This window comes from Butyrivibrio sp. AE3006 (assembly GCF_000424165.1).
Classification (GTDB): Bacteria; Bacillota; Clostridia; order Lachnospirales; family Lachnospiraceae; genus Butyrivibrio.
Genome location: NZ_AUJJ01000003.1, coordinates 1 through 57,671 on the forward strand (window position 1 = coordinate 1; position 57,671 = coordinate 57,671).

The window sequence follows — 57,671 nt, forward strand, 5'->3', positions numbered from 1 at the left end:
AGCATTGTGGCGGAAAAGTGATTGATCATCATAGACAGAAACCGTTACTTTGTTGATATACAGGAATAATACTTACAAAAACCTCGCATATGGGAGGTTTATTTCTGATACCCTAAAATATAAAAAACAAAAGACATAAGGTATGCTATTATCTAATTAGGCAGTAAAACTGGTAAGCTCCAGGAATTGAAACCCCATATGTATAGGCTCCACGGACGCTTACTTTGTTCAATTAGGTTAAATCGCAATAAGATCAAACGAAAGGGCAGTTATTGTTATAATTCAAGCTGCTTTTTCGTTTGACCTTACAGCGATTCTAACCTAAAGAATTTGTGCGATTAACTTCCGGTATATCTTACTATCATATATTTCTACAATTACGAACTCAGGCAAGACTTTTTATCCAATCCCCTATGGGCCCCAAAATGCAGAAGATGATCTGATCATTCGTTGCTACAAAATTTCTTCGCATTTATCCTGCATATCCTGCGTGATCTTGTCAAAAGCTGCGGCTCTGGGTGCAAGGTACCCTCCGAGAGATATACATATGATCGTCACATCCTTCAATTTGAAATAGTCAATGCAAATATCACTGACCAGGATACTATAATGATACCTAAAACCAACTTGATGCCCACTTCCGGCCTGAGGTCATAGAATTCCATTTTGCCAAATCCAATCAGAGACATCAGGACTCCAATTATGATCATGATCAATGGTAGCAGCGTCGCAAACAAAAGAAGGAAAATAGCTGCTGCGAAAAAAGCCTCTACTCGTAAGCAATCACTGATCATTGAGCTATTCAAAAATCCCACTAGCAAAAAAATGCCTACGAATAGAAAAATAATACCGGCAATGCGAAACAAAAATCCCTCTTCCCAGCTTAAGCGTTTGTGATTCCATATTCCCGGGAGATATGCAAAACCGTGATCTCTCAGATAATGTTCAATGATGGAAAGGAGTTTGTCCTCATCAAATCCAATATTCGCCCAATCCTTATGATCGATTCTTTTTCTCCAAGGCAAATTCTTCGGTGTAGAGAGTGAAAAAACAGCTCTGGTCTCCGTGGACAATGGCGGCTTATAAGTATCTTTGACAAGCAAGGTTTCACCGCCGCAAAACGTTTTGTCTCTGCTAAGTATATATGTCACATAAAAGGAACCGGTGTCCCTGTTGTCAGTTTCTTCCGAGATTTGCTGCGTTTTCCACCTGGCAACAATTTTATTTTTTTGAACAGTTACAACAAAGGGATATTCATCCGAGTTTAGATCCCTTTGTATTAAAGCTTTAAAATCATTAAATTCTTTTCTATTAATCCTTTTCTTCATGTTTTACTTCTCTATCCTTCTTAATCCAGAAAACTTTGGTATTGGACGTTTTGGAATAAGACCTATTTTTGACAATAGTCCAAGATAATCATCGCGATTGCTGCCTTGCACCTGGGGAACCACCCTTATATCTGACTGAGTCTTCTTGAGCACAATTTTCCTCTTAAGTTGAAGAATGTCAGATAGCTGATCCTCGTCCAGATCATTTTTATAATCATTTAAAATTGTGTACAACGATGCAAGGAACAAGCTCAAAGTAGTAAGTCTTTGTTGCCCATCCACAACCTCAAATTTAGGAGCATTTATTGCATCTGTAGCTGAATTTATGCAAATAATTGATCCTAAAAAATAACCATAATCATTTTCTGTAATGTCATCAAACAGTGCTTCCCACTCTCTAGTCCCCATGTATATTCACGCTGGTATTTAGGTATTTCAAATATCACTTTTGAATCAGGATCAAACATTTGTGATACAGGATACTTATTAACATTGATGCTATTTATATTCACTACCGGATTCCCTCCTTAGTTATTATCAGTTTTTATTATAACATTAGCATTTCCTATCGTTAAACTGTATTCACTTTTGTTTTCGTGGAGTACCACCGTCTCAACCTACTCATAGTTCAGTTTCCCTACACTTTTAAAATGGCATAAAAATAACGGTGCCACTCTGCCTGCTAACATCTTTTAACGTTAGCCACAAAGCGCACCGTTAAGCCACTTGTGTTTTTCTATTTAAGTGTGTTCAGCCTTTGTCAGCAATACTACCGTCTCCACATGCGGTACTACTGCATACAATTTAAACATACTGCATAGATACTAGGCTTTGGTATGTTCACCCCTTTTTACATAGTTTGCGGTAAAGGGGTTAAGAAATAGCGGACAAATAAGTCCTATTTACCCCATGATTTTTCTTAACTCTTCAGGTAAAACAGCGATAATAGCATCTTTGTTTTTGCCTTCAATATAATAAGGCTTTAACTGGCTCTTATCATATTTCTTAATGCTATCATCAGCAGTTGCTGTCATAAGCAGATCAGTGAAATATCTCTCCCAGCTAAGGAACTCCCTGCTTTCAATATATTTCTCAGGCTCAGCAAGTATATCATCCAAGTCCTTAATTCCAATTACTCCTGATTTGAGAATTAGCCATTCGAATGACTCTGGGAAATATAGCATTACATCTTTTCTACTTTTTGCTATAGTAGTGACCTTGGCAACATAGGCACCAAAGGCTGCTCCATCAGCAATTACAACCACTTTCTTATTTTCTTCGGCGTTCTCGATTTTTCCAACAAACTGTGAGTTTCCTTCTACACTCACACACTCGCCTTGTTTGCATGCCTTAGAAAAGAACTGATATCCCGACTTTGAGTCTTCTACCAACACTAGAACTTCTTTATCCAGTGTTTCATTTGAATCATCATAAATTCTGTAAAACTCATGATAAACTTGCTCTGGATAGTGGTATTTACCTGTTGTTCTGATGCCGTAGATTTCCTGAACACTATACGGCAGATTATATAGAGGCTGTCTTGTAATCAAAACAAAATAATTTGAAGAAGCCTGTACCAACTCTGCAAAATCTTTGGAATATATAAATGGATAATCTTCATCTATAAACACTATGCTATCTTGATAAGCTTCCAAAATAGTCTTCCAAAGACTAGCATCTCCACCAAATACCACGCAAGGAACATCTGACTGTACACTAATGCCACTCTCTTTTCCATATCTAGAATGCGTCCCCAATAGATCCAAAAGAGTAGTCTTTCCAGAAGCGCTATCGCCTTGAATAACAGTAATATTCCTCTTTATATCAAATTCATATTTTAGTCGTTTTGATTCAACAACTACATGATGTTTATTCTTCATATATAAAATACTTCCTAGTCATCAAACATATTTTAATGCTTCATGCATATAATCCTTGGCATTTGTTACTTTGATATTATCATTAAGAATTTCAATCTCTATATCGTTGCAATCATCAAAGGGCATATAATACCTAAGATTAATGGTGATATCCTCTCTTCTGCCAATCTCTGCAAGCCATTTTGCACAGTTTTCGCCACAGCTTGTGGCATTAAAAACAAGATCAGGTCTTTTATAAATGCAAATCAGAGTTTGCAATCCACCGGATAGTTTCTCTGGTGGAATTGGTCCTAAAACATCACTTTCTATCAGCTGTCCTCCCTTATAATGTGACTTATCTATATCAGTCATCATCTCTTCCACAAAAGGATCTGCCAGCCATTCTTCATCATAATTGAATCTGAACCATGATGGTCCATGCATTACATCTTCTTTTTCACCAAAAAATATTCTTAGCATTTTTGTTCACCTAATAAATGAAGTCTCATTATTTCCGTATATCTTATGATATTATAGCATCATTTCGCCTATCATCGGAACTATATCATTTTTACAAATGTACAAAATGGTTGTTGCAAAAAATGCAACAACCACTAATCTCAGCATGCATATTTAACTTGTAAACCATTTTAGTTTACGCTTTAGTAAAACAAAACCTGTAGACAATGCCTACAGGTTTTAGCTCATTATCCGTCCGCCAATATCTACCATTTCCGTCCTAACCTCTCGGCGGACTTCATTCCTACATATTGGCGTACATATTCAAATTCTATCTTATCAGCGTACAACAGAAGCGTCCGCAGATATGTATTTTTCCATATCCCCTTAGCTTCATTGTCCGCCATAAGTACATAATTTTTGCTTCGATTTTTGTTGATTTGTTCCCTTGTAAAACTGCCTCAAATCCGCATGGTTATGCGGTTGTCTTTGTCAGCAATACTACCGTCTCCACATGATTTGTCCAGGGGAACTGGTCCACAGCCACAGCGCGCTGTACATAATATCCACCCTCTGCGAGCTGCTCTAGGTCTCTGGCAAGAGATGTAGGTTTGCAGCTGACATAGATCATGTGGTCTACACCGTAAGCGATTATCTTGGCGAGAGCCTTGGCGTTGATGCCGTCTCTTGGAGGATCAAGGATGATGAGATCAGGTCTTGTTTCGATCTCGTCAAGAACCTTGAGGACATCGCCTGCTATGAATTCGCAATCCTGAAGGTTGTTCCTTGCAGCGTTTTCTTTGGCTGCGTTAACAGCTTCTTCAACTATTTCAACACCGATTACCTTGTTGGCAATTGGTGCAACTATCTGTGCTATGGTTCCGGTTCCGCAATAGAGGTCATAGATTACCTTATCGCCCGGATCTTCATTTGTGTTGTGATACAGTCCGTCGATGTATTCTCTGACCGTGCCGTAGAGTACTTCGGCACTAAGAGAATTAGTCTGGAAAAATGAGAAAGGAGTAATTCTAAAACGAAGACCAAGCAGCTCTTCGTAGAAATAATCCTGCCCATACAGAATAGACGTGCCTTCGTCAATGACAGCGTCAGCTTTTGCATCATTTACAGTATGCAATATTCCAACTATTCTGCCCTTTAAGTCTAGGGTAAGAAGCATATCACTGTACGCAGAAAGATCATGATCTTCCTGAGTAGTTGTAATGATATCAACAAGAATCTCACCGGTTCTTACGGCTTTTCTTACAAGGAGGTGTCTTAAATAACCCACCTGCTTCATTCTGTGATAGTAAGTAATCTTGCCATCTTTGTACATGTCTCCGAAAAATGAGAGCGTAGCACTTAAGATGTGATTATAGTCATCATCCACAATTCTGCAGCCGGTGACACTTACTATGTCATACATGCTGTTTCTTTTGTGCATGCCAAGAGCGAGGGGTCCGTTCAGCTCCTCGTCTCCAAAAGTAAATTCCATTTTGTTGCGATATGCAAATTTAACGGGACTGGTCTTAATTCCTTCCCAGGTGTAGCTCTTTTTCTGCTTTTCCAAAATAGGATTGAGAATTCGTCTTACCTGCTGCTCCTTAAGTCCCAGCTCCTTTACATAGGGCATAGTAAGATAACTGCAGCCGCCACATTTTCCAAAATGGATGCATGGACTTTCTATGGCGTCCCCAGCTTCTTCCAACACTTCCAAAAGCCTGGCTTCAAATCTGCCGTTTCTGGCTTTTGTTATCACGCATGAAACGCGCTGACCGGGAAGTGCGTTTTTTACAACGATCTTCCCGTCAGGTGTTTCAAGAATTCCCTTGTTGGGAAATTCCACTCGCGATATTTTTCCGGTTATGATGTCTTTACGTTTCATTTCTCAAGATCCAAATCCACGAAGTCGTCATCAAAATCATCAAAGTCGTCATCGTCATAATCATAGTCATCGTCGTATTCCGGTATCATATAGTCAAATACCAGGTATGCTATGGTCGCAACAGCTGCGATTGCTCCAAAAACTGCCAGGCACCAGAGAATGATGTTTGAAGGCTTCTTAGCGTTAGCTGCCTCTTTCTTCTCCATCAGCTCGTTGATTCTGGTAAACTCCAAAAGTTCATCAATTTTGTTTCTTTCCATAACAAACCCCTTTCAATTATTTTTATTTTTGAATGGTTTCCGTTTCCAAAACGCCAAACCACTCCTATTTCATTGTACACGACAAACCGTGCTGTTTCCACGAAAAACCAAAGTATTAATACTTTTTTAATTCTTGCAAAGCTCATGATAAACAAACTGATTTACGTATATAATCGCCCTTCAAAATCACAGCTTCTTAAGCTTGGCAAAAGCAGCAAACATTATCTTCTGACCATAGTCGTCAAAATCTATTGTCACCTTATAGTCCCTTGGCTCTTTCACGATATCCTTAACAACACCCTTGCCAAATTTGATGTGCTCTACTCTGTCGCCAACACCGTAATCAGGCTCTGTTCCCGCAGGCATTCCCTTGCTGAGTGCTGCAAGTCCGCCCTTGCCGCTAAGGGCATTACTGTGTGATGTTGCTGCTCCCGCGATAAATGGCTTATCCTTTGGAACTGCTCTCTTTAGCGCCGGCTTAGCTGCTGCTCTTGCAGTTGGCTTCCCGGTAGCAGCCGTGGTTCCTGAATATGCACTTCTTTGAAGCGGTGATGAGGTATTATATCCTGTCCCGCTTGAGAAGTTCATCTTCTTTTTGAAAAGAGTACCTGTTGTAACATCGATATCATCATCGTCATCAATTGATTCGCCGCCATCATAAAGATACTGATTAACTCCGGAATTACTTATATCATCCAAAAGCTCTCTTGGAATCTCAGTGACAAATCTGCTGATTCGATTGTACTGAACCTGTCCCTTGTTCATTCTGCTCTTTGCGCAGGTAAGAGTAAGATGCTTCTTGGCTCTTGTAATACCAACGTAAGCAAGTCGTCTCTCCTCTTCGACACCGTCGGGATCGGAATCCTCATTCATAAGTGTCATGTAGCTTGGAAATACATTCTCCTCCATGCCGGTGAGATATACATTATCAAACTCCAGACCCTTTGCACTGTGAAGAGTCATGAGGAGAACCTTGTCATCCTCATCAGATACGTTATCGATATCTGCAACCAGTGCCACCTCTTCAAGGAATCCTGTAAGTGTAGGCTCATCCTCTTTATCTTCATATGCAGCCATCTTGGAAATAAGTTCGTCCACGTTTCTCTCGCGGTCGTTTTCCTCTGTGGACTCATCCTCATCTATTGAACGAAGATAGTCAACGTAATTTATCTCCTGGATCACATGCTGCAAAAGCTGATCAAGTCTTGCCTCTTTTGCAAAAGCTCTGAAAACTCTTATCATCTCTGCAAAAGCCTTGCACTTGGCTACAGCTGTCTTATTTAGTCCCGGAATAAGCTCCGCCTCATCGCAGGCACGTAAAAAGCTGATGTTTATCTTATCCGCATAATCCTGAACATGGGCAATACTTGTTGCTCCGATGCCCCTCTTTGGCACATTGATTATTCGCCTTGCAGAGAGATCATCAGCACCTGAATCTATAGTCTTAAGGTATGCAAGCATATCCTTAATCTCTCGTCTTCCGTAGAAATTCACGCCGCCCACAAGGTCGTATGGGATTCCCTCATAGACAAAACGCTCTTCCAAAAGTCTTGACTGCGCATTTGTTCTGTACAATACCGCAATATCTTTATAATCTGCCTTACCTGATTTCTTAAGCTTTAAAACCTCGGAGGCCACAAAATCAGCTTCTTCAGGCGCAGTATTTACCTGCTTTAATCTTACAAGCTCGCCTTTTCCTTCGTCGGTCCAGAGAGCTTTTTCCTTACGTCCATAGTTGTTCCTGATGACATTATTTGCTGCATCCAAAATACTCTGTGTTGATCTGTAGTTCTGCTCCAATTTAATCACGCAGGCATCAGGATAAACCTTCTCGAAATCAAGGATATTCCTGATATTTGCACCCCTGAATCTGTAGATACTCTGATCATCATCACCCACAACGCAAAGGTTCTTATACCTGTCAGCAAGAAGTCTTATGAACTCGAACTGCACGTTGTTGGTATCCTGATACTCATCCACCATGATGTAACGGAATCTTTCCTGATAGTATTCAAGTACCTCAGGCTCATTCTTAAAAAGCTTAACCGTGTTGAGAAGAAGATCATCAAAATCCATGGCATTGTTTTTCTTAAGGGTATTCTCATACTCTATATATGCCTTGGCTATCTTCATTTTTCTAAAATCATCACCGGATGCAAGGGCGTATTCATTTGCATCAATGCAGTTATCCTTTGCATGGGAAATAGCCGTCTGAATAGCCCTCAGCTTAAGCTGCATAGTTTCAAGCTGATATCTCTTACAGATATCCTTCATAACAGACTTGGAGTCATCGGTATCATAGATTGTAAAATTATTCTGATAACCCAGCTTGTCTGCGTGACGTCTAAGTATTCTTACACAGGTTGAATGAAAAGTTGAAACCCATATACTCTCAGAGCCAAAGCCAACAATATTGTCTACTCTGTCTCTCATCTCCCCTGCTGCCTTATTGGTGAAGGTAATGGCGAGAATGTTCCAGGGATTAACTCCGCATTCATCAATTAAATAAGCAATTCTGTGCGTAAGAACCCTGGTTTTACCTGATCCCGCACCTGCCAGGATGAGGACCGGTCCGTCCGTCTGCAGAACTGCTTTTTTCTGTTCACTGTTAAGCGTATCGTATATACTCATCTAAAACGAAATTCCTCTATTTCTTCTTTTTCCTGCTCTCTTTCCCACCTTTGGTATCTGTCTTGTTCATGCATACACTCTCCACATGATCAAGCATAGTCTCGATGAGAAGCTTTTTCATGAAAACATCGTAGGAAAGCATAGAGATGAAATTCAGAAGCTGAAGCTCTGCTCTTTCATCCTCAGGAGCATCCGGAAAAGTATCATCAATTGCAACCTTGTATTTTTTCTCAATATCCTTTTTAAGATTATCGATTATATCATCCTGCTCATCGTAGATCATCTGATAAATATCCTTCAGATTCACTTCCTTATCGGTATCGCCAAAGCGGTCTCTCATAGGCTTAAGCAGCGTATGAATGTCATTTATGGACAAAATGCTCTTGTAATAATAGATAAAAATCAGAATGATTATGTGATCCTTGGAATACTTCTTTTTCACAGGAGGCGGCAAAAGATCATTCTTAGCATAGTTATTGATCATGGTCTTGGTGAGAATCTTATCTGCACCGGGACGCCTCACAGATTTGTGGAGACTGTCATCCATAAAAGTAAGAAGCTGATCCATATACAGATCGATGTTGGGAATATCCTTTACATCGACCTGTCTAGTACGATCAAGACTACTCATTATGCTGTTTAAAAGGTCATCATAGTCAAGTGTCATTTTGTCTCCTTAACGTTACCTGCCTGTTTAATCATATCTCTTGCATTTTCAAGAGCAGTATCTGTAATCTCAGCGCCGCCAAGCATTCTTGCAAGCTCTGATACTCTCTCATCATCTGAGAGCTCGGTTATCTTGGTGACAGTTCTCTCCTGTCCGTTCTCATCTGCCAGTTCTTTTCTGATCTCAAAATGAGAGTCAGCCATAGCTGCAATCTGCGGAAGATGTGTGATACAGATAATCTGATGGTCAAGTGATAACCTGCCAAGCTTCTCTGATACCTTCCATGCAGTGTGTCCGCTGATTCCGGCATCTATCTCATCAAAAATAAGAGTATCTATCTCATTTTTCTCAGATACTACTGTCTTAAGGGCCAACATGATTCTGGAAAGCTCACCGCCACTGGCTACGTTACTAAGCGGTCTGAGGGCTTCACCGGGGTTAGTTGATATCATGAATTCCACATCATCATAACCCTCTGCTGAAATACGCTCATCAGAAGAATCCACAGCTATCTCGAACCTCACATCTATAAAATTAAGGTCCTCCAAAGCCTTCCTTAGGAGCTGTGAAAGCTTAAGCGCATTCTCTTTTCTTACTGCGGAAATATCCGCACATAATCCAAGAACTTCTTCATAGAGCTTCTTTTCATCTGCAAGAAGCTTCTCTCGATATGCACCGAGATCTTCGAGTTTTCTTAACTCTTCTTCCTTTTCATCGCGGTATTTAAGAACGGCCTCAATTGATCCGCCGTATTTATCCTTAAGATGATTTACAGTATTAAGCCTTTCCTCTGTCTCTGCAAAAGCTTCTGCATCAAACTCAAGGTCGCTTATGTAGGATGAAAGGTTGTGTCTAAAATCCGATAAAAGATTATCGATATCAAGAAGCTGCGCCAACAGATCATCAACTGCCTTATCATAGTTGCTAACTGATGAAAGCTCTCTTACTGCTCTTCCTATCTGGTAGCTGGCGCTGTCGTCACTGTCTCCTGCTCCCGTCATCTCCGCAGCAACACCTGCTGCCTCAGCGATTTTCTGAGAATTCACCATCCTGCGATAGTCATTCTCTAAAGTCTCGTCCTCACCGGGCTTTAGATTAGCACTTTCAATCTCATTGAATTCAAAGCTTGCAAGATCCTGCTCTCTTGACCTCTCCCTCTCATCGAGATTGGTCTCATCAAGTTCTTTTTGAACATCCTTCCAGTCTCTGTAAGCTGCAGCACATTTTTCTTTTAATGCGGAGAGCTTTTCACCTGCATACTCATCGAGAATCTGCAAATGCTTCTTTTTACTTAAAAGAACCTGGTTGTCATTCTGTCCGTGGATATTGATAAGGATATCTGAAAGCTCTCTAAGCTGCCTTGCACTTACGGTCTCACCGCCTGCCTTGCAGACACTTCTTCCCTCCATTATCTTTCTTTGAAGGATAAGAGTTCCATCATCCTCCACAGGAATATCCAGCTCTTTAAGTCTCTGAAGCTGTACCTCATCATCTATTCCAAAGGTCAGCTCAATAAGAGCATAATCTGCTCCCGTTCTTATCATGTTGCTGTCCGCTTTTCCACCCAGCGCAAGATTCACGCTGCCGATGATCACGGACTTACCTGCTCCGGTCTCACCACTCATTATGTTGAGACCCTTCCTGAATTCAATCTCCTGCTCATTTATAAGTGCAAGATTTTTTACGTGTAAACTGTATAACATAAGTTAATCCTTTCCCCTGCTTCTCCGGGCTTGGGAAAATGGGCTTAGCAAGTCGTTCAATCTGTTCATCACTATCTGAACATCATCATTTGTACGAATCGCTGCCATAATGGTGTCATCACCAGCTATACATCCAACTACTTCTTCAAATTCCATGGCATCAAGTGCAGCCGCAACTGCCATAGCCATTCCTGAGACAGTTCTTATAACCAGAATGTTCTGGGCACTGTCCATGCTTAAAAATCCGGCCTTCAGTACATCAGTGTACTTGTCATTCATGCCGGCAACGTCCTGAATAATTACATACTTATGCTTTCCGTCAGGTGTTGACCTCTTGGTAAGGCGCAGCTCTCTTATATCCCTTGAAACTGTGGCCTGCGTTACGTCAAACCCCTCAGCACGAAGCATATCAGCCATCTGCTCCTGAGTCTCGATAACGTTGTTCTGAATCATTTCAATAAGCTTTTCGTGTCTTTTCTTTTTCATACCAATTTTTTCCTTAGTGTGTTGAGAAAACTCTCACTGCTGAGCTTTACTATCTTGGTTACTTTATCCGATGTACAGATATCTATCCTGTCACCGCTTTTCATTATTTTCCTGTTGCTGCCATCAAGAGTCGCTTCAACTATCTGATCAGCGCCTCCGCGTCCCTCGCCTATTTCAACCGTAACCTTGTCGTGCTCTGACAAAACTATGGTCCTGGCTCCTATGGAATGGGAACATATTGGTGTCAGCAAAAGAATCTGTGCACTGGGATCCACGATGGGGCCACCGGCAGACATATTATATCCCGTTGAACCTGTCGGGGAGGACAGAATTATGCCATCCGCCTGATACTGGGTTAGCGGCATATCATTTACGAAAATATTGAAATTCAAGACCTGAATAGACGAACATCTGGCTATGACAATATCATTAAGCGCATGGTTCACTTTACCGGCATCTTCACCCTGTTGCAAAACGCCCTTTAGCATCATACGCTTCTCTATCTCAAAATCATCTGCAAGAAGCTTATCCATAGCATTTCTTGCATCGTCTATATCGACTTCTGCAAGATACCCAATCGTTCCAAGATTAACTCCGATCAAAGGTATGCCTTTGTCGATGACATTGGCCGCTGCCTGCAGCATAGTGCCGTCACCGCCAAGAACCACGCAGACCTCTGCATCATCAGGCACATCCGACGTAAACCTTGGTTTTTTCTCGTCATCGGAAGATACCATAACCTGCTCGGCAAGAGTCACCTCCGCGCCGTGCTCTTCAAGATAATCTTTTATCCTGTAAGTCTCCGCTAATTCCGGATCCTTACTCGTATTGGTAATTATGAAAAAATGCTTCATGCTCACAGCTCCCCGTGTGCTTTTTCCACTGTCTCCCTTATTAGCTTTTCCATTTCAGCTTCTTTGGAATAGCCATTACCTGCAGCCTCTGTATCAGAAAGTAAATGAAGTCCTGTGCCCTCATTTATCTCAGCCACTTCATCATTTCTGTCAGCATCCTTCCTGATATAAAGCAGATATTCAATATTTCCCTCCGGTCCCCTAACCGGTGAAAAATCAAGATTCAAAATCTTAAAGCCAATGATATCCGCAAAATCAATTACTCTCTCAATAACTTCTCTGTGTATCTCGGGTTCTCTTACAACGCCCTTCTTACCAACCTTATCCTTGCCCGCTTCAAACTGTGGTTTAATGAGACAAACCATTTCGCCGCCATCCTTAAGAAGCTTTCTTGCAGGAATCAGAATTTTGGTAAGTGATATAAATGAAACATCCACAGAAGCAAAATCAAGATCATCATCTATATCATCACGAACAAGATATCTGAAATTGGTTTTCTCCATGCAGACAACTCGCTCGTCTGATCTGAGCTTCCATGCCAGCTGACCATGCCCCACATCCACTGAATAAACCTTAGATGCTCCGTTTTGAAGCATACAGTCTGTGAAACCGCCTGTGGATGCGCCTATATCCATACAGACAAATCCGTCCAGCTTAAGATCAAAACTCTTCATGGCTTTCTCAAGCTTAAGGCCACCTCTGCTGACGTAGGCCAATTCCTTACTCTTAACATCTATAGATGTAATTTTTGATTCATCAAATGCAGTTCCGGGTTTATCCTCACGCTGGCCGTTTACAAAAACATCACCTGCCATAATGACAGCTTTTGCCTTCTCACGGGAAGCTGCAAGGCCTCTTGAAACCAGAATCACATCCAGTCTTTCTTTAGGCATTGTTTTTCGTGTACTCCATTATCTTCTCAGCCACGGAATCCGCATCAATTCCAAGCTGTGCAAAAAGCTCATCGCAGGAACCATGAGTTACGAAACGATCCGGAACTGCAATACACATCGTGTATGCAGGAAGCTTTTCCTTTGCTACAAAGGCTCTCACCTGCTCGCCAAAGCCTCCTGTCTCAACGTTTTCTTCCATCGTAACTATAAGCTTATGGTTACCTGAAGCTTCTCTGACGTATTCCTCATCAAAGGGCTTTACAAATCTCGCATTGGTAAGCGAGCAGTTATATCCGTTTTCTTTAAGGATATCTCTGACACCCTCTGCAACCTTAACCATGCTTCCAACAGGAAGAAGTAAAATATCGCTCTCTTCGTAGATAGGCTCTGCTTTGCCCATCTCAATAGGTGCTCTGAAATCCTTAAGTCCATCGTATGCAGTACCTCTTGGATATCTGATGGCTGTCGGTCCGTCAAATCTTATGGCAAACTTCATCATATCCGAAAGCTCCCATTTATTCTTGGGTGCCATTACATGCATATTAGGCATTGTGGACAGATACGAGAGATCAAAAACGCCCTGATGGGTCTCGCCATCACTTCCTACAAGTCCTGCCCTGTCTATCGCAAAGGTAACAGGGAGATTCTGCAGACACACATCCATCATGACCTGATCGTAGGCCCTCTGAAGGAAGGAACTGTATACTGCAAAAATTGGATGATATCCTCCAACAGCAAGTCCGGCAGCAAAGGTTACTGCATGCTCCTCTGCTATACCCGCATCAAAAAATCTGTCGGGATACATATTTCTGAATCTCTTAAGTCCTGTTCCGTCAGCCATAGCCGCAGTTATGGCAACTGCCTTGGGCTCACGTTCACCTATCTTGCACATAACAGTGCTGAAAATATCCTGATAGTTGGCAGTAGTCCTGGGCTTTCTGGGAATACCATTCTGAGGAAGGAAAGGCTCTGTTCCATGGAACCTTGCAGGGTGTTTTTCTGCAGGTCCAAAGCCCTTACCCTTTTTGGTAACCACATGAATAAGAACAGCCTTGCGGACCTTCTTGGCTTCACGAATTGCTGCGCGAAGCTGTGTGATATTATGTCCGTCGATAGGTCCAAGATATGTTATTCCAAGATTCTCAAAAACCATTCCCGGTACAAAGAGCTGCTTAAAGCTGTTCTTTGCACGTCTGATTCCATCTACCATCTTGGGACTAGAATTCTTAAGTGAATTATAAATATCATCACGCAGGTTAAGATAACCTTCATTGGTACGTACCACATTCAGGTATCTGGCCATTCCGCCTACATTCTCTGATATGGACATTTCATTATCATTAAGAATAATAATGTAGTTGGTATCAAGCTTAGCAGCGTTATTAAGCGCTTCATATGCAAGTCCGCCGGTAAGTGAACCGTCACCTATTACAGATACAACAGTGTATTTTTCACCGGAAAGCTGCCTTGCTCTTACCATTCCAAGTCCTGCAGAAATACTTGTAGAACTGTGGCCTGTATCAAAGCAGTCGCAATCTGACTCTGCTCTCTTGGGGAATCCGCTAAGACCACCGAACTTTCTCAGTGTATCAAAGCCTTCCTTACGTCCTGTCAGAACCTTGTGGGTATAAGACTGATGTCCCACATCCCAGATTATTTTATCCTCCGGAAGATTAAGCTCTAAATGAAGTGCCATGGTAAGCTCCACAGCACCCAGATTGGATGCCAGGTGTCCACCTGTATGACTGATCTTATCTATCAAAAATTCTCTGATCTCCAGAGCAAGCTCATCTAAACGATTATCTGGAATATTCTTTATGTCATTTGCTTTTTTTATTTTGTTAAGCAACATGATATCTGCTCCTTACTTGTTACGTGAGATCATCCATAATACAAGCGGTATAAGGAATTCCTCACTTTTTTCGGATTTTGAAAGAATATCTGCAGCATCATCCGACAGACGCTTTACTTCCTTTTTGGAATCTTCAAGACCATGTAATGTCACATAAGTGGTCTTCTCATTCTTCTCATCGGAACCGATGGGTTTTCCAAGCTCAGCTTCATCGCCTGTAACATCAAGCACGTCATCCTGAATCTGGAAAGCAACGCCGATTTTCCTTGCTGCCTGCTCAATCTCAGAAAGCTGTGCATCAGATGCACCTGCAAGAAGAGCACCTATCATCATACTGCTCTCAAGCATAGCTGCTGTCTTGTTCTCATGGATAAAAATAAGCTCTTCCTCTGTAGCTTCAGCCTTACCCTCTGCGCAGATATCAGCGCACTGACCGCCTACCATTCCATAGATTCCGGCCTTCTGTGCAAGAATCTGAAGGGCCTTCACTCTGCGGTCTGCAATATCGCCATCAAAGGTCGGAAGCACAGTGCCGCTCTTAAAAGCTAAAAGTGCAGTCTCAAATGCAAAATTCAGAAGACCGTCACCTGCCAGGGTAGCCATTCCGGGGCCGTAGACAACGTGTGTTGTCTTCCTGCCACGTCTGTATTCATCGTTATCCATAGCAGGCAGATCATCATGTACCAGTGAATATGTGTGAATCATTTCTATGGCTGCCATAAAAGGCTCTACGACTTCCCTGTTCTCTCCGCCAAAAGCCCTGAAAGTCTCCAGCATAAGAACCGGTCTGATTCTCTTGCCGCCTGCAAGAACACTGTAGTTCATAGCTTCTATAACAAGCTTCTGATAGCCCTCTTCCTTAGGTAAAAACTTCTGAATGATCTCCTCTGCTTCAGCAGCCTTCTCATTAAGACGCTCCTCAAAAACAGTCATTACTCAAAGTCCTCCGTCTGTCCATCTCCGATAATTTTTTGAACTTTCTTCTCGACCATATCTATCGATTCGTTACAGTACTTAAGAAGATCCATTCCTTCCTGAAAAAGCTTGAAGGAATCCTCAAGAGAAACGTCGCTGTTCTCCAGCGCCTTAATCTTCTCATTGACCTGTTCAAAAGCATCTTCTATTGATAAATCTTTTTCTTCGATTTTCTTAGCCATTATCTCTCTTCTCCGTAGCATCCGCTGTTGCTCTGATAAGTCCGTCGCTCACATAAATATCAAGCTTATCTCCGGCCTTTACCTGGGAAACTTGTTTGATATTCTGTCCATTCTCATCCGCTATATATGAAAAGCCTGATTTTAATTTATCCAGTGGACTAAGCGCTTTAAGCCTCTCCACATCCACATCCAAAAGATGCTTCTTATCACGGATGCGCTCAAGCATAAGTCTCTCTAACCTGTCGCTGCTCTGAGCTGCCCTCATCCTCTGATCGCGAATTCTCGCTACAGGTGAAAGATGCTGAAGGAGCCTTCTGTCATTAGCTTCCTTCTGCCTTAACAGATTTAATTTGTCCATCATCCTGCGACTTAAGATATTCTGATAGTCGCTGATATCCTGGATTAGAAGACTTACGTCATATACCGCAAGCTCCGCAGCTGCGGAAGGTGTAGGTGCTCTCATATCCGCCACGAAATCAGATATGGTAGTATCGGTCTCATGTCCAACAGCAGAAATGATGGGAATATTGCAATTGAAAATCGCATTAGCCACCACTTCTTCATTGAATGCCCACAGATCCTCAATAGATCCGCCGCCTCGTCCTACGATGATGACATCCACATTCATACGTTCCAGTGCTTCTATACCTGCAGCAACACTCTCAGCTGCTCCGTCACCCTGAACTATTGCCGGATATAAAATAATCTGCACATAGGGATTACGTCTTGTAGACACATTGATAATATCCTTGACTGCTGCCCCTGTCTGCGCAGTTACCACACCTAAAGTCTTTATAAATTTGGGAATCGGACGCTTGTAGCATTTATCGAACATTCCCCGCTCTTCAAGCTCGGCCTTAAGCCTCTCGAATTTCTCGAATAATGCTCCCTCTCCGTCCGGCTCTATTTTTTTCGCATAGACCTGATATTTGCCATCTCTGGGATATACATCAACTGTTCCTGTAACAAGAACCTGCTGGCCGTCCTTCATCTGAAATTTGAGGCCCATAGCTCTGTTTCCGGCAAACATCACACATGAAATCGCTCCGGACGCATCCTTTAGCGTGAAATAGATGTGACCGGAGGAGTGATATTTGCAGTTACTAACCTCTCCTTTGATGGTCAAAAGGTTCAGTAGCGGTTCCTGCTGAAACATATTCTTGATGAATGTATTAACCTGAGTGACTGAATATACGTTACGCAAATTTTGCAAGTACTCCGTTAATGAATGATGAAGCTCCATCCTGACCAAACTTCTTAGCCAGCTCTACAGCTTCATTGATAGCTACTCCTGTAGGGATCTGCTCATCAAACTTGATCTCAAAAACTGCAAGACGCAGAATAGCAAGCTCAACCTTACCTATTCTCTCTGTGTTCCAGCCTGTGGTCTCGTTATTGATGAGTCCGTCGATCTCAGAAAGCTTCTCAACAACCTGCTCAAAACGATTCTTTATAAAAGCAGCATCCTTCTCATTTATATCAACATCGCTGTTCTCAATAAAAAGTGCTACCTGCTCTTCCATCTCCTCCGGTGTGTTGAACTCAACACGGAAAAGAAGTTTAAATACTTGTTCTCTAAGTTCTGATCTGTTCATAATATCCTCATTATTTATTATTCGGGAATAGTGATTCCGGCAATGCGAACGTTAACATCTGTCACATCAAGTCCTGTCATATTCTGGATGGAAGTCTTAACGCGATCCTGAACCTGCTTACTTGTAGCAGGAATGTTGTAGCTGTAACGCATAAGAATTGAAAGATCAACTCTTACCTTGCCCTCGCCCAAAAATACCTTTGAGCTCTTAAGTACGTTCTTGGAGCTGTACTTCTCTATATTCTCGTTGGTAATGCCGCCTGCCATTGCGCTGACGCCGTCAATCTCCAGTGCTGCAAGAGTAGCGATCTTAGCAACTACATCATCTGCAAGCTTAACTGAACCGATTTTTTTCTTACCCTGTGTTGTCTGTAATTCCTTTTCCATAAAAGTAAATTCCTTTCATAAATGGATAGCATAAACCCTTATAATTATACAGGAAAATGCTTATTTAGTATAGCCAAATAATCAAAATGTACTGGTCGTCAAAGGTGGTATAAGACACCGTATTATTGGATCCATCCATAAATCCAAACACCTGCTGCCCATCAAAAAGATTGCTCTTTATATCGCTATATACAGGTGCTGTACTGCATTTTATAGTCACATTATTGCTGCCGTCGGCATATCTTCTGGAAAAAAGCTCTCCAACAGCATTCATGTCGCATTCAGTAAAATACTCTCCCTCGCGGACGTAATAATTATTCTTCATGGATGTACATTCAGGCATGGGAAGTGTCTCTGAAATCACATGAGTCTTCTTGATATCCTGAGTCGTACAACATAGATATGTATAATTTATCAGCGGCATCTTCTGGGAGTTGTCACCGGATTCAATCTTCTGGTAAGAAGAATCTCCCCAGGTAGTATCCACGTATGTATACTCTCCGTCGGCATATATGAGGTTCCAGGCATGCCACACGCCGTTAACCTTTCCTGTAACCAGAGTTGCCGGAACAGAAAGCTTATTCAAAAGATACTGAGTAGCCTTGGCATAGCCCTGACATACAGATCGCCCATTTATGAAAACAGAGCAGATATTCTGATTATCAGGAGCGCTGCTGTCGTACTCTGTATTAGTGATCAGATAGTCATATACATATTTGACCTTGGAATAATCATCACCGCCCACCGGAGCACCGGCAAGACATTTATTTGAATACTCGTCGATTTTGGCCTGCCTTTGCGCAATCTCTTCGGCACTGTAAATATAATTACCAGTAAAAGAAAGCTTCTTAAGAGTTCCACCTATGGTGTACCTTGTAAAGGTATATCCATCCATGTAGAAAATCTCGGGATGATCTGCCAGCACAAAATTGCAGACCACATCAAGAGTCTCTTCATCCAAAGTGGAAATAACCACATCCTGAGCACAGTGCTGCATTATTGCAAGGAGCTCACAGTAAAGGGTCTGTCCTTCATCTGTAAGATGCTCAAAAGCGTAATTACCGGCCTGAGATGCCTTCAGATTATCAATGTCCGAATCCAGAATTCCAAGAGATGCTCTCTGGGCATTCTGATAGGTATCACTGTAATAAGTGGTGGCATCCTGTCCTTTGCCCTCTGCAGGCTCCTCTATCTTCTCGGATCTGTTGGTCCTGCCTGTCTCCTCTTCAAGCCTTGAAATAAGATCATCAATAGACTGATTTACCTTATCTATATCAAGGGTTGATCCTTCTGAAGCAGCTTCTGAATTCTGCGATTCATCACCGGCTTCTTCATTTTCTGAACCGGTCTGCTGTGAATCTGTCTCTAAGTCAGGTGATGTCGTCTGCTGGGAATCCTCAGAAGCCTGAGTGTCAGAAGCTTCTTCCATTGCATCAGAGAAAGACTCAGTCTCAGCCTGAGCCTCCTGTGCCTGCTCATCCTTTTTATCCTTGTACTTATCCGGTTCGACAAGGCTATTATCCTGCAGATACTTGATAATAGCATCTCCGCAGCCTGTAAGCGTTGTCATCATCAGAATAAGTGCCAAAAAAGCGGATGCTTTTCTTATTAAGTTCTTAATAACACATCTGCTCTTGTCCATATTCCCCCTGTATATGACAATCATGTGTGCAAAAACTATTAGCCTACGTTCTCGTTAAACTCTCTGAGTATCAGTCCCTTATTTCTGTCTATAACCATTTGAGGACTCCACTCATTCACAAAGATGAGAAGCGGCTTGCCATTCATATCCTTGATCTTCTTCATGTCAGAGGTTCCGACAAGTGCATTGAGATCGATATCATCATTCTCAACCCATCTGATGTATTCGTAAGGAAGTGTCTCAAGTATTATCTCTACATTATACTCGTTTTGAAGTCTGAATTTAAGTACATCAAACTGAAGTACACCTACTACGCCTACGATAATCTCTTCCATTCCCATGTTGAACTCCTGGAAGATCTGAATAGCACCTTCCTGTGCTATCTGCTCGATACCCTTAACGAACTGCTTTCTCTTCATGGTATCGACCTGTCTGACTCTTGCAAAATGCTCAGGTGCGAATGTGGGAATTCCCTCGTATACTACGGAATCCTTAGGCATGCACACAGTATCTCCTATTGAAAAGATACCGGGATCAAATACGCCCATGATATCTCCCGCATAAGCCTCACTTAAGATCTTACGCTCATCAGCCATAAGCTGCTGAGGCTGTGAAAGTCTGAACACCTTGCCCGACTGAACGTGCTTAACTTCCTTATCAGCATCATAACGACCTGAGCAAATACGCATGAATGCTACTCTGTCTCTGTGAGCCTTGTTCATGTTGGCCTGAATCTTAAATACAAATGCTGTAAAATCATGATCCTTAGGATCAACAACTTCGCCATCTGAAGATGCTCTTCCACTGGGAGGAGTAGCCATCTGAAGGAAGTTATGAAGGAAAAGCTCTACGCCGAAATTCTGAAGAGCAGATCCGAAAAATACAGGTGTAAGATTACCTGCTCTTACTTCATCAAGATCGAACTCAGCTCCTGCTCCGTCCATAAGCTCTATCTCACCTTCAAGATTCTCAAGAGCCTCTTCGCCTATTGTGGAAATAAGCTGATCTCTGTCATCCATAGGAATGATCGTCTCAGTACCTTCCTTGGTTCCCTTCATGGTATCCTGGAAAGTTACAATATGCTTTTCTTTTCTGTCATAGATTCCCTTGAAGTTCTTACCGGAACCTATAGGCAGATTCATAGGACATGTAGCAATACCAAGATGATCCTCGATATCATCGAGAAGCTCATAGGTATCCATTGCATCTCTGTCCAGCTTGTTGATAAATGTAAAAATCGGAATATGTCTCATTGTGCAGACCTTGAAAAGCTTCTTGGTCTGAGGCTCAACACCCTTACTTGCATCGATAACCATGACGGCAGAATCTGCAGCCATAAGCGTTCTGTATGTATCCTCTGAGAAATCCTGGTGTCCGGGAGTATCAAGGATATTGATGCAGCAGTCCTCAAAATTAAACTGAAGAACTGAAGATGTAACAGAGATACCACGCTGTTTCTCAATTTCCATCCAGTCCGAAACCGCATGTCTCGCAGTAGCCTTACCCTTAACAGAACCTGCAAGATTGATGGCTCCACCGTAAAGAAGGAACTTCTCTGTAAGTGTAGTCTTACCTGCATCGGGGTGAGAAATAATAGCAAAGGTTCTTCTCTTATTTATTTCATCTATTATCTGATTGTTGCTCATTGTAAACCTTTCTAAAAATACAACATAATTATATGGATTCATCAGCTAAAAAACTAATTGCCTGATGAAAACAAAGAAAACGCACCTTACCTATTTTAAGGAAAGGTGCGCAATAAGTCAATGTTGCTAAATGCACGGAAATCTTTGCATTTTGAGAATTATTTTGTGGATTCCTCTTGCGGAAGCTCAACCTTGAAGTACTTCACATTACCTGTGAGCTCTTCAGCAATCTTCTGAAGATCAACAGCCTGCTCAACAACATTCTCCATAGCAGTATCAAGCTGCATAAGTGATGCGCTTGTCTCCTGTGTCGAAGCTGCATTCTCCTCGGATATGCTGGACAAGGACTCAACAGAATTAAGGATTTCTTCCTTATCCCTGTTCATGATCTCGACAAGCTCAACTATCTGCTTATTGCCTTCCTCTGTCTCTCTTAGCAGTGACAGCATCTGTTCGAAGGATTCACTCATCTCTTCAAGAGCCACGGTCTCATTGGTAATAGCTTCCTTTATGCTCTCTGTAAGCTGCTTATTATTCTCGGAATAATCAGTAATGGTTGAAAGCATGTTGGTAATCTCACCTGCCAGCTTATTGGTATTGCCTGCAAGGTCTTTAATATTGTCTGCAACAACAGCAAATCCCTTACCTGCTTCACCGGCTCTTGCAGCCTCAATTGAAGCATTAAGTGCAAGAAGGTTAGTCTGGCTTGCTATGGAAATAATGGACTCAGCAGCAGTTGATATCTGTGCAACAACACTTGCAGTCTCATTAACGGAATCTGCGACCTGCGTTGCCATCTCATCATTTTTCTGATCCTGCTCTTTAATCTGCTCAAGCTGACCTTTAACCTTGGAAGACTCTTCATAAACCTGTCTGCCGCGCTTCATATTTGCGTTCGCTGATTCAAGAACATTATCTACAGACGATCCGATATTTATCGTAATGCTGGATGTACTCTGGACATCCTCTGCCATAGCTGTAGCACCTGTTGCAAGATCATTTACAGCAGCGCTTATATCGTTGGTGGTCTTCTGTGAACTACTGATATTGGTTTTTGCATGCTCAGCCTTATCGTTAACTGATCCGGCATGATCTATAACTCTCACAAGAGCATTTCTTAGGTCATGTCTCATTTTCTCAAGAGAGTCCCCAATATTGTTAAAATCAGAAATTACACTATGAGGTTTGATCTTTGTCACAAAATCACCTGTAGCGATTCTGTCCACATCATCAGAAATTGCCTTGATACTTCTGATTATGTACCTGATCAAAATAATCGTAAGCACCAGCAACAGTGCGCTTACAACACCGAATACTACAAAATTGATCACTACTCTTCTTGAAATCTCAGCTGCATTTTGTTCATTTTTTTGGCTTGCCCATACTTCCACGATATCCGACATGTTAGAAATATAATCTCTTGTAGCCTCAAACTCAATTGTAAACTGCTCAATATCGCCTTCTATGCTATTAAAATCATATGTAGACAGCCACTTATTGTATTGCGCAGCAAAGCCATTACTCATATCTGAATAACTATCCCCGTCATCATCTCTCATGGTGGTGAACAGATATTCATCTCTTTTTGCCAGTTCAGCAGCTTTATTAACTCCGTCTAAAGCCTGTTTTGCATTGCTTTCATAATCAGCCTTATATCCGGCAAGCTGCTCAGGAGTAATATACTCTCTGTATGCCAGTAACTGTGTTCCTGCCAACATGGCCTGATACAGATCCCTATCTGCATTTATCAGATCAGTACTAATGGAATAGAGCATTTCATAGTAAACTTCTTCATCAGTTTCTTCGATGCTCTTCATCTGAGTACTGCCGACAATAATGCTTACTATCAAAGCAATAATAAGCGGAACAGTTACTGTCAACAATACTGCAGTCATGTTAACCTGAAATCCTGTGCCTTCGTTTTTGCCCATCTGCTGCACCTCCTAAGTATCGAGTGTGTAAAATTAATGTATATATATATTTTATTACAACAAATGGCAAAAAGTTTGCTTTTTATCAATTTATAATATTCTTTTTAGAATTACATTATCCAAGCATGGATGTGCCATCAAACTCAGGCTTAATCTTGAAATAATCAAGTACAGTAGCCGCAATATCAGCAAATGTACTTCTTGTTCCAAGATTGCGGGGAGTTACATTTTTACCATACATAATGAAAGGAATGTACTCTCTTGTATGATCTGTGGTCTTAAGATAAGCAGGATCGCATCCATGGTCTGCAGTCATCATGATAATGTCATCGTCATGAAGCTTTGCCACCATCTCAGGGAGCTTAGTGTCAAAGTAATTAAGAGCCTTGGCATATCCGTCGATATCTCTTCTGTGTCCATAGAGCATATCGAAATCCACCAGATTTACAAAGCAAAGGCCGTCGAAATCTCTGTCCATATATGCAAGAGTTTTCTCGATACCATCTGCATTACTCTCAGAAAATACATATTCTGTAAGTCCTTTGCCCTCAAAGATATCTCTGATCTTACCAACACCAAGAACCTCTTTTCCTGCAGCCTTGAGCTGATCAAGCATTGTGGTCTTGGGCGGTTCAAGAGAATAATCGTGTCTGTGAGGTGTTCTGGTATAATTTCCGCTTGTTCCTACAAAGGGTCTTGCAATTACACGTCCTACCCCAAGGTCTCCTGTAAGCATCTCTCTTGCAATATGGCAATACTCATAAAGGGTCTCCAAAGGCACAACCTCTTCATGGGCTGCAATCTGGAAAACAGAATCAGCAGATGTATAAACGATAAGATCGCCTGTCTTAACATGCTCATCACCGTAGTCATTTATAACCTGAGTTCCGGAATAGGGCTTGTTACAAATAAGACCTCTGCCAACTCTCTTTGAAAATGCATCCAAAAATTCCTGCGGGAAACCATCAGGGAATTTCGGCATGGGCTTTTCAGAAACTATTCCTGCTATCTCCCAATGTCCTGTTGTTGTATCCTTATCCTTGCTGGCCTCCTGGCACTTACCATAAGCCGCAGTAGGGTTCTCCACACCGGGAACACAATCAACACCATCTATATTAAAAAGACCCATGGCTCCCATGTTGGGCATAGAAAAATACTTACTTGTGGCACATGACCTTAATGTATTTACGTCAAAATCGCCATATTCAGCAGCATCAGGCTCTTCGCCTACGCCAAAGCTGTCTAATACTATCAAAAATATTCTTCCCATAAAAGCTACCTCCTAGGAAATAAAATTATTAAAGTAGAAAATCCAAGGGATTTCTAAAATATTAAAAAGGAGATGCGAACACTCGCATCCCCTTTATTTTATCATATTTCGCCCTCATCCGTCAGCAGAGCTGACACCTTCTCCCTAGGGAGGGAGAAGGCAAGCTAAATATTACTTCTGAGCTACGTCCTTCATTGAGAAGCTGATTCTTCCCATGCGGTCCTTACCAAGGCAAACAACCTTAACTTCATCGCCAAGAGTAAGTACATCTTCTACATGGTCGATTCTCTCGTTTGCGATCTTGCTGATGTGAACCATTCCCTCTTTGCCGGGAGCGAACTCAACAAATGCACCGAACTCCTTGATGCTTACAACCTTACCTGTGAATACCTGACCCTTCTCAAAGTCAGTAGTAATGATGTTGATCATGTCGATAGCCTTCTGCATCATATCCTTATCTTCGCCGCAGATGCTAACCTGTCCGTCATCTGTTATATCAATCTTAACGCCTGTACGAGCGATGATCTCGTTGATGGTCTTTCCTCTCTGACCTACAACATCACCGATTCTATCAGGATCGATCTCGATAGAGATAATCTTAGGAGCATACTGGCTAACTTCCTTACGAGGCTCTGCAATAGCCTTGCTCATGCACTCATCCATGATGAAGAGACGAGCTTCACGACACTGTGAAATAGCCTGCTCAACGATAGCCTTTGTAAGACCGTGGATCTTGATATCCATCTGAATAGCTGTAATACCGTCCTTAGTACCTGTTACCTTGAAGTCCATGTCTCCGAAGAAGTCCTCAAGCCCCTGGATATCTGTAAGTACTACGAAATCATCATCTGTATCGCCTGTTACAAGACCACAGCTGATACCTGCAACCATCTTCTTGATCGGTACACCGGCAGCCATAAGTGACATACATGATGCACATGTGGAAGCCATTGATGTAGAACCGTTACTCTCAAATGTCTCTGATACGCAGCGAATTGCGTAAGGGAACTCTTCCTCTGAAGGAAGTACAGGAAGAAGTGCTCTCTCTGCAAGTGCTCCGTGTCCAATCTCACGACGTCCCGGACCTCTTGAAACCTTAGTCTCACCAACTGAGTATGACGGGAAGTTGTACTGGTGGATATATCTCTTACCTGTTACGTAAGGATCAAGTCCCTCAACCTTCTGCATCTCTGAAAGAGGAGCAAGTGTTGTAACGTCACAGATCTGTGTCTGTCCACGAGTGAACATAGCACTTCCGTGTACTCTGGGAATAAGATCGATCTCTGCTGAAAGAGGACGAATCTGCTTGATGTCTCTTCCATCAGGTCTCTTGTGATCCTTAAGGATCATCTTACGAACAGTCTTCTTCTCATACTGATAAATAGCCTCACCGAGAATTGCGAGCCACTCTTCGTTGTCTGCAAACTTCTCTTCAAGACGCTCTGTGATCTCAGCGATATTAGCTTCGCGCTGCTGCTTCTCATCTGTGAATACAGCCTTCTCCATCTCATCCTGAGGAACTACTTCCTTGATTGCATCAAAGAGCTCCTGAGGAACTGCGCAGCTCTCATACTCGTGCTTAGGCTTACCAACCTCTGCAACGATACCCTTGATGAACTCAATGAGCTTAAGGTTTACATCATGTGCAAGATAGATAGCTTCCTTCATCTTCTCTTCAGGAACCTCGTTACATCCTGCCTCGATCATGATAACCTTCTCACCTACAGAAGCAACTGTAAGGCGCATATCACCTGTATCCCACTGCTCCTGTGAAGGGTTAACTACGAACTCTCCATCAACAAGACCGATCTGTGTCATAGCGCAGGGACCGTCGAAAGGAATATCTGAAATTGATACTGCTACAGAAGAACCGATCATAGCTACAAGCTCAGGACGGCACTCCTTGTCTACTGACATAACCATATCTTCGATTGTTACGTCGTTGCGGTAGTCCTTAGGGAAAAGAGGACGCATGGGTCTGTCGATTACACGGCTTGTGAGAATTGCATTCTCAGAAGGCTTACCCTCACGCTTGTTAAATCCTCCGGGGAACTTACCGATAGAATAAAACTTCTCGCTGTACTCAACGCTGAGCGGGAAGAAATCGATTCCATCTCTGGGCTTAGCTGATGCTGTTGCAGTACAAAGAACAGTTGTATCACCGTACTTCATGAATGCACATCCGTTAGCCTGTTTTCCTACTTTGCCGATCTCCACTGTAAGTGTACGTCCGGCCAGTTCTGTTGAAAATGTTTTCATATTCATCTCCTTCTTGCGCCATCCTCGGGCGCATAAACATATGTAAACTATATTAGTTATCGCATTAAATAGAGCATACGTTTGCTTAAAAAAGAATAAAGGCGGCTAAGCCGATCATTTCTGACCGGCATCCCCGCCCTATTTTTACTCTGGAAATTACTTTCTAAGTCCAAGATCAGCGATAAGCTTACGATACTTCTCAAGGTCCTTCTTCTTGAGGTATGCAAGAAGAGCACGTCTTCTACCAACCATCTTAAGAAGTCCTCTTCTTGAGTGGTGATCCTTGGGATGAGTATTAAGGTGCTCGTTAAGCTCCTTGATACGTGTTGTAAGGATAGCTACCTGAACCTCAGGTGAACCTGTGTCGCCTGCGCTTCTGGCAAACTTATCAATAACCTCTGTCTTCTTTTCCTTTGTAATCATGTTCTATTCTCCTTTTAATTACAATTTGCCGTATACCAGGAAGCGGTTGGAGTGACCATCATCCGAGTATCGGTAATAACGTTACTCATTTCTCATGCGAGAAATCATTTGATTCTACCATACCTAATTAATCTTGTAAAGATATAAAGAAATTTCTTCCTGCTTCAAGATCCAAATCCATCTGAGCCTTAAGTGCATTCACATCAGAAAATCTCTGCTCTTTCCTGTGGAATGTCAAAAGAGCGATCTCTAAATACTTGCCGTATAAATCTTCATCAAGATCATAAATATATGTCTCAACACTGACCTGTCCGCTGTTTGAAACGGTAGGTCTGCAGCCGATGTTGGTCATGCCATGGAAAACGCGGCCATCAATCCTAACCTCTGAAAAATATACTCCGTAGGGAGGAAGACATTTTTCATCAGGCGGAAGCAGATTAACTGTAGGAAAACCTATGGTTCTGCCAAGCTTTTTGCCATGTTCCACAAATCCGCCCACGTAATAATGCTCTCCTAAAAGCTCTGTAGCCCTCTCCATTTCAGCCTGCATTATTTCTTCTTTTATAAAGCTGGAGCTTACATTTCGTCCAAACATCTGAAGCTTCTTAATGGCGTGAGTCCTGTATGAGAGCTCCGGTGCAAGCTCATTCAAAAGTGCAAAATCACCTTTTCCCTTATATCCATAGGACAGATCATCACCTGCAGCCACATAAGCCACATTCATCTGCTCATGAAGAATCTTTCTGACAAAATCCTCCGGAGCGGTATGAGCTGTCGTTTCATCCATAGGAAATTCCACAAGGATATCTATTCCAAGCTTCTCGAATTTCCTTCTCTTCTCATCCCTTGTAAGGAGCTGCGGCTGAATCTTTTTTGAAAAAAATACAGCCGGCGAGGGATCAAAAGTGAAAATTGTCGCCTTCATTCCCTGCTCTTTTTTATCAAGGATGTGCTTAAGGAGCTTCTGATGGCCCATGTGGATACCGTCGAATTTGCCAATGGCAACCGCGGTCTTATCTTCTATATGAAATTGTCTCTCTCCGGATATTATCCGCATAGTGCCTCTTTCCTGCTAAATACCATCAAACAGTATAGAAAAACTTCTCTACTCTGAACATACCTGTTCTCTCGTCGCATTTATAGATTCCAAAAAATGCTCCGTCTTCGCCGTAGACTCTCACTCTTGTTCCATCTGCATAGAGTTTTTCGGGTTCAACAAAATCCTGCTCATCCTCGGGAGCTTCACTTACAAGATCCGTAACCTTGAATCCGTTTCCGTTCTCAAGCTTTTTCCTGAAGTCGTCCTTTACGATGCAATAATCAAGATCTCTGAAAAGACTCTCTGTGGATGCAACTATTTCATCCACTCTGCCCTCGTCACGAAGCTGTTCGATCTGATCAAGAGTGTGGGCTGTCTCCAAATGGAAGCTTCCTACAGCTGTTCTTGTAAGATGCTCCATAGCAGCGCCGCAGCCAAGAGCCTCACCTATATCATTGCAAAGAGTTCTGATATATGTTCCCTTTGAGCACTTAACCTCCATAGTAAAAATATGCTCATCCTGAAGGTGACTCTCATCGAGAATAGTGATTGCCTGAATGTTGATCCTTCTGGGCTTTCTCTCAACTTCCTTGCCCTGTCTTGCAAGCTCATAGAGCTTCTTACCATTTATTTTTATGGCCGAATACATGGGCGGGATCTGATCGTACTCACCCACGAATTTCTTCACTGTCTCGTGAAGCTTTTCGCTACTTACATTAACTTCAGATTCTGACAGTATTCTTCCGGACATATCCTGTGTATCTGTGGTGACGCCAAGCCTGCAAACAGCGATGTACTCTTTATCGTGATCTGTGAGCATATCACAAAGCTTGGTGCCGTTACCGACACAAATAACAAGAACCCCGACCGCATCCGGATCAAGGGTCCCTGTATGTCCAATCTTTTTCATTTTCAAAATGCCGCGGAGACGGGCCACAACATCACTTGATGTGTAACCGGCCTCCTTGTATACATTTATAAGTCCGTTGTACATTTATTTCTCCAAAGGCAAAATGTCATTTTACAACATTTATGCCCTTCAAATCCTTCTCAATATACTCTGAAAGATTGTTGATAATATCATGCTGCGTTCCGTTCATGGTGCAGCCTGCAGCTCTTGCGTGACCGCCGCCGCCAAAAAGCTCGGCAATCTTCGCCACATTGACCTTGCCCTTGGAACGAAGGCTTACCTTGTACTCCATGCTGCCAATCTCGTAGATAAAGATAGCGCACTCGGTACCTGTGGTCAGAAGGAGCTGACTTACAATTCCGTCAAGATCAGATGACTGAGCCATATAGAAATCCATAGTCTGCTTGGATATAACGCTCACTATGCATTCGCCGTCCATAAAGAGCATGCTCTCAAGAAGCGCTCTTCCAAGGATCTGATTCTGAACGTAACTCTTTTCATAAAATACATGGTCTATGAGGGCGCCAAAATCAAAGCCAAAGCTTATAAGATCTGCCGCAACCTTCATAGTATCAGGTGAAGTATTGGAGTACTTGAAAACTCCCGTATCTGTCACGATACCCATGTAAATAGCCTGAGCAATGGAAACATCAAGCTTCTCTCTGTCCATGCAATTGTAGACCAGCTCTGAAGCTGAGCTTGCTGTAGGAACTATGTAATTCTCATCACCTGTTCCTGTGTTGCTGACATGATGATCGATATTGATCTTCTTTTTAGCAGCATCGAAAAACTTCTCAGCATCACCAAGTCTTTCTTTTCCGCAATCAAGGGCAAAAAAGACATCATAGCTGTCCACATCAGATGCAAAATCAGAATTTATCTCGTCTGTTTTATCAATTATCCTGTAGCTCTCCGGAATCTTATCCAAAAAGATATCTACTTTCAAATCCGCAAAATTCTTTTTAAGGTAAAGATAAAGAGCCATGGTGGAGCCAACACAATCGCCATCCGGTCTGATATGACCGCCTATTCCAACGGTTTTTGCGCCTGCTACTATTTCATCAATTCTCATTCTTCTACCTCTAAGTTTTACTCTTCTGTTTCCTGTTCCTCAGTTTCGCCTCTGGCAGCTCTTGCCTCAGCATCCTTAGCAGCAACCTCATCGATGATCTTAGACATATTGATGGCGTATTCGATGGAATCGTCCATGATAAATCTAAGCTCGGGAGTATTGCGCATATTAAGTTCTTTTGCAACGGTGCTGCGGATATAGCCCGCAGCAGACTTAAGCCCTTCTTCTGTGCGGAGTCTGTCTTCGTCGTTACCCATGACAGATATCCATACCTTACAGGTCTTAAGGTCCGGTGCAACCTCGACATCCATTACAGATGTCATAGGACTGATTCTGGGGTCCTTACTGAATCTAATGGCCTCAGAAATAACTTTTTGTACTTCTCCGTTGATTCGGATGTTTTTAATACTGTTTTTTCTCATTATTTATTATCCAATTTCTCACGAGGTACTTCTACCATTATGTAAGCTTCAACTACATCGCCAACGTTAATTGCATCAAATCCGTCAAATACAAGACCGCACTCATAGCCGTCCTTAACTTCCTTAACATCATCCTTAAATCTCTTAAGTGATGCAAGATCGCCTTCGAAGATCTGCTCCTCAGCTCTGCTGATACGAACCTTGCAATCCTTCTGGATCATACCGTCTGTAACAATAGCACCGGCGATATTACCAAGCTTGGATGCCTTGAAGAGCTGACGGATCTCAGCGTGACCGATGATCTTCTCTTCATATACAGGTGCAAGCATACCCTTCATAGCATACTCAACATCCTCGATTGCCTGATAGATAACCTTGTAAAGTTTGATCTCAACGCCTTCGTGCTCAGCAGTACTCTTAGCAACAGCATCGGGACGAACATCGAAACCGATGATGATGGCATTTGATGCAGCAGCAAGGGATACATCAGACTCTGTGATGGCACCAACACCGCCGTGGATAACCTTAACAACTACCTCATCATTTGAAAGCTTAAGAAGGCTTGCCTTAAGGGCTTCTACGCTACCCTGTACGTCTGCCTTGATGATGATATCGAGCTCTTTGAGCTTACCTTCCTCAATCTTGGAGTAAAGATCATCAAGTGACATCTTAGCCTTTGTCTCTTCAATAAGATCCTTCTTCTGCTGCTGAAGGTATGTATTAGCATACTGTTTAGCTTCCTTGTCGCTCTCGTGTCCAAGGAATACCTCACCTGCTCCGGGAACATCTGAAAGTCCAAGGATCTCAACAGGCTGTGAAGGAAGAGCCTCTTTAAGTCTCTTACCCTTATCATCTATCATCGCACGAACCTTACCTGAGCATGCACCTGCAGAAATGAAATCACCAACATGAAGTGTTCCCTTCTGTACAAGAACGTTTGCTACAGGTCCACGGCCCTTATCAAGCTTAGCCTCAAGAACAAGACCTCTTGCCTCACGGTTAGGATTAGCCTTAAGCTCAAGGATATCTGCTGTGATGAGGATTGTATCAAGAAGTACATCCATACCCTCACCTGTCTTAGCAGAAACAGGTACGAATTCTGTTGATCCGCCCCAATCTGTAGCGATAAGACCGTACTCTGTCATTTCCTGCTTAACTCTGTCAACATTTGCACTGGGCTTATCAATCTTGTTTACGGCAACGATGATTTCAACGCCTGCTGCCTTAGCATGGTTGATAGCTTCTACTGTCTGAGGCATTACACCGTCATCGGCAGCGACAACCAGTACTGCGATATCTGTTGAATTAGCACCACGCATACGCATAGCTGTAAAAGCTTCGTGTCCGGGTGTATCAAGGAATGTGATCTTTCTGTCGTTAACCTTGATCTGGTAAGCACCAATACGCTGTGTGATACCGCCTGCTTCCTTGTCTGTAACGCTTGTGTCACGGATAGCATCAAGAAGTGATGTCTTACCATGATCAACGTGACCCATTACGCAGACAACCGGAGGTCTTGACTTAAGAAGGCTCTCATCCTCCTCTTCCTCCTTAAGAAGCTCTTCGATAACGTCTACCTGAACTTCCTTCTCACAGATGATATCGTACTCAATAGCTATATTCTCAGCTTCCTCATAGGACAGCTCTGAGTTAACAGTAACAATCTGACCTGCAAGGAAAAGCTTCTTGATGATGACTGAAGGCTGAAGCTTCATCTTGTCGGCAAGTTCCTTGATAGTGAGCTTATCAGGGATTGTGATAACCTTGATCTGCTCCTCAGGCTCCTCTACCTTCTTTACTTCAGGCTTAATGAAGCGGCCAACCCTCTTACTTCTGGGCATCATCTCTTCATTCTCTTCATAGATATGATCCTTCTTGGATCTCTTATCCTTATCCTGGTTATTTCTGCGCTTTCCTTCGCCCTTGCCTTCATTCATGGGAGCTGCTTCGAAGCTGGTCTTCTGATCCTTGCCCTTAGCGAAGTCTCTGCCGCCCTTACCACCGCGGTTTCTATCGGGAGCGCCCTGTCCGGGTCTTGCAGACTGCATACCCTGACGATCGCCGCCCTGACGGTCATTATTCTGACCGTTTCTGTTTCTGTCATTGGGGCCGCTCTTGCGAGGCTGTCCGCCCTGCTGCTGATTATTATTATTCGCAGGTCTTCTGTCATTCCTCTGATTGTCACCTGTACGTACATTGGTTGCAGGCTCTGTCTTAGCAGCTTCCTTCTGAGGTGCAGGTGCTTCGGTCTGAACCTTTTCTACCTTAGCCGGCTTGGGTGCTACTTCTTCCTTAGCAGGCTTCTGAGAAGGCTCCTGATACTTAGGAATCTCGTTATTATATGACTCAAGCTGTGAAGGAGCTGTGAGAGGCTTTATCGGATGATAAACATTCTGTGATCTTGCGAATGTATTCTGTCTCTGTCCGTTTCTGCCCTGATTATCACGGCCCTGGTTCCTTCCACCCTGATTATTGTTCCTGTTTCCTCCGTTATTTCCATTCTGGAAATTACCGCTCTTGGAAGCACTGGGATTGGTAACCATGATAATGGTCTTCTTTTTCTTAACAGGCTTCTGAGCTGCCTGTCCCGCAGGAGCACCTTCCTTTGCACTCTTAGCAGGCTTCTCCTCTGCTGCAGGCTCTGCCTTTTTAGCAGGCTTCTCTTCTGCCTTATGAGTTTCCTTTTTATCTGCGCTTCCGCTTCCGAAGTGTTTTCTAACCTTCTCCGCTTCCTCGTCCTCTACTGAGCTGGTAGATCTCTTTGCTGACTCAACACCCTGTGTCTGAAGGTATGAAACAATCTCCTTACCTTCAATACCAAGCTCCGTAGCGAGTTCGGATATTTTAATTTTCGACATTCGCATTTCCTCCGTCCTGTAAATCATCTAAGTTCTTCTGAAGCGTCTTCGCAAAACCATTATCCATGATTGCAATACTCGTTCGAACTTCCTTACCGATAGCCCTTCCGAGAGATTCCATATCTCCGAAAAATGACATCGGAACACCATAATACTCACATTTATCACGAAATTTCTTTTTCGTGTTGTCGGATGCATCTTCGCTTATCAAAACATAAGATGCCGACCCGCCCTTAATGGCATTCAACACCGCAAATTCACCGCTGGCAAGCTTCCCTGCCTTCTGACACAGACCAAGCAGTGAATAAACCTTCATATTATTCATTCTCTGCAAGCTCCTTCTTCAGTTCATCTGCTATCTCAGGCGGAACAGCAACCTTAAGTGTTCTGTCCAGCCCCTTTTTCTTTATAGCCATTTCCAGGCATTTTTCATCCCTGCATATATACGCGCCGCGGCCGTTTGCTCTGCCTGTAAGGTCAAGTCTGATGTTACCGTCTGTATCTCTGATGATACGGATCAGCTCTTTCTTTTCCCTACTCTCACCGCAGCCAACGCATCTTCGCATAGGCTTATTCATAAATTATTCCTCTTCTGAATCGCCCTCGTATTCAGGCTCTTCACCTTCGTTCTCATCTACTTCGTAGAACTCTTCATCGTCTTCTTCATCATCCATATAGTCTTCAATACGGAATCCGACAGCATCCTTAGCCTGAGTCTCACTCTTGATATCGATCTTATATCCTGTAAGACGTGCAGCAAGACGTGCATTCTGACCTTCCTTACCAATTGCAAGTGAAAGCATGTGGTCCGGAACTACTACCTTAGCACTCTTCTCATCGGGATCAGCAAATACTGCTACAATCTTAGCCGGTGAAAGTGCATTCTGTATAAGGTTACCAGGGTTATCATCCCAGTTAACAATATCAATCTTCTCGCCGTTGAGCTCATCAACGATAAGGTTAACTCTGTTTCCGTTAACACCTACGCAAGCACCAACTGCATCAACGTTGGGGTTGTTGGAGTAAACAGCGATCTTGGTACGGCTGCCTGCTTCACGGGCAATACTCTTAATCTCAACTGTACCATCCTGAATCTCAGCAACTTCCTGCTCAAAGAGCTTCTTAACAAGATCGGGATGTGTACGTGATACAAGGATTCTGGGACCCTTATTACCATTTCTAACCTCAAGGATATATACCTTGATTCTCTCTGTAGGGCGATAATGCTCGGTCTTAACCTGCTCATTCTCACTGAGCATAGCATCTGCTCTTCCGAGGTTGATGCTGATATTCTTGCCGATGAAACGCTGTACAACACCAGTTACGATGTCGTGCTCATGCTCGAAGTACTCGTTGTAGATAGCGCCTCTCTCCTCTTCACGAATCTTCTGAAGGATAACGTTCTTGGCGTTCTGTGTAGCGATACGTCCAAAATCCTTGGAGTTGATCGGTACTGTAACCATGTCGCCAATCTCACACTTATCTACATATTTAAGTGCTTCATCCATGCAGATCATGTTCTGAGGATCCATTACGTCATCAGGGAACTCTACGACTTCCTTATCTGAGAAGCACCTGAATTCACAGGTATCTCTGTCGATCTCAACCTTAATGTTCTCTGCTCTCTGATAGTTGTTTCTGCAAGCAGTCATAAGTGAGTTCTCGATTGCATCAAACAGTGAATCTCTGCTGATGTTCTTTTCCTTCTCAAGTAGATCGAGTGCGTCCATCAATTCTTTGCTCATAGTGATTTTCTCCTTATTCTATGAAAAATTAAAAATCCAGTGTTAATCGGATATTTGAAATTTCTTTTCTATTAAAAACCTGCTCTCCGGCAGCGGTCTCAATAGTAACCGTGTCAGAATCAAAAGCAGCAAGTTTACCGGTAAATTCTTTAGTTCCGTCGATTGCCGCATAAAGCTTAACATCCACATCAAGCCCCAGGCTGTTCTGCAGGTGTCTGTCCTTTTTAAGCTGTCTGCCAAGTCCCGGGCTGCTGACTTCAAGGGTGTATGCTTCCTCGATAAAGTCATGCGCATCAAGTGCATCAGAAAGCTCGTGACTGACATCAACGCATTTGTTAATGTCTACTCCGCCATCTCTGTCGATGTAGGCGCGAAGATACCACTCTCCGGCTTCCTTAACAAACTCCACATCATAGATGCGAACTTCGTTCTTCTCAGCGATGGGCTTAAGAAGTGCCTCTGTTTTGTTTTCAATTTCTTCTCTTCTGGACATAATTCTCCGTGAGCCTCATATTAAAGGCATAAAGAAAGTGGGCTCTTTGCAAAGCCCACTTCTAGTCTGAATAATTATTTAGTAACAACTGTAATATAGCACTATTTCTGCAATGCGTCAAGCGTGTCAGATTATCTTATCGAAAGTATCTGCAAGTGCAGGGTAAATATTCTTGAACTGCTGATATCTTGCTTCATATTTCTCAACAAGCTCAGGATCAGGTTTCTCTGTCTTATCTACCTTAACGATAGCTGCAGCAGCCTCTACTACGCTCTTATAAGCACCGCATGCAACCATAGCCAGCATAGCGCCGCCCATTCCGGGGCCCTCTTCACATACAGGTACATCTACCTCGATGTTGAGGATGTTGGCGATCATCTTTCTCCAAAGAGGACTCTTTGCTCCGCCGCCGCAGATCATTGTTCTCTCAGGCTTAACACCGATGCTCTTAGCTACTTCGTACATATCTCTTGTAGCAAATGCAACACCTTCAAGAACGGCCTGTGTCATATCCTCTCTTGTGGTATCCATTGTGATACCTGTGAAGGTAGCGCGTGCGTTAGGATTGTTCCATGGAGATCTCTCACCCATGAGATAAGGAAGGAAGAATACATGGTTCTCACCGAGCTTCTCGATACCCTTCTGCTCATCAGCATAATCCTTGGTCTTAAGAATCTCATCCATCCACCACTTGTTGCAGCTTGCAGCACTGAGCATGCATCCCATGAGATGGAATGTTCCGTCTGCATGGTCGAAGGAATGAAGTGCATTGTTGCTGTCAACAGCAAAGCTGTCTGATGACATGAAAATTGTTCCGCTTGTACCAAGAGAGATGTTACATCTGTTGTTGCCAACTGTACCTGTTCCTACAGCTGCTGCCGCATTGTCACCTGCACCTGCTGCAACTACTACGCCGCTGTTAAGACCAAGCTCTGATGTAAGCTCTGCGTTAAGCTCACCAACTTTCTCATAACTCTCAAAGAGCTGAGGAAGCATATCCTCTGTGATGCCGCAGATGTCACACATCTCTTTTGACCACTTCCTGTTCTTAACATCCAGAAGAAGCATACCTGATGCATCTGAATAATCTGTGCAGAAAGTACCTGTAAACTTATATGCAAGATAATCCTTGGGAAGCATTATCTTCTTGATCTTTTTAAAGTTCTCGGGCTCATTCTCTTTGATCCAGAGAATCTTAGGAGCTGTGAATCCGGCAAAAGCGATGTTTGCAGTGAGATCAGAGAGCTTGTTTTTACCAATCTCATTGTTGAGGTAATCAACCTGCTTCTGAGTTCTGCCATCGTTCCAAAGAATAGCAGGACGGATAACATTGTCATTCTCATCAAGGATTACAAGTCCGTGCATCTGTCCGCCAAAGCTTATACCTGCAACCTGAGACTTGTCTACGTCCTTAAGAACTTCCTTTAAACCTTCAACAGCCTGTGCATACCAATCCTCGGGCTTCTGCTCTGACCAGCCGGGCTGAGGGAAAAACAAAGGATATTCCCTTGTAGCTGTTCCGTGAATTTTGCCTGTCTCATCCATAAGGACAAGCTTAACTGATGATGTACCAAGATCTACACCTATATAAAGCATATACAACCTCCCATTACTTTAAGTTTTGCCTATAGTATCTTTGTCCTGTGACCATGATGCCACAATGATAATTATACTGTGTTTTTGAGGCGGTTGCATTACACTTTTTGCTGATTAATCACTAATTATTGCAGAGTAACTCCCTGAGTAAGAATATGTTCGAATTCATCTCTTCTTACAGGTTTGCTGATAAGATATCCCTGCATTTTGGTAATGCCCATATCGTTAAGGGCTTTGTACTGGCTTTCAGTCTCAACGCCCACCGCGGTTACGGTAATGCCCATTGCAGAAGAAAATCTCATTATAGAATCAATCAGAACTTTGGTGGCTTTGTCCGTCTCAACACCTGATATCAGATTTCTCGAGAGCTTAATATAATTGATGCCACAATTCATAAGATAAGACAGATTGATACTGTTACCGCCAAAATCATTAAGGCTCAGTTTAAAGCCATAGTTGTGGAACGCTTCCATGGTATCTCTGGCCGAGCTTGCTGCACCCATGATCACGTTACTTGAAATATCAAGAATAATCCTGTCTGTAGTCAGGCCGTACTCTTTACTCATTTTTTCCAATGACTCAATAAACTCAGCGTCAAGAAGTTGAAGCGGTGAAAGATTTATCGTAAGCTCCAGATTTTTCCCATAGGTCTCTTTCCACTCTGCAACAGTTTCAAAAGAATCTTTTACTATCCATATTCCAAGCCTGCTCATAAGGCCACACTCTTCTGCCATAGGGATGATCTGGGCCGGAGAAATATTTTCCATATCTCCTCTAAGATGCGGGAACACTTCCACACCGATAACCTCATTGCTGTCAACATCGATCTGGGGCTGAAAATGCAGAATATAGTCCTTCTCCGGAATAGAATTGGCTATTGTTTTACTTATGAATTGAGCCTTGGAAATCTCATTTATCATCCTCTTGTCAAAGAACTTGTATCCATCCTTGTTGGCGCTCCTTTTTACATCATACATTGCATTATCAGCGTAATTGATAAGTATCTCGTAGCTTTCCAGGCAATCATCGGGATATATTGCTATACCTATGCTGGCTGACAGATTAAAAATATAATTATCGTGAATTATTGACTGATTAAAAAGCCCTCTGATATTGTCGGCTGCCGTTTCTATTTCTTCATGATCCTTAATATCCTTAAGGCAGATAAGGAATTCATCACCGCCCATTCTGAAAGAAGTAAATTTCTCGGGCAGAGAATTTAGTCTTTTACCGATTTCTATAAGAACATTGTCACCCATCTCGTGACCATAAGTATCATTAATGGGTTTGAAGTGATTCAGATCAGCACAAAAAACAGCATAGGTTTTTCTTTCTGTTTTTGCCTCGTTGTGAATTTTCTCAAGAATTTCCACCGCTGATCTTCTGTTATATAATCCTGTCAGCATATCGGTGGATGACAACGTAACAAGCTGATCATTTGCGCTTTGAAGATCCTTGGTTTTTTCCTTGATGCGCTCTTCAAGTACAGCATTCTGTTCCTTTTGCTGCATAATCAGTTCCTCATTCAGATGTGATGAATGAAGTACGTAATTGGTAATAAGGTACGACATAAAGGTGATCAAAATATACATGCCAAGTGTCTGGGTAAGAATGCCTGTCATCATGAACCCGACATCAATAAACATGAATATAGCTATCAGGAAAAATCTTCTTTTGGTACCTTTACCGGTAAAATCCCTTTCAATAAATTCAAAATCGTACTTCTTACATATCTGAATGGTTGTCCCCACGCACATAAAAATCATGGTAAGAACATATAACAAATTTGCATAATCATTTTCCGCATCATGACCAAGCGCTCGCATGAAATCATACTCAAGATCAAGCACTGCATAGCCAATTATTCCAATATTGGTAATGACAGTTCCCCTGTGGATATTCTTAGTTCCGATTCGGATAAGGAGCCCTAAATCCATCATTATTATGTAAAAACTAATGAAGAAAAATATAAGCTCTTTCCAATGAGCTCCGCTATGACCCGGACCTGCTGCAATCACGTGAAATCTATAGATCATAACAAACCCGCATATAGAAAAGCACAGGGTGTTAGCCATAAGGAACGCTATTTCTGTTCCTTTCCCTTTCAGCATGGAAAGCATGTAAATAGATATGCACATAGCAAAACATGCATCAGGTAACAGGTAGATATCGTCTGTGAGTGCCATTAAGGCATCGTAATTCTCTGAATAAAAATCCGCATACAAATAGATAACATCGGCGACAAACCAAATGGCAATGCCAACAGCCATTGCTACAGTGGACCATTTGAAGGGTCCAAGCCGTGGAATCTCAGACAAAAGAAGAATAAAAACCAGCGCTACAGTAACCGGCGACAGCAGATCCATCAGATAATCATTGCCCATTACCGTACTAACAAAATAGCTGACAAAAGAAATTGCAATAAGAACTACCAGCGATTTTTCTAATTTATTAAGCATATCTCATCGCTCCTCGTGTGTGTAAGAAAACGCATAACTGCGCGGGATTCATAAGACGAAAATGCTACATAATAATTATACCACAAAAAATTTTTAATTTTTTTCAAAAAAGTACTTGCATTATTTTTGAACTTGTAATAATATAATCAAGTCGCCAAACGAAAGGCGAAACAAAAGAACATGGCTCGTTGGTCAAGCGGCTAAGACGCTGCCCTCTCACGGCAGAATCAGCGGTTCGATTCCGCTACGAGCTACTGACTGTGTAAACAGCCCAACCCTATAACTCCAGACGCCAAGCGCGTTTCGGAGTTTTTTATTTTTCTCGGAAAAGATGAAATTTCATGAGGGAAACCTCAGGGAAACCTCAGGGAAACCTTGTTAATATGAAATTGCTCTTTCTATCTGTGATAATTTGTTCATTTCATTTTTATTACTGTAATAATAGTATTTTCTTGTAGTAGCTATGTCACTATGTCCCATCTGATTCATCACTAAAGATTCTTGGATTTCTGAATCAAGCAGAATTGTTCCATAGGTTTTACGTATCTTATGCATACTTCTACGAGGTATTCCACAAGCATCACAAGCTTTGTACAGACGATCATTAAATGTGTTAGTATAAAGCTTCCTATCACCAATCTGCATCATATAATCATTATCAGGATTAAGTGCTCTGATCTGCCCAATTGTTTCAAGGGCTTTAGATGATAAGTATATATAACGATCACCTGCATCCGTCTTGGTGTACTCAACAAACTCATGCGTATATTTACCAGTCTCAAGGGATTTATATTTGATTTCCTGACTGTGTACATGCATTTTATTTCCCTTTACATCACTGAATTTAATTGCAGATAATTCGCCCTCTCTTAAACCAGTTTGGAACGTAAGGAGAATTCCTAAATTTTCAACAGTAGGATTCTGTCTGAGCCACTCCAGTATTAGAGGCATCTCATCTTCATCAAAAATTTGAAGCCCTTTCGTAGCTTTTCTAAATGATTTCTTTGATAAATCCAAATCTCCAAAAAAATTACTGATACTTATATCTGTATATTCCATCTTCTTAGCGTATTTGAAACTACCGATTATAAGTGTTCTCATATTACTATATGCTTTTGCTGTAAGATTCTGCTTAGAGATTGTCAGTCTTATAAATGCTTCAAGCTCTGATTCTGAAATATCAGATATTCTTTTTTCTGAAATTTCATTCCATTCAATAAAGCGTCGCCATTCTGAAAAATAGCGGTCATAAGTAGCTTTCTTAATCTCACCAAGGGAAAATTTTTGCTCAGTCCATCGTACAAAGCAGGTTTTAAAACTGGGAATAGCCTCTAATTCTATATAGAAGTCTATAATTGCTTTTTCTAATTCATCTTTATTTTTTCTTTTTATCACCTTCCTTTTCTTTTTCTTCTTTTCATCTGGCAAAATGGTATAAAAATATCCATTGTTACCTTGCCAAATGTTGTAATTATGCATTTTTAAATAACTTTCTTTCCTTCGCATATCTAACTCTTGCTGAAGGGCTTTCACATCTAAATTAATCTTAGCATTAGCCACCGCAAGCTTCAATAATTCATTTTCATTCTTGATTTTATCTATATTTTTAGACATAAGCATTATTCTATGCGACTAACATTCAGCGCATATCTAGGCTTGGTGTCCTCTGTCTAAAATGCTCGCATCTCCTTTTAGAATTATAAAATAATGGTTGTCGGTTTAATCTACAAATGGAATATCATCAGATTCATCTGTGTTTTTAAACTCATTAGTTTTACCTTCTGCACGCTCCTTTAAATCTTTGTATGACTTGTACTCAGCAGCAGGAATTTGAAATACATGGTAACCCTCATCATCCTTCCAGTGATAACAATAGTCAGTAATCCTTCTTAATAACTGTGTTTTACTATCTACTGATCTACTGGATAGTGGCACCATTTCATCATATAGCTCATCAGGGCAGAATATAGAAGTGGCGTGTATTTCTGTCCAAAGGCTGTAGACATTATTATATCTGCTGTGTATTTGCCCTTTATAGCCTTGGAAGATCTGGAGCAATAACCCATACTTAAAACTGTCTGTCTTCACTTCATCTAAAAAAATAACTCTCTGTCCTTCATAACCATCAAAAAGAGCAGTGCAGTTATTACTATAATCAGATGCAAAAAACACTTCATCTTCGCCATACTGTCCGCATAGCTGCGTATATGAAAAAGATTTGCCGCTCCCACTCGCGCCAAGATGCCATACTATCTTTATCTGACGCAATGGTGGTGTCTCTTTTAAACGCTTCGCAAAGAAACTTTTACGGATGATAGTCTCAAACTGGCGGAATACTACACTTTGTTCCATTATTTGTTCAGGGCGCATACCTTGATTTATCATATCCTCAATCTGTATGAGCATTTCTACTCTATCGTTCGATAGTTTAAAGGTTGGTATAGTACCTTCCTCATAAAATGTTTCAGGAAGATTAGTATCCTTCTTTTCCTTATGACGTTCGCCTTCTTTACGAATATATGCACGACATTCTTGTGGAGAGCCCATAACTTTTTCTACTATATATGAGTGAGGGAAAGCCCTTTTAACAGAAGACCAGCGCTTTTTCTTCCCAAGTAGTATGTACAGATGTGAATGGTAATTACCGCTTTTGCCGATTTCGTCGCATATACACCAGTATTTTACGTGTTTGAATTTGTGTATGGTGTCAATGATAAACTCATGGGTGTAACCATACTTTTGTGGATTATTCAAGGTCAGAAGGAAAACCTTGCTTTGTTTATCATATGAAGATGATTTGTTCTTTTCTAATGAAGAGTTTTGAGCCAGTTCATCAGATCTGTGTTTTGTGAGATCGACCATTATTTGTTATCCTCCATACTACAGTTCTACAATTGGCAGAACTGCATAATTATCAGCTATGCCGATCTAATCGGCTTCTCTATATAAGAATGTGTTTTCACGGGGGTAATTAGGGAATAAAGTAAAAAAATATAAATTCTGAATTGAAAAGTAAGATAACAAGAACAAGCCCTGCACCATTAGATGCAAGGCTTATTTGCTAGACAACACTGATTTCAACATCGATACCCAAGTCTCTGATAGAAACGATATATAGTCCTAGGAATAAATATGGATAAAATGCACGAACATACTCATATCCATATAGACTATTAAGTGTAACTAATGCAGCTGCTATGTCTTTATTCATATTAGACATGATCAGTTGCAATACCGGGTTCGGTAGTACCTCGGTGTTTATTTTTGCCAAGGTATACATATAGACTACTGTATTCTGCTTCAACCCCCACCCGTTACAGCGAATGGAGTTGAAAGTCTCTATGGGTTTAAGGTTCGGATAATTACTGTTCCTTAATCCTTCATAAAGATCATATCGAATCGCTAAAATATTATTAGCTGCGACTTGGTTTAACACAGCTTGCTGTTTCATTTGCGCAGATTCTGATATCTCTTGCTGAACATACTGATACGCCTGAGAAATCTTTGTTATTACACTGTGTAGATATTTGTTTTGTTCCATTGTTAATGCTCCTTTCCATGCCCAAGCCATTGGGTCTCGATAACTGTAAATCCTTCTGCTGTACCTATGTAGTTATAACAGCCTTTGTCGTAAACAAATTGGCGACATACACGAAGCTGTATTGGATTTACCAATACAAAAGGTTGCCCTTTGCGGAATTCCTCCAACAGTTTTGTATGAGCAGGAGTGTGAAACACTTTGTCTGCTTCAATAAATAGAGGAAATTCACATATATCACAGTTAGCAAGATATTTGTCAATTGCAGTGACTAAGACAAAGTCCTTTGGTAATCCAGTAACTTCATCGACAACAACACTAAATGAAGATATTGCTAACCATGTATTATGAGTAGGATTATAAGGAGAGAAATCTATGATTTCCCATTTTAGTTTATATTCTTCCATAATGATTCCTTTCATTTTTGAGGGGCATAATAGCCCCTCATTTTAAATAAATATTGTTGGCTGAGGCCTATCAGGTTCATCATCTGGATTTTTAACCTTAAAGTCATGGGCGAGTAAATATAACCCTCTGACGTTTTTTATCGCCATAACCATCAGTTCTGGGAAGGTGACATATATAAAATCATTGTTCCGTATGAGGAATCTAAGGTCCCTATATTTGTTATAGAGAATCCTGTCCCTTGCATTAGGAATAACAACATTAACACCTCGATTATCTTTTGTGATAATACGGATTTTGATATTCTCACCATCCCGATCAGCTTCTACTGCATGGAGCCATTCTGTGCCATCCTTTGAGAGCACATTTGCCTGAGTTTCTAACGATACACAGGGAAGTGTCGTATTTATATTCTTTGAATCAGCATTTGAGGGACTTAGCCCATCAAAATATGCTAATTCTGCCATCAAGTCACGGTCTTCTTTACATTCTTTTCCATATGAGTATCTAAAACAATGTTCCATAACTTTTCCTTTCATAGGTGGGCGGTCTGATTGACCGCCCGTTTGTTTACAGTTACATGATGACTTCATCGTCAAAATCTTCAACGAGATCTTCTACAGATACAATTTTGATATCTGTAGCCGTAGCGCTGATTCCTTGAATCAGGCGTCCAGTTTGACGATCAAGCATTGCGTAGAACTTGCCTACAAAGCCATCCAGAGTGACTTGAACCACCTTATCTTCGGATAGCGCAGTTTTTATCTGCTCTATCTGATCTTCGGTAGTCTTGGGTAGCTTCACTGTCTGTACCTCTCCACGGGCGGAGAGGACGTTGACCGCATAGCCCTCAATCTCTTGAGTAGGCTGGTTTGTTGCAGGGTCACGTTTAAAACGTGTTGCTACTCCGTTTGCAGTTACGTTCCTTGACTTTGAGCCAAGGGCTGCTGTCTGTGACAGCTTTACATTTCTAGGATTCACAGTTGGCATAATATCATCTCCCTTCCATATATATTTCTGTGTTCCTACTTTTATAGATTTGAGGGAAACAAATTCGGGACTATTTCATTTTTTGAAACAAGATAATCTGTCTCCCTCTAATAGTTCATATTTACAACAGATAAATTCGGGATATTTTCATCAATCAACAAAAGGATCTCAAATATTTTATTCATATAAAGAATTACATTTTCTACGTTCCAATTCGGGAGCAAATGCCTTTTGTGTTCTTTTCACAAAGCTTTTCGTGAATTCCCACTCCATTTTAGAAATAGTGCACAAATGACTGCCTAGACGTCATTTTTAAATACCTACTCATCTATTAACGATGAGTTCTTTATTTGTACCTCAGATACGTGTTCCAAGGACTCTTTTTTATCTCCTTTTGTAATTAAAAACAAAAAGGAAATACAGAGAAATAAGTGGGATAGACGTTACATTTGTACGCATGGCATTCATAACAGTTATCGCAATATATGCCAAACAGATCATGACATTAAAAGTGACTTAATGGCGTTATCAATAGCCCTATAGGCATTCCATATCTCATAGCATCCTCTGTGTTTCCTCCTGATGCGTAAAAAAAGGAGGTATACATATGAGCATCAATGTTAAAGGAGTCACAATTAACCAGCTTACTGACTTGGAGCAGTGCCAGATTACTTTGGCTGAGTTTGCCAAATCATTGCACCCTGTGAAATTAAAGCATATTGGGTGCAATCAGCTACAAGCATCTTGTACTAAGGTCCTGTCAGACCAGCTATCTGTACTTGACTATTCAGGTACAGTCACTGTATATGACGAAGGGTACATCACGTATAGATTCGTCAATCAAAAAACCAAAAGACGGAACAGTGCAGTCATTGATCTGTTTAACGGAAAAATGACATTTCCGAATTTGTCAACGCAAAAAGAAATATCGATGAAATCGCTGTTATCCGACTATGGTCACATGAATTCGTATGATGTTGTTCTTATGCTCTTAGAGAATAGGGTAGAGAACAATATCTCCAGTCAACAGAAATCAAAGGAGGTCGTCAACAACAACTATGAATTCTTCAGACGTGACAATGGTATAGTCAAAGAAGAATTCGAAGCAGGATATCACAAAGATTATCTCACTTACATAATTGAGCAAGCTGACCAGCAGGAAGCAAAATCTACAAAACAAGAAATACGCAGATTTTTCTTTTCTGAAATCAAAAATCTGTCTGATGCTCAGAAGAGTGTTATTAAGCTGATGTTGGAAGGGTATGATCAGAAAGAGATAGCTAGGCTGATTGGGAAAGTTCCAGCATCGGTGTCTGAAAGCAAGCTGAGAGCATTTCATAAATTGCAGCTCGAATGGAATAGGACACATCCCAATAACTCTGTTCCTGTGATTGATATTAGTAAGTATCAGAAAAAGCACAGAGATGGGAAAAGGGATTTGGAATAATCCCAACAGAAGCTTTGTAAATAGTGGCTTGGGATAGTGATGGGACAATGGGAAGAGGCTGAGGGTAATAGTAAACCTCAGCCTCCTATTTGCGTAAAATTGCCCATTGCGCTTGGCGCTTAACGGCGTCCTGTGCTCGGCGTCTCCGCGTTCGCTCCACCGCCTGCGACAAGAACGCCTACGCCTATCCGCGCGTGGGGCAATATTTTTTTCTTTTATATAAGATTAAGTATAAAAATAAGCCCTATCCATGTCGGATAGGGCTGTTATCTTAATGTTACATCTTTTTGAATGTGTACTTATTGTCTTTTGTAAATGCATCAGTTTTCTTCCAAGACTTTGTAACAAGCTTCTTGTACTCATTAAGCTTTGACTTAGGTACTTTAACTGTGATTTTTAGGCTTACTCCTTTATATTCAACAAATCTATTTTTATCTATTTCTTTACTACATGCAAATGTATTCTTACCAATTTTCTTAAGCTTCTTTGACTTTATTACTACATTCTTAAGCTTACAACCTGCAAATGCTTCTTCACTTATTGTCTTTACATTTTTACCAATTGTTACTTTACTAACATTAGTGTTTCCTGAAAAACACATTGTAGGTATTTTTGTTATGCCTGAGCCTATTACAATTTCAGTTGCTGTATCATTAGCTGCGAATGCTCCTTTACCAAGCTTTGTAACTGTATCAGGGATTGTGATTTTTCCACTGATGTTCATTCCACTAAATGCTGACTCATATATTTCTGTTACAGTGCTTGGAATCACTAAGCCTGTGAATGAGTTGTGGTAATTGGGAAATGTAGTATCACCTAGATATATATATCTCCAGTTCTCAACACCAACTTTTGTTACTTTATATGTGACGCCTTCATGAGTTACTGTTGCAGGAATATTTACTACTGTATTTTCATATCCCATGAAAATTTTAACTGCTACTGTTGTATCAGTAAGTTTATCATATGCAAAATCACCTTCCCAGAAGTCTGCTGGATGCTCACCTGTTGTACTACTCCAATGCTCCCAGTAATCTTCTCTACTTGTGTACCATAATTTACCTGTATTATGTTCTTTAGCCTCGACCTGAAGATTATTCACTGATAAACTACCTATTATCATTGCTCCTGCAAGGGCGATTGTTGCTACTCTCTTAATCATTGATTTAATCATAACCTTTACTCCTTTATTGAAAAATCAAATTTATTATGATTATACGTTTATTTAATAATCACTACATAGATATTACATCAAATCAAATCGCAATTGTTCATTTTATAGTCTTTTAATAAATCATCTGTAATACTCACAGAAGCCACCATAGTAATGATAAACAAAATGTGAAATCCCATCTGATATAGAATTGATTCCGAACAGAATCATAATTGAAAAGATAGTGAAGATTATTATTCCTATTATTTTTACAATTATTAGTACCTTTATTGCTTTGGCTATTTCGTTTTCGGAAAAACCTTCCCTAATATCATCCAAAGAATTTTTTATCATTAGATCAAGTGTTGTTAATTTTATATTTTCCATGTTTACCTCTTTTCTAACTTAAGACAGAAAGTGATGAAAGATGTGATTAAGCCCTTCAACTTATCCTTTCTCAAGTCAATTCCTAGAGGGAAACCTCAGGGAAACCTCATTTTTTTCAAAAAAGTCAGTGTTCATGCACTCTTTTGTATTTTAGACTTTCGTTCGATTCCGCTACGAGCTACTGACTGTGTAAACAGCCCAACCCTGTAACTCCAGACGCCAAGCGCGTTTCGGAGTTTTTTATTTTCTCGAAAAAGATGAAATTTCATGAGGGAAACCTTGTTAATATGAAATTTCTCTTTCTATCTGTGATAATTTGTTCATTTCATTTTTATTACTGTAATAGTAAACCTCAGCCTCCTATTTGCGTAAAATTGCCCATTGCGCTTGGCGCTTAACGACGTCCTGTGCTCGGCGTCTCCGCATCCGCTCCGTCGCCTTCGTCAAGAACGCCTACGCCAATCCGCGCGTGGGGCAATATTTTTATTTTTATATAAGATTAAGCATAAAAAAAAGCCCTATCCATATCGGATAGGGCTGTTATCTTAATGTTACATCTTTTTGAATGTGTACTTATTTTCTTTTGTATATCCATTAGTTTTCTTCCAAGACTTTGTAACAAGCTTCTTGTACTCATTAAGCTTTGACTTAGGCACTTTAACTGTGATTTTTCGACTTACTCCTTTATAGCCAGTGTATCCATTTTTATGTGTTTCTTTACAACATGCAAATGCATTCTTACTAATTTTCTTAAGCTTCTTTGACTTTATTACTACATTCTTAAGCTTACAATCTGCAAATGCTTCTTCACTTATTGTCTTTACATTTTTACCAATTGTTACTTTAGTAACATTAGTGTTTCCTGAAAAACACATCGTAGGTATTTTTGTTATTCCTGAGCCTATTACAATTTCAGTTGCTGTCTCATTAGCTGCGAATGCTCCTTCACCAAGCTTTGTAACTGTATCAGGGATTGTGATTTTTCCACTGATGTTCATTCCAACAAATGCCTGCTCTCCTATTTCTGTTACAGTATTAGGAATTATCAAGCCTGTGAATGAATTTCCGTAATTTGGAAATTGATCATCGAATAGATATATATATTCCCAGTTCTTAACACCAACTTTAGTTACTGTATATGTAATACCATCATGAGTTACTGTTGCAGGAATATTTACTACTGTATTTTCATATCCCATGAAAATTTTAACTGCTACTGTTGTATCAGTAATTTTATCATATGCAAAATCACCTTCCCAGAAGTCTGCTGGATAATAACCTTTGATATTCATCCAATCCTCCCAGTAAGCTTCTCTACTTGTGTAGAGTATAGTGCTCTTATGTTCTTTAGCCTCGACCTGAAGATTATTCACTGATAAACTTCCTATTATCATTGCTCCTGCAAGGGCGATTGTTGCTACTCTCTTAATCATTGATTTAATCATAACTTTTACTCCTTTTATTGAAAAATTAAATTTATTATGATTATACATTTATTATTATTCACTACTTAGATAGTACATCAAATTAAATCATGATTGTTCAAATTTATACTCTTTTAATAAATCATCTGTAATACTCACAGAAGCCACCATAGTAATGATAAACAAAATGTGAAATCCCATCTGATATAGAATTGATTCCGAACAGAATCATAATTGAAAAGATAGTGAAGATTATTATTCCTATTATTTTTACAATTATTAGTACCTTTATTGCTTTGGCTATTTCGTTTTCGGAAAAACCTTCCCTAATATCATCCAAAGAATTTTTTATCATTAGATCAAGTGTTGTTAATTTTATATTTTCCATGTTTACCTCTTTTCTAACTTAAGACAGAAAGTGATGAAAGATGTGATTAAGCCCTTCAACTTATCCTTTCTCAAGTCAATTCCTAGAGGGAAACCTCAGGGAAACCTCATTTTTATCAAAAAAACATTATATAGATATAGAAATAAAACCATTACATATGCTAGCATTTCAACGTTTGTGTAACTATGCATGAATAAAACGAAATCTTTTTTGTCAGTCATCTAAGAAAAACAAAGATCCCCACGTGTTATTAGTGAATAAGAGTCGCAAAAAAGAGGTGGTAAATATGTCTACCCAAAATCATGCCACGGAGGGATGGGAGTTGGTAACAAAGTTAATTTAGTTTTAAAGTAAGGGTAGTGTCAAATGATTTATGGAAGGTCGGTCAATCATTAGCTGCTTTTTAGTTTTTTTACAGTTGCTGTTTATGAAGTGGATTACGGGGATGAATTGGAAAATGTGATTTATCCACGTAAGAATGGTGGAAAAATGGCTCAGGATTACGGGGGTGGCTTAGAGAAATGAGATTCATCCACGTAAGATTGGCGGTAAAAAGGCTCAGGATTACGGGGGTGGCTTAGAGAAATGAGATTCATCCACGTAAGATTGGCGGAAAAATGGCTAAAAATTACGGGGATGAAAAAAGAAAAACAATATTTTCCCCGTAATAAAACAGTAAAAGAGGAACGAAGAAATGAAGAAAAGAATTCTTACGGGACTGATGGCTACTATCATGGCATTTACAGTGGCGGCTCCTGTATGGGGGATAAAGGCTGAGGCAAAATATGTTGATTGGAGTGAATAAAAGCTTCCCAAAAAAACAACAGTCTTGTAAAAAAGCTCAAAAAACAAGGTGCAAAAAAGTGTTCATTTAAATATAAACAGTCGTGAAAATTTTTTAGGGATGAGAATGAACTAGGTTCAGTCTCATCCCCTTTTTGCCTCAGACAGAATTTCATAAACTTGCATGTATTTATATATCGATAATCCTAAGCCTTTATTAAGCTATAGCTATTTTTAGCACAATAAAAATGATATGATAGCGTTGTCTATACAAGTGGTGGGGACTACTAGAATAGAAAGGAAATTGTTATATGAGTAATAGAGAAAGAGCTTTAGAGCTTCTTGAGCAGATACCTGATGATAAGCTTTTTTATATCATTGGTATCATGGAAGGAGCGTTGATCCCTGATAGCAGTCTCGACGCTTCGATTGATGAATCAATAGCTATATCTGAAAAAGAAATCGAGGAAGGTGCTGACTTGATTCCATTTGATGATGCATTTGCCGCTTTGAAAGAAATATTTTGAATATATAGATAAATCAGATTTAATAAATAAAGCCATCTCTTCTTAAAAAGGGATGGCTTTTCCATATTATGTTTTTAGGAAAAACAAGTCGGAATTTCCTTCACACCCCTTGCTCTGCAAAGTGCTGATGTGGGTCCCTTAAAATCAAGCGGTTTTCCATCAATATCGGTAATCGTGCAACCGGCTTCCTGTGCAATAAGCGCAGCTGCAGCATAGTCCCAAAGCTGGACTCTCATCTCGAAATACAAAGCACATCTTCCAAGTGCCACGCAGCACATATCCCAAGCTGCAGTCCCCGATCTCCTGAGATCGACGCAAAGCGGAAGAAGCTTTTTGGCTATTTCAAAGGTTCTGTCCTGAAGCTCGGTATAGTAAGGTGCTGTGCCAAATACCGCAAGGGAATCAGAAAGAGGCGCCTCTGAAGACATTATCCTTTCACCGTTCATATACGCTCCCTGTCCCACCTGTGCTGAAAACATCATGTCATCAAAAGGGTTATAAATTACAGCCATGTGCGGTTTACCGTCCTTCAAAAGGCCAATTGAAACCACCGACGGTCTGTATTCATAGATAAAATTGGAGGTTCCGTCTATTGGATCAAGCACAAAACAATTTCCCTTTTCCATTTTTGACGAAAACACATCCTGTCCGTCTTCCTCACCCAGAAACTGTGCTTCGGGAAGCACTTCCTGCAGACTCTCTATAAGAAATTTCTGAATCTTTTCATCCGTCTCCGTACAAAAGTTGGCATGTCCGGCCTTCTCCATTATCTTTGGACGCTCGGCACTTATCATTATGTCACCTGCTTTGCGTGCAACCTTCATTATTTCTTCAATCACTGTTCTAATCCTTTCAAAACCTGCTCTTCGGCGCGTCCAATAACACCTGAAACATCCTTATCATTTTCATCATATACAGACATACCGATGGATACCTGATATCTGTGCCATGGATTATTATCTCCGTTCCCAATTGATTTACCAAATACATCTGAAAGCTCAGCCATGAGTTCCTCACGCTCATAGAAGTCTCTGCCCACTATTACAACTGCAAATTCAGTTGCTTTAGCTCTGTATACCTGTGAGTTTATGAACACTCCGCAAATTAACTTACATGCTCCTAAAATATACTCATCACCCTTATCCTGACCATACTTTTCGTTTATCTCATCAACATTTTTCAGCCTTACCAAAACTATTCCGAAACCGGCTGCTCCATGTTTAATATCCATATTCAGAGATTCTATTGATTTCTCAAAAGCAGCCTTGTTCTTCACACGAGTGAGAGGATCCTGAACCTGAGAAATCGTATTTTCCACAGTATGTTTTTTGGTAATTACCCTGTTTTTACCACTGTGTTTTCCAAGATACAGCTTTTCATCGGCATCACGAATAGTATCAAAGACTTTTTTACCAGCAGAAGATGACACTCCAAAGGTCATTGTAACTTTGAAATGCGTGCCTTCATGCTCAAAATCACGCTGTTCAATCTCTTTTCTGATTTTCTCCAAGAACTCAAAGGCATCGGGGATTTCTGATGTTTTCCCAACAAACAAAAATTCCTCACCGCCCCATCTGCAGCATAGTGCTCCTCTATCCGATAGTATTTCGCCCACACTTTTAAGGACATAGTCCCCGCAGTTATGGCCATAGGTATCATTAACCTTTTTAAAATCGTCTATGTCGGAAATCGCTATCCAATATTCATCATTTTTACGTTGTAACTTTTCCAGGTGATTGGTCAGATAATATCTGTTGGGAAGTCCGGTGAGTTTGTCATGAGACAGCTGATATTCCAGCTGTTCTTCTGATTTGTTGGCTATAATAACCAAAAACTGCAGGACGAACATAGTAATCACAAAAACAATAACTCCCCACAGCAATGAAAGCCAAAATTCAGCTTTCGCAGGAAGCACATAAGGCGCGGGATGAAAATGCAGATACACATATACGAAAAGATAAAAGAACATTCCCAATATGCACATCGGCATCATACGAACATATTTTATTTTCAGAGTTCTGCCGGTGTATTCGGCAAAAAACGCCAGAACATTCATGCCTATAAGGGTAATCTGAAACCCACTGCCCCAACCGGTAAGCAGCGCTGCGAGCACCATATGAGCAACCACTTCAAGATATACTGCCACAGCATAGAACTGCAGCCACTCCTTATACACAACGAAGAGCATAACAATATAAAAGCTAATACTGAACACATTAAACTTAGCCATGGGCGTAACACCGCACTGAATAAAAATCATGATCATAAGTACATGTATCAATAAAAAGCAGATTGCCATACCCCAAGCGGTCAACTTGGCTCTTTTCACATTCATGAACATATTGACTCAATGCCCCCTAAATCATGTCATTGCTTTTAGTGAACAGATTTATTATCAAAATATCGCAATATTAGTATACTATCGATTAAGTAATATGCTCAAATTAAAGATTTGTAAAATACTTGGTTACAGCTTTCAGTTTCTATATACAATCACCCCTTCATGAAATCAAAGATACTTATCTGGTTTGATTCGGGAATATCTCCAAGCAGACCCATATTGGCCATCTTCTCTACTACTGCCTGAGGGCACTTGGTACGCTGTCTGAAGTCGTCCCTTGAGATAAAGGGACCATCTTTTGCTGCTTCCACTATCTGGTCCGCAGCTTTTTCACCAAGACCATCGATACTTACTAGACTTGGCATGATCTTATCTCCGAATACCTGGAAGGATCTTGATGCTGCCTTAAATATATCGATAGGCATAACTTCTATGCCGCGCTCGTACATCTCTTCTGCAAGTCTCATGGCTGCCAGCTCGTTCTGCTCGGCATTGGTCATCTCATCACCTTTGCTTCGGTAATTGTTCATCCACACGTGAAGAGTACCCTCTCCCTGGAACATGTGCTCATAACTGAGAGCCTTTGCTCTGATGGAGAACCATGCTGCATAGAAAGCCTGAGGCACATAAACCTTGAAATAAGCAATACGCCAAGCCATCATAACGTAAGCTGCTGCGTGTGCTTTAGGGAACATGTACTTGATCTTCTTGCAGGACCAGATGTACCAGTCAGGTACGCCTGCCTCAATCATGGCATTTTCCATATCGGGAGTAAGTCCCTTACCTTTACGAACAGACTCCATGGTCTTGAAGGAAAGTGACTTATCCATACCCTTCTGAATCAGATAGATCATGATATCGTCACGGCAACAGATACAGGTATCTATGGTAGCTTTGCCCTCCTGGATCAGGGTCTGGGCGTTACCAAGCCATACGTCGGTTCCGTGGGACAGACCTGAAATTCTTATAAGGTGAGACAATGATGACGGCGACGCGTCGATAACCATCTGCATAGCAAAGTCAGTACCAAACTCAGGAAGTCCAAGACATCCAAGCTTGGTTCCACCGATCTGATCAGGAGTAATATTAAGAGACTCCGTGTTCATGAAAAGCTTCATTACGTTCTTGTCATCAAGAGGCACAGTCTTGGGATCAAGGCCCGTGCAGTCCTGCAGAAACCTTATCATGGTAGGATCATCATGACCCAGAATATCAAGCTTTAACAGGTTGTGGTCGATGGAATGATAATCGTAGTGGGTCGTAATGGTAGCTGTGGTCATATCATTGGCGGGATGCTGAACCGGTGTGAATGAGTTGATATCCTCACCCACAGGCAAAACTATGATACCGCCGGGATGCTGACCTGTACCTCTTCTGATACCGATACAGCCCTGAGTAATTCTGTCTATCTCACATCTTCTCTTAGCTGCACCAATTCCGTCATAGTACTTCTTTACAAGGCCGTAGGCAGTCTTATCAGCAAGACCTGCTATGGTTCCGGCACGGAAGGTCTGTCCATATCCGAAAATAACCTCCGTATACTTGTGGGCCTTGGACTGATACTCACCGGAGAAGTTAAGGTCGATATCAGGCTCCTTATCTCCCTTGAATCCCAGGAAGGTCTCGAAAGGAATATCAAAGCCGTCCTTATTCATCATGTGTCCGCACTTGGGGCACTTTTTATCAGGCATATCACATCCGGAATTACCGCCGTATTTAAGAACTTCTTCCGAATCAAAATCACTGTACTTACACTTAGGGCATACGTAGTGAGGTGAAAGTGAATTAACCTCCGTAATACCTGAAGCAAAGGCCACGAAGGATGAACCTACAGATCCTCGCGATCCTACCAGATATCCATCCTCAACAGACTTCCAAACAAGCTTCTGAGCGATGATATACATAACCGCGAATCCGTTCTTGATAATTGAGTTAAGCTCTCTCTCAAGTCTCTCCTCAACAATGGAAGGCAGATTTTCACCATAAATCTCATGGGCCTTTTCATAGCAGATCCTGGTAAGGATTCCATCACTATCCTCGATGACAGGCGGGCACTTATCAGGTCTTACAGGTGATATGCTGTCGCACCTCTTAAGGATATCTCTTGTATTTTCAATAACTACTTCTTTTGCTTTTGCTGCGCCAAGATAATCAAATTCCTTAAGCATCTCAGCAGTTGTACGCACAAAAAGCGGAGCCGGAGTCTCTTCATTCATACCCTTACCGGCCATGATAACAGTTCTGTATATCTCATCATCAGGGTTAAGGAAATGCGCATCGCAGGTAGCAACAACAGGCTTACCATACTGCTCTCCAAGACGAACTATTCTCTTATTTACTTCTCTGATATCATCATCTGAATTGATGGTCTCATATCTCTCTGAATCCACCATGAAGTGGTTGTTGGCAACAGGCTGAATCTCCAGATAGTCGTAGAAATTCACTATCTTAGCGATTTCCTGATCATCTCTGTCCTCAACAACAGCACCGTACAGCTCACCTGCGCAGCAGGCTGAACCGATAATAAGTCCCTCTCTGTGCTTCATCAGCTCGCTCTTAGGTATACGAGGGAATCTGCTGAAGTAATCCAGGTGCGACTTACTTACCAAAGTGTAGAGATTAACTCTTCCTATGGTATTTTTTGCCAAAATGATTACATGATGGGTACGCAGATGCTTAACAATCTCAGGATTGGATGCACCAAGGGCATTGACCTTAGTGAGATCATCCGCCTGCTCCTGCTCCATCATAGGCATAAACTTAAGGAAAATCTTGGCAGTACACTCAGCATCATCAACAGCTCTGTGATGGTGCTCATTTACTACGCCAAGGGTTTTACAAAGAGCATCCAGGTTATGCTTAGCCTGTCTTGGGAAAAATGCTCTGGATAATCCCATGGTATCCACTGTCGTATAATCAACGTCTATGCCCAGCTGTCTGCAGTTCTCATTGATAAAACTGATATCAAAACCGACATTGTGACCAACAAGAATACAGCCCTCACAGAACTCAACGAATCTGGGAACTATCTCATCCCTTGTGGGACAGCCGATAACCATTTCATCGGTGATACTGGTGAGCTTGGTAATATTGAAGGGTATGGGTTCTCCGGGATCGATGAATTCTGAAAAACGATCCAGAATCTGTCCATCCTTAAGCTTAACCGCACCTATCTCTATGATCTTATTTTTCTTGGGAGAAAATCCGGTGGTCTCAATATCAAAGACTACAAAGGTGCTGCCATCGATTTTCTGCCCCTTATTGTTAATAACAATTTCCTTCAGGTCATCAACAAGATAACCTTCTACGCCCTGAACAACCTTAAAGAAATCCTGTCTGTCGGGACGCTTTTCGCCTGCTTCCTTGCGCTTTCCGGACTCTGCCTTCCACAGATCCTCCCAGGCATGGTTGGCATCTGTAAGAGCCTGAACTACGCCGTGGTCCGTGATAGCAATACCGGGCATTCCCCATTTGTAAGCCTGCTTAACGATATCCTTTACCTCGGATACGCCGTCCATATCACTCATCTTGGTATGGCAGTGAAGCTCAACACGCTTTACTTCCTCTTCATCAACACGCTTGGTGGTAAAATCAGGTATCTTACGAATTCCTGCAATACTCTGAATCGTTACCTCATGGTCAAACTTATCCACCATGGCGATTCCCTTGACCTTCAGGAAAGCGCCTTTCTTGATATCCTGCTCCAGCTCAGGAACATTCTCCATCTTGGCAAAAAGCTTGGCAGTGATAGTATCCGTATAATCAGTAATGGCGAACATGAGAATAGCCTTCTCGCCCTTGATCTCTCTCTTATCGTAGCTGATTACCTGACCTTTGATGGTGACTTCACCCATCTCTCCCACAATCTCATCCATAGACATAGCTTCATCATCAAAATCTCTGCCATAGATAACATTGGGATCATCGGATCTCTTAAAGCCGCCGCTCTGACCTTTTTTGAAGAACTTACCTGCAGAGCCTGCGCCAAACTTACTGCCCTTGGATGCTCCACCGTCACCGCCCTGGAACTTACTCTTCTCAGCAGGCTTCTGCTCAGCCGCCTTCTTCTCTGCAGTCTTTTCGTTAGCTTCCTTCTCGTGCTTCTTATCAGATTTCTCCTCGGACTGCTCAAGCTTTTGAACAAGCTTCATGGTCTCCTTGGTATAATCATGTTCCTTCTTCTTAGTCTCGGCTTCCTTGTAGCGGACATCCATTTTTACAGCAAAACCGCAGCGTTCATTCAGGATCTTCTCCAGAATGCGCTGTATGTCAGATGCCTTTTTCTCCGCAATAACAGATTCCTCAAGAACAAGAACCACCTTGTCGCTCTCAGGGAATTCGAAATCCGCCGTTTTTAAAACCGTATATTCTATTGGATCGTAATTCTTGAATTCCAGCATGATGCTGTCCCTGTACATCTCAAGAAGGTTCTTGGGTGTGTACTGGGCAGATAAGAAAAACCTCTCATAGATCTTAACCGTAAGATTGGTCTCCTTAAACAGCTGCTTCTT

General features: G+C 41.4%; 50 protein-coding genes and 1 tRNA gene (1 of these 51 running past the window's edge). 3 read left to right on the top strand and 48 right to left on the bottom strand.

From position 1 onward, the window contains the following. Positions 1-563: 563 nt before the first annotated feature. From G603_RS0103055 to G603_RS0103225, 35 genes are all read right to left on the bottom strand, one after another. Positions 564-1,328, bottom strand: coding sequence for a hypothetical protein (locus G603_RS0103055; protein WP_026669287.1), 765 nt, complete (start codon positions 1,326-1,328; stop codon positions 564-566). 3 nt (positions 1,329-1,331) lie between these two features. Continuing rightward, the gene (locus G603_RS0103060) at positions 1,332-1,736 is read right to left on the bottom strand and encodes a DUF262 domain-containing protein (RefSeq protein WP_026669288.1); all 405 of its coding nucleotides are present in this window, start codon (positions 1,734-1,736) and stop codon (positions 1,332-1,334) included. A gap of 494 nt (positions 1,737-2,230) precedes the next feature. Further along, positions 2,231-3,208 (bottom strand): hypothetical protein, encoded by a 978-nt coding sequence (locus tag G603_RS0103065; RefSeq protein WP_026669289.1) that lies wholly within the window; start codon positions 3,206-3,208, stop codon positions 2,231-2,233. Positions 3,209-3,229: 21 nt separating this feature from the next. Further along, complete coding sequence (locus G603_RS0103070) at positions 3,230-3,667, bottom strand: DUF4869 domain-containing protein (protein WP_022775851.1); 438 nt, start codon at positions 3,665-3,667, stop codon at positions 3,230-3,232. Between the two features lie 454 nt (positions 3,668-4,121). Further along, complete coding sequence (gene rlmD / locus G603_RS0103075; protein WP_026669290.1) at positions 4,122-5,528, bottom strand: 23S rRNA (uracil(1939)-C(5))-methyltransferase RlmD; 1,407 nt, start codon at positions 5,526-5,528, stop codon at positions 4,122-4,124. Then, the gene (locus tag G603_RS0103080) at positions 5,525-5,788 is read right to left on the bottom strand and encodes a hypothetical protein (RefSeq protein ID WP_026525355.1); all 264 of its coding nucleotides are present in this window, start codon (positions 5,786-5,788) and stop codon (positions 5,525-5,527) included. The genes rlmD and G603_RS0103080 overlap by 4 nt, the downstream gene beginning before the upstream one ends. 186 nt (positions 5,789-5,974) lie before the next feature. Then, a complete protein-coding gene (locus G603_RS0103085; RefSeq protein WP_026669291.1) occupies positions 5,975-8,419 on the bottom strand; it encodes an ATP-dependent helicase in 2,445 nt (814 codons plus the stop codon). 16 nt (positions 8,420-8,435) lie between these two features. Then, a complete protein-coding gene (locus G603_RS0103090) occupies positions 8,436-9,086 on the bottom strand; it encodes a DUF1836 domain-containing protein (protein WP_026669292.1) in 651 nt (216 codons plus the stop codon). Then, the gene (recN, locus tag G603_RS0103095; RefSeq protein ID WP_026669293.1) at positions 9,083-10,789 is read right to left on the bottom strand and encodes a DNA repair protein RecN; all 1,707 of its coding nucleotides are present in this window, start codon (positions 10,787-10,789) and stop codon (positions 9,083-9,085) included. The genes G603_RS0103090 and recN overlap by 4 nt, the downstream gene beginning before the upstream one ends. Positions 10,790-10,792: 3 nt before the next feature. Continuing rightward, positions 10,793-11,275, bottom strand: coding sequence for an arginine repressor (gene argR / locus G603_RS19015; protein ID WP_051198028.1), 483 nt, complete (start codon positions 11,273-11,275; stop codon positions 10,793-10,795). Continuing rightward, entirely contained in the window at positions 11,272-12,129 is an 858-nt protein-coding gene (locus G603_RS0103105) for an NAD(+)/NADH kinase (protein ID WP_026669294.1), read from the bottom strand. The genes argR and G603_RS0103105 overlap by 4 nt, the downstream gene beginning before the upstream one ends. Positions 12,130-12,131: 2 nt before the next feature. Then, positions 12,132-13,022, bottom strand: coding sequence for a TlyA family RNA methyltransferase (locus G603_RS0103110; RefSeq protein ID WP_026669295.1), 891 nt, complete (start codon positions 13,020-13,022; stop codon positions 12,132-12,134). Further along, positions 13,015-14,874: a 1-deoxy-D-xylulose-5-phosphate synthase gene (gene dxs / locus G603_RS0103115; protein ID WP_026669296.1), complete on the bottom strand. Its 1,860-nt coding sequence runs from the start codon at positions 14,872-14,874 to the stop codon at positions 13,015-13,017. The genes G603_RS0103110 and dxs overlap by 8 nt, the downstream gene beginning before the upstream one ends. A gap of 12 nt (positions 14,875-14,886) precedes the next feature. Then, positions 14,887-15,807, bottom strand: coding sequence for a polyprenyl synthetase family protein (locus G603_RS0103120; protein WP_026525349.1), 921 nt, complete (start codon positions 15,805-15,807; stop codon positions 14,887-14,889). Next, positions 15,807-16,031, bottom strand: coding sequence for an exodeoxyribonuclease VII small subunit (gene xseB / locus G603_RS0103125; RefSeq protein WP_026669297.1), 225 nt, complete (start codon positions 16,029-16,031; stop codon positions 15,807-15,809). Before xseB ends, G603_RS0103120 begins: the two co-directional genes overlap by 1 nt. Beyond that, on the bottom strand, positions 16,024-17,235 hold the full coding sequence (gene xseA, locus G603_RS0103130) for an exodeoxyribonuclease VII large subunit (protein ID WP_026669298.1): 1,212 nt from the start codon (positions 17,233-17,235) through the stop codon (positions 16,024-16,026). The genes xseB and xseA overlap by 8 nt, the downstream gene beginning before the upstream one ends. Continuing rightward, positions 17,228-17,626: a transcription antitermination factor NusB gene (gene nusB / locus G603_RS0103135; RefSeq protein ID WP_026525347.1), complete on the bottom strand. Its 399-nt coding sequence runs from the start codon at positions 17,624-17,626 to the stop codon at positions 17,228-17,230. The genes xseA and nusB overlap by 8 nt, the downstream gene beginning before the upstream one ends. Positions 17,627-17,643: 17 nt before the next feature. Next, positions 17,644-18,012: an Asp23/Gls24 family envelope stress response protein gene (locus G603_RS0103140; RefSeq protein WP_026525346.1), complete on the bottom strand. Its 369-nt coding sequence runs from the start codon at positions 18,010-18,012 to the stop codon at positions 17,644-17,646. A 64-nt stretch (positions 18,013-18,076) separates the two neighbouring features. Continuing rightward, positions 18,077-19,654 carry a transglutaminase domain-containing protein gene (locus tag G603_RS0103145; protein ID WP_026669299.1) on the bottom strand — a complete coding sequence of 526 codons (1,578 nt, stop codon included), beginning with the start codon at positions 19,652-19,654 and terminating at the stop codon, positions 18,077-18,079. A gap of 38 nt (positions 19,655-19,692) precedes the next feature. Beyond that, on the bottom strand, positions 19,693-21,300 hold the full coding sequence (locus G603_RS0103150) for a peptide chain release factor 3 (protein ID WP_026525344.1): 1,608 nt from the start codon (positions 21,298-21,300) through the stop codon (positions 19,693-19,695). 158 nt (positions 21,301-21,458) lie between these two features. Further along, on the bottom strand, positions 21,459-23,231 hold the full coding sequence (locus tag G603_RS0103155; protein ID WP_026669300.1) for a methyl-accepting chemotaxis protein: 1,773 nt from the start codon (positions 23,229-23,231) through the stop codon (positions 21,459-21,461). A 115-nt stretch (positions 23,232-23,346) separates the two neighbouring features. Then, positions 23,347-24,501, bottom strand: a complete 1,155-nt coding sequence (locus G603_RS0103160) for a phosphopentomutase (RefSeq protein WP_026669301.1) — start codon at positions 24,499-24,501, stop codon at positions 23,347-23,349. 171 nt (positions 24,502-24,672) lie between these two features. Continuing rightward, positions 24,673-26,760, bottom strand: coding sequence for a polyribonucleotide nucleotidyltransferase (locus tag G603_RS0103165; RefSeq protein ID WP_081669799.1), 2,088 nt, complete (start codon positions 26,758-26,760; stop codon positions 24,673-24,675). Between the two features lie 156 nt (positions 26,761-26,916). Continuing rightward, positions 26,917-27,183 carry a 30S ribosomal protein S15 gene (rpsO, locus tag G603_RS0103170; protein WP_026497227.1) on the bottom strand — a complete coding sequence of 89 codons (267 nt, stop codon included), beginning with the start codon at positions 27,181-27,183 and terminating at the stop codon, positions 26,917-26,919. Between the two features lie 127 nt (positions 27,184-27,310). Next, positions 27,311-28,240: a bifunctional riboflavin kinase/FAD synthetase gene (locus G603_RS0103175; protein WP_026669303.1), complete on the bottom strand. Its 930-nt coding sequence runs from the start codon at positions 28,238-28,240 to the stop codon at positions 27,311-27,313. Positions 28,241-28,265: 25 nt separating this feature from the next. Further along, the gene (gene truB / locus G603_RS0103180) at positions 28,266-29,216 is read right to left on the bottom strand and encodes a tRNA pseudouridine(55) synthase TruB (RefSeq protein WP_026525013.1); all 951 of its coding nucleotides are present in this window, start codon (positions 29,214-29,216) and stop codon (positions 28,266-28,268) included. Positions 29,217-29,238: 22 nt separating this feature from the next. Further along, complete coding sequence (locus G603_RS0103185; protein ID WP_026669304.1) at positions 29,239-30,204, bottom strand: DHH family phosphoesterase; 966 nt, start codon at positions 30,202-30,204, stop codon at positions 29,239-29,241. A gap of 17 nt (positions 30,205-30,221) precedes the next feature. Then, positions 30,222-30,626 carry a 30S ribosome-binding factor RbfA gene (gene rbfA / locus G603_RS0103190; protein WP_026525015.1) on the bottom strand — a complete coding sequence of 135 codons (405 nt, stop codon included), beginning with the start codon at positions 30,624-30,626 and terminating at the stop codon, positions 30,222-30,224. Then, complete coding sequence (gene infB, locus G603_RS0103195) at positions 30,626-33,484, bottom strand: translation initiation factor IF-2 (RefSeq protein ID WP_081669800.1); 2,859 nt, start codon at positions 33,482-33,484, stop codon at positions 30,626-30,628. The genes rbfA and infB overlap by 1 nt, the downstream gene beginning before the upstream one ends. Further along, entirely contained in the window at positions 33,471-33,809 is a 339-nt protein-coding gene (locus tag G603_RS0103200) for a L7Ae/L30e/S12e/Gadd45 family ribosomal protein (protein WP_026497233.1), read from the bottom strand. The genes infB and G603_RS0103200 overlap by 14 nt, the downstream gene beginning before the upstream one ends. Continuing rightward, on the bottom strand, positions 33,802-34,062 hold the full coding sequence (rnpM, locus tag G603_RS0103205; RefSeq protein WP_026525017.1) for an RNase P modulator RnpM: 261 nt from the start codon (positions 34,060-34,062) through the stop codon (positions 33,802-33,804). Before rnpM ends, G603_RS0103200 begins: the two co-directional genes overlap by 8 nt. A gap of 3 nt (positions 34,063-34,065) precedes the next feature. Then, positions 34,066-35,229 (bottom strand): transcription termination factor NusA, encoded by a 1,164-nt coding sequence (nusA, locus tag G603_RS0103210; RefSeq protein WP_026669306.1) that lies wholly within the window; start codon positions 35,227-35,229, stop codon positions 34,066-34,068. 28 nt (positions 35,230-35,257) lie between these two features. Further along, positions 35,258-35,722 (bottom strand): ribosome maturation factor RimP, encoded by a 465-nt coding sequence (gene rimP, locus G603_RS0103215; protein WP_026525019.1) that lies wholly within the window; start codon positions 35,720-35,722, stop codon positions 35,258-35,260. 126 nt (positions 35,723-35,848) lie between these two features. Continuing rightward, on the bottom strand, positions 35,849-37,318 hold the full coding sequence (gene xylB / locus G603_RS0103220; protein WP_026669307.1) for a xylulokinase: 1,470 nt from the start codon (positions 37,316-37,318) through the stop codon (positions 35,849-35,851). 125 nt (positions 37,319-37,443) lie between these two features. Further along, the gene (locus tag G603_RS0103225) at positions 37,444-39,777 is read right to left on the bottom strand and encodes a putative bifunctional diguanylate cyclase/phosphodiesterase (RefSeq protein WP_026669308.1); all 2,334 of its coding nucleotides are present in this window, start codon (positions 39,775-39,777) and stop codon (positions 37,444-37,446) included. 182 nt (positions 39,778-39,959) lie between these two features. Here G603_RS0103225 and G603_RS0103230 point away from each other — a divergent pair. Beyond that, a tRNA-Glu gene (locus G603_RS0103230) sits at positions 39,960-40,031 on the top strand. Positions 40,032-40,155: 124 nt separating this feature from the next. On the opposite strand, the gene G603_RS0103235 is transcribed toward G603_RS0103230, so the two are convergent. From G603_RS0103235 to G603_RS0103260, 6 genes are all read right to left on the bottom strand, one after another. Further along, complete coding sequence (locus G603_RS0103235; protein WP_026669309.1) at positions 40,156-41,391, bottom strand: tyrosine-type recombinase/integrase; 1,236 nt, start codon at positions 41,389-41,391, stop codon at positions 40,156-40,158. 105 nt (positions 41,392-41,496) lie between these two features. After that, on the bottom strand, positions 41,497-42,639 hold the full coding sequence (locus G603_RS21240) for a hypothetical protein (protein WP_026669310.1): 1,143 nt from the start codon (positions 42,637-42,639) through the stop codon (positions 41,497-41,499). A 199-nt stretch (positions 42,640-42,838) separates the two neighbouring features. Further along, complete coding sequence (locus tag G603_RS0103245; protein ID WP_026669311.1) at positions 42,839-43,318, bottom strand: hypothetical protein; 480 nt, start codon at positions 43,316-43,318, stop codon at positions 42,839-42,841. A gap of 2 nt (positions 43,319-43,320) precedes the next feature. Continuing rightward, positions 43,321-43,722: a hypothetical protein gene (locus tag G603_RS0103250; protein ID WP_155832606.1), complete on the bottom strand. Its 402-nt coding sequence runs from the start codon at positions 43,720-43,722 to the stop codon at positions 43,321-43,323. Positions 43,723-43,764: 42 nt separating this feature from the next. Continuing rightward, complete coding sequence (locus G603_RS0103255; protein ID WP_155832607.1) at positions 43,765-44,259, bottom strand: hypothetical protein; 495 nt, start codon at positions 44,257-44,259, stop codon at positions 43,765-43,767. Positions 44,260-44,296: 37 nt separating this feature from the next. Continuing rightward, positions 44,297-44,710: a hypothetical protein gene (locus G603_RS0103260; RefSeq protein WP_026669313.1), complete on the bottom strand. Its 414-nt coding sequence runs from the start codon at positions 44,708-44,710 to the stop codon at positions 44,297-44,299. A 607-nt stretch (positions 44,711-45,317) separates the two neighbouring features. Here G603_RS0103260 and G603_RS0103265 point away from each other — a divergent pair. Beyond that, positions 45,318-46,157: a helix-turn-helix transcriptional regulator gene (locus G603_RS0103265; protein WP_026669314.1), complete on the top strand. Its 840-nt coding sequence runs from the start codon at positions 45,318-45,320 to the stop codon at positions 46,155-46,157. Between the two features lie 277 nt (positions 46,158-46,434). Here G603_RS0103265 and G603_RS0103270 read toward each other — a convergent pair whose 3' ends face one another. From G603_RS0103270 to G603_RS0103285, 4 genes are all read right to left on the bottom strand, one after another. After that, positions 46,435-47,331, bottom strand: coding sequence for a leucine-rich repeat domain-containing protein (locus tag G603_RS0103270; RefSeq protein ID WP_026669315.1), 897 nt, complete (start codon positions 47,329-47,331; stop codon positions 46,435-46,437). 120 nt (positions 47,332-47,451) lie between these two features. Continuing rightward, positions 47,452-47,697, bottom strand: a complete 246-nt coding sequence (locus G603_RS0103275; RefSeq protein WP_026669316.1) for a hypothetical protein — start codon at positions 47,695-47,697, stop codon at positions 47,452-47,454. A 551-nt stretch (positions 47,698-48,248) separates the two neighbouring features. After that, positions 48,249-49,142 carry a leucine-rich repeat domain-containing protein gene (locus G603_RS0103280; RefSeq protein ID WP_026669317.1) on the bottom strand — a complete coding sequence of 298 codons (894 nt, stop codon included), beginning with the start codon at positions 49,140-49,142 and terminating at the stop codon, positions 48,249-48,251. A 121-nt stretch (positions 49,143-49,263) separates the two neighbouring features. Further along, positions 49,264-49,509 (bottom strand): hypothetical protein, encoded by a 246-nt coding sequence (locus tag G603_RS0103285; protein ID WP_026669316.1) that lies wholly within the window; start codon positions 49,507-49,509, stop codon positions 49,264-49,266. A 1,094-nt stretch (positions 49,510-50,603) separates the two neighbouring features. On the opposite strand from G603_RS0103285, the gene G603_RS19025 reads away from it, so the two are divergent. Then, the gene (locus G603_RS19025) at positions 50,604-50,819 is read left to right on the top strand and encodes a hypothetical protein (protein WP_035791873.1); all 216 of its coding nucleotides are present in this window, start codon (positions 50,604-50,606) and stop codon (positions 50,817-50,819) included. Positions 50,820-50,893: 74 nt separating this feature from the next. On the opposite strand, the gene G603_RS0103300 is transcribed toward G603_RS19025, so the two are convergent. The 3 genes from G603_RS0103300 to G603_RS0103310 form a co-directional block, all read right to left on the bottom strand. Next, on the bottom strand, positions 50,894-51,658 hold the full coding sequence (locus G603_RS0103300; RefSeq protein ID WP_026669318.1) for an inositol monophosphatase family protein: 765 nt from the start codon (positions 51,656-51,658) through the stop codon (positions 50,894-50,896). Beyond that, the gene (locus tag G603_RS21245; RefSeq protein WP_051207402.1) at positions 51,655-53,160 is read right to left on the bottom strand and encodes a GGDEF domain-containing protein; all 1,506 of its coding nucleotides are present in this window, start codon (positions 53,158-53,160) and stop codon (positions 51,655-51,657) included. Before G603_RS21245 ends, G603_RS0103300 begins: the two co-directional genes overlap by 4 nt. Before the next feature lie 152 nt (positions 53,161-53,312). After that, positions 53,313-57,671 carry the 3' portion of a PolC-type DNA polymerase III gene (locus G603_RS0103310; RefSeq protein WP_026669319.1) on the bottom strand. It continues 183 nt past the right edge of the window, so only the last 4,359 of its 4,542 coding nucleotides appear in the window; its start codon lies off the right edge, out of view — the gene reads right to left on this strand; it ends in the stop codon at positions 53,313-53,315.

Coding starts and splice junctions, on each gene's coding strand:
- G603_RS21245 (WP_051207402.1), bottom strand. CDS start 53,160: ATGTTCATGAATGTGAAAAGAGCCAAGTTGACCGCTTGGGGTATGGCA.
- G603_RS0103120 (WP_026525349.1), bottom strand. CDS start 15,807: ATGACTGTTTTTGAGGAGCGTCTTAATGAGAAGGCTGCTGAAGCAGAG.
- G603_RS0103275 (WP_026669316.1), bottom strand. CDS start 47,697: ATGGAAAATATAAAATTAACAACACTTGATCTAATGATAAAAAATTCT.
- G603_RS0103055 (WP_026669287.1), bottom strand. CDS start 1,328: ATGAAGAAAAGGATTAATAGAAAAGAATTTAATGATTTTAAAGCTTTA.
- G603_RS0103245 (WP_026669311.1), bottom strand. CDS start 43,318: ATGGAACAAAACAAATATCTACACAGTGTAATAACAAAGATTTCTCAG.
- G603_RS0103280 (WP_026669317.1), bottom strand. CDS start 49,142: ATGATTAAATCAATGATTAAGAGAGTAGCAACAATCGCCCTTGCAGGA.
- G603_RS0103110 (WP_026669295.1), bottom strand. CDS start 13,022: ATGCCTAAAGAAAGACTGGATGTGATTCTGGTTTCAAGAGGCCTTGCA.
- dxs (WP_026669296.1), bottom strand. CDS start 14,874: ATGTTGCTTAACAAAATAAAAAAAGCAAATGACATAAAGAATATTCCA.
- G603_RS0103155 (WP_026669300.1), bottom strand. CDS start 23,231: ATGGGCAAAAACGAAGGCACAGGATTTCAGGTTAACATGACTGCAGTA.
- G603_RS0103150 (WP_026525344.1), bottom strand. CDS start 21,300: ATGAGCAACAATCAGATAATAGATGAAATAAATAAGAGAAGAACCTTT.
- G603_RS0103235 (WP_026669309.1), bottom strand. CDS start 41,391: ATGTCTAAAAATATAGATAAAATCAAGAATGAAAATGAATTATTGAAG.
- G603_RS0103160 (WP_026669301.1), bottom strand. CDS start 24,501: ATGGGAAGAATATTTTTGATAGTATTAGACAGCTTTGGCGTAGGCGAA.
- G603_RS0103070 (WP_022775851.1), bottom strand. CDS start 3,667: ATGCTAAGAATATTTTTTGGTGAAAAAGAAGATGTAATGCATGGACCA.
- rlmD (WP_026669290.1), bottom strand. CDS start 5,528: ATGAAACGTAAAGACATCATAACCGGAAAAATATCGCGAGTGGAATTT.
- G603_RS0103260 (WP_026669313.1), bottom strand. CDS start 44,710: ATGCCAACTGTGAATCCTAGAAATGTAAAGCTGTCACAGACAGCAGCC.
- G603_RS0103105 (WP_026669294.1), bottom strand. CDS start 12,129: ATGAAGCATTTTTTCATAATTACCAATACGAGTAAGGATCCGGAATTA.
- G603_RS21240 (WP_026669310.1), bottom strand. CDS start 42,639: ATGGTCGATCTCACAAAACACAGATCTGATGAACTGGCTCAAAACTCT.
- G603_RS0103065 (WP_026669289.1), bottom strand. CDS start 3,208: ATGAAGAATAAACATCATGTAGTTGTTGAATCAAAACGACTAAAATAT.
- G603_RS0103225 (WP_026669308.1), bottom strand. CDS start 39,777: ATGCTTAATAAATTAGAAAAATCGCTGGTAGTTCTTATTGCAATTTCT.
- G603_RS0103175 (WP_026669303.1), bottom strand. CDS start 28,240: ATGCGGATAATATCCGGAGAGAGACAATTTCATATAGAAGATAAGACC.
- G603_RS0103165 (WP_081669799.1), bottom strand. CDS start 26,760: ATGAAAACATTTTCAACAGAACTGGCCGGACGTACACTTACAGTGGAG.
- nusB (WP_026525347.1), bottom strand. CDS start 17,626: ATGAACAGATCAGAACTTAGAGAACAAGTATTTAAACTTCTTTTCCGT.
- G603_RS0103270 (WP_026669315.1), bottom strand. CDS start 47,331: ATGATTAAATCAATGATTAAGAGAGTAGCAACAATCGCCCTTGCAGGA.
- G603_RS0103255 (WP_155832607.1), bottom strand. CDS start 44,259: ATGAAAGGAAAAGTTATGGAACATTGTTTTAGATACTCATATGGAAAA.
- truB (WP_026525013.1), bottom strand. CDS start 29,216: ATGTACAACGGACTTATAAATGTATACAAGGAGGCCGGTTACACATCA.
- infB (WP_081669800.1), bottom strand. CDS start 33,484: ATGTCGAAAATTAAAATATCCGAACTCGCTACGGAGCTTGGTATTGAA.
- G603_RS0103145 (WP_026669299.1), bottom strand. CDS start 19,654: ATGGACAAGAGCAGATGTGTTATTAAGAACTTAATAAGAAAAGCATCC.
- G603_RS0103140 (WP_026525346.1), bottom strand. CDS start 18,012: ATGGAAAAGGAATTACAGACAACACAGGGTAAGAAAAAAATCGGTTCA.
- G603_RS0103090 (WP_026669292.1), bottom strand. CDS start 9,086: ATGACACTTGACTATGATGACCTTTTAAACAGCATAATGAGTAGTCTT.
- xseB (WP_026669297.1), bottom strand. CDS start 16,031: ATGGCTAAGAAAATCGAAGAAAAAGATTTATCAATAGAAGATGCTTTT.
- recN (WP_026669293.1), bottom strand. CDS start 10,789: ATGTTATACAGTTTACACGTAAAAAATCTTGCACTTATAAATGAGCAG.
- G603_RS0103085 (WP_026669291.1), bottom strand. CDS start 8,419: ATGAGTATATACGATACGCTTAACAGTGAACAGAAAAAAGCAGTTCTG.
- argR (WP_051198028.1), bottom strand. CDS start 11,275: ATGAAAAAGAAAAGACACGAAAAGCTTATTGAAATGATTCAGAACAAC.
- G603_RS0103185 (WP_026669304.1), bottom strand. CDS start 30,204: ATGAGAATTGATGAAATAGTAGCAGGCGCAAAAACCGTTGGAATAGGC.
- rnpM (WP_026525017.1), bottom strand. CDS start 34,062: ATGAATAAGCCTATGCGAAGATGCGTTGGCTGCGGTGAGAGTAGGGAA.
- nusA (WP_026669306.1), bottom strand. CDS start 35,229: ATGAGCAAAGAATTGATGGACGCACTCGATCTACTTGAGAAGGAAAAG.
- rbfA (WP_026525015.1), bottom strand. CDS start 30,626: ATGAGAAAAAACAGTATTAAAAACATCCGAATCAACGGAGAAGTACAA.
- G603_RS0103285 (WP_026669316.1), bottom strand. CDS start 49,509: ATGGAAAATATAAAATTAACAACACTTGATCTAATGATAAAAAATTCT.
- G603_RS0103060 (WP_026669288.1), bottom strand. CDS start 1,736: ATGGGGACTAGAGAGTGGGAAGCACTGTTTGATGACATTACAGAAAAT.
- G603_RS0103080 (WP_026525355.1), bottom strand. CDS start 5,788: ATGGAAAGAAACAAAATTGATGAACTTTTGGAGTTTACCAGAATCAAC.
- rimP (WP_026525019.1), bottom strand. CDS start 35,722: ATGTCCAGAAGAGAAGAAATTGAAAACAAAACAGAGGCACTTCTTAAG.
- G603_RS0103250 (WP_155832606.1), bottom strand. CDS start 43,722: ATGGAAGAATATAAACTAAAATGGGAAATCATAGATTTCTCTCCTTAT.
- G603_RS0103200 (WP_026497233.1), bottom strand. CDS start 33,809: ATGAATAATATGAAGGTTTATTCACTGCTTGGTCTGTGTCAGAAGGCA.
- G603_RS0103265 (WP_026669314.1), top strand. CDS start 45,318: ATGAGCATCAATGTTAAAGGAGTCACAATTAACCAGCTTACTGACTTG.
- xylB (WP_026669307.1), bottom strand. CDS start 37,318: ATGCTTTATATAGGTGTAGATCTTGGTACATCATCAGTTAAGCTTGTC.
- G603_RS19025 (WP_035791873.1), top strand. CDS start 50,604: ATGAGTAATAGAGAAAGAGCTTTAGAGCTTCTTGAGCAGATACCTGAT.
- rpsO (WP_026497227.1), bottom strand. CDS start 27,183: ATGATTACAAAGGAAAAGAAGACAGAGGTTATTGATAAGTTTGCCAGA.